Consider the following 56,564-nt stretch of genomic DNA (forward strand, 5'->3'; position numbering starts at 1 on the left):
GCCGAACGGAAAAGTTAACTTCGCTTTCGGTTTCCGGACGTCGCGCGCTTTCTTTTTCGGTTCAGACGACTGTTCATGCGCTCGGTTTAGAAACGGATGCTCGCCTTGTGTCGTCTCTGCTTGCCGGCCCGTCTCCCATCTTTCCGGGTTCTCTTCGTTTGTTTGATGATCTATCGTTTCGTGTCGAGCTTGTTCGTTTAGCTGAGCCTCTTCACTCAACCGTTCCCGTTCGAGCTCACGCTTTCTGCGTTCGACACGTGATAAGTGTTGATCGTCATTCATATGCAATACCTCAATTATGGTTAGATTTTTCTACATTATCATCGACAAACGTTTTTCTGACAACGGTTAACGTAAAAATCCGTCTCAAGCATGAGACGGAAGGGTTGTTTTGAATCGAAAGCGGGAAAGGAATAATAATTGGTGTCTGCCCATCTGCGGACAGTTACTTTGTTCGACGTCCTCTTGAAAGGAGGGAGAGCTAATGCGTATCGGGAAGTTACGGATGTTGCTAGAACAGTACGGCGAAGCCACGCTTCGCGATGTGATTGTCGAGATGTATCGAAACATCCCTAAAACCGTGATTGAAGAGAAAGACATCGACTTTATGGTCAGCCAGTTCACACGATATAAAGAACAAAAATCGTCAGACGAACGTCATTCGCTCTCACAAACCATCGTCCTCGCTGAACGTTTTGTCGAATTGGCTTATGATCACTTATATGTAGTACCGAACCAAGTGATGAGTGAACGTGACCAAAAAAATTGGTACATTCATGCGAAAAAAATCATTCGCGATTTAGCCTATTACGCGGATGACGAGCCCGAGGCCCGGACGATGTACGAAGAAATGTTTTTGTTGCTGTCGTCTTCAGCGGGAGAAGAACCGCTCTTCACAACGAGCGATCCTTTCCGGTTGTTAAAATTGTCTCAAACCACGATGTTATCCCAACTGATTCAGTATTATCAACTTGATGCCCCCACGACCGCCGTTTGGATCGATCGTTCCTTATACACCGCACTCCATGTCCCAAAAGATGTTGACTCGACTCGGGTCGACCTGCTCTCGACACTCCTCGATCAATCTTATAACTCGTCCGAATGGAATTTGCTCCGTGAACGTTTGACCACGTTATGCGACCGCACATTAGCCAAAGCCCACACAGACGAGAACGCCCTTGCCGATTATCAAGCCTTAAAGATGCTTGAGCTGGAATTACTCGTGGAGCGCGGCCATTTATCAGAAGCCGAACAAAAGTTGTTCGCCGAATATATCCCTTTCTTCTCCCATCGTTCAGAACCGTTCAAAGTATATGTGAATATGCTCGAAAGTCGTGGCCATGCGAATGAAACGAAACGATTGCGACGACTCGCCAAAGAAAAACGAATCCAATTTTAATCATACAAAAAAGGGAGTCAATCGACAGCGTCGGTTGACTCCAAAACATGATATGAACGAGGGGTGTTCATCTGAAAAGGAGGGGAAGTTGGTGCAGAACTTCCTTCCTACACGTTTAGTATAAATCAGATTTGAAACCGCTTCCGATTCAGATATTGCATTTTTGTGAACGTTTTCACGTTATTCAATCGCATTGATAATCCCTAGCCCAATCACGGATAATAATACAATCAATACAAAAATGAACACCATCTCGTTCGGGGAGCGAAACCCTTCATATAGTTCTACCGCTTCGTCAACGATGACGTTCTCATGGACAACGATCGGATTCGTTTCCGCCTGCGCCGTATGCGGTATACCCATCAACACTACTGCTAATAACCAAAAACTTATTACGTATCGCATAGTCGTCTCCTTGACTCGTTTCTTACCCATCAGTATAGCATGTCTTTTTCATTTAACATGAATTGGATTGTTCTACGTTTTAACAAATATCACACCCTGTTTCATCCTCCGCCATCAAACCTCTTTATGTATGTCTTAGCCAGATAGAGTCTCGTCCTTGAGCCATTTCCACGTCAAATCGGAAAGATTTTTGGGTGTTTTTTGAAACAAATACGCCCTTGATTTCCCAATAAATGTTCATCAATTTAATACGAGCATTTATATGTGGTAACGCTTACAATTTAAGGGTATCTCATTTTATATAGAAAGTAGGACCGCTCGGATGAAGCAGACCTTTACCATCAAAGAAAGTCGTGAACTTCCACCCCATCTTCGACCATTGCTCCACAATCTTTATAACCCTCAGCACGTCCCGAATCTGTTCAGCTTTCCACCACAGTGCTCGTTGTATACCGGTTGGCTAGGAAATGAGCTCATGGCCGCCATCACCGTGGATTATCGTGACCTCCCCACCACCCAACAGATTCGCATGACTGATGCAGCCTATACAAACTTCGCGGCATTGCGTGGGTTGATCGATCGCGTCTTGTATCAATTCCATCCGCATATCGGACAAAAAACGATGGTCTCTTTAAATGTCCAAAACGCAAAGGCACTTCAACGACTCGATTCGTTCACCGCCATCGGGTTCACACCTCATCTTGAGTCGACCGTTTATGATTTACCTGTACTACCGTTCCAAAAAGAGACATACGCGCAATGGCAACTCTGCCTTGAGCATCCGGAAACGTATGCGTTATGGTCATCGACCCGCAATCAGTACGCCCGTCTTTTGCCAGGCGCCTTACCGGTTTCGGCTAGAACCATCGACGAATGTCATCGAAATCAAGGTGCGTTCCATTCATTGAGACGGAACGGTGCTGTCGTGGGCACAATGTATAGCCGAATCGAGTTCTCGCGCTTGCATATTCATGAGCTCCACATGACGTGCGACTCATTCACGACCCGAGAAGGTCTTTCGTTCCTCCAACAATCATCTTTCATAAGGTTGAAAAAGATTCAAGACGTCAAGGTCACCGTGACATCGCTCCAACCAAGCTTGCGAGACGCCCTACTAAAACAAAAAGCCACCCAAACATCTGTTAGCACTCATACATTTTTAAAAGAATTGGTCCCTTATCCTTCTGTACAGTAAACAGTAAAAAAACACGAAACGTTCTGGGTCCTTCATCGGACTCGTTCGTTTCGTGTTTTCATTCGGCAGCGTTTGTCGATTCCATCGCGAGCGGTGGCATCTGTTCAAAAAGATCGGTTCTAAGTCCTGTATCGCGCCGATCCAACGATTCGATTCGATCGAATTGGATCTCGCGGTCCGCCACGCTGAACCAATAGGTGATATGTGGCTCGTCTGTAAAACGCAGGGCATAATTGGAACCGTTCAAATGAAAGTCCACTTCCGTCGACAAGATTTCAGCAGGACCAATTTTTTTATGTGTCGTCAATCGTTCCAGGACGACTTGTTCTTCATTGATCCGATAATCGACAAACGTCGCAAGTGAGAGTCCAAACACAAATGACACCAGCGCGAACGCGCTGATCAATCCAAGAGTGATCTTTCCGTTCATTTCGCCGTCCCTCCCTCTTTCAGTATATCGGATTCCGACAAAACGTTGTGAAGTGACATTTTGTTCAAGTTTCGTCAAACTAGAGTGTGAGGAGGGATCAAGATGCACATTGACCATACCGGAATCGCTGTCCGTGATTTAGACGAAGCGATTTCATTTTACACGACCGTCCTACAAGGGAAGCTCGTCGATCGCTACACAAACACAGCGGTCGGCGTCGAGACGGAAATCGCCGTCATCCACGTCGGTGACGATGTGATTGAACTGTTGTTGCCGACGAGCCCAACGAGTCCAATCGCCCGCTTCATGAAAGCACGAGGCAAAGGCGTCCACCATATCGCCTACCAGGTTGATGACTTAACTCAATCGATCGAGTCGCTCAAACGAGACGGCATTTCCTTTTTAGAGGACACGTTGCGGACGACGGCAAAAGGCCGACGTCTCATCTATATGGACCCACGTCATTCGGGCGGCGTCATCGTCGAACTGTGCGACTATCCGACAACAAGCAAGCAGTGAGGGAGCCCCTCACTGCTTTTGTAATGCCTGCTCGATGATATCACGGTTTTTTGTCTTCAACCGATCGTTGTGCGAGGACACCATCGCCGCTTTCGTGGCGTCCGGATCGATGAACGTCTTTGCACGGTTGACGGCATTGGCCGCATCTTGGAAAGCGCCCGCGATGAGGTGGACTTTCCCTTCATGCGTCAAAATGTCGCCAGCCGCATATAAACCTGGCACCGACGACTCGCTGCTCGCATTGCCTTTCACGTAAAAACCATCCACCATCTCGACTTGTAACTCGCAATCACCGAGCAGCGCCGTATCCTGCTCGTACCCATGGTTGATGACGACTTCGTCGACTTCTACGAGATCACGTTCCCCCGTCCCGCAATGGACGAGCGAAACCGCATGAATCGTCGTCCCATCCCGAGAGATGAGGTCTTCGATTTGCGTATGCAACCGACAGTCGACACGGCCACAAAGCAACTTATCGACTTGTGACTCATGTCCCTTGAGCGCTTCTTTCCGGTACGTTAAAATGACGCGCTCAGCAATCGGTTCGAGCTCATTGGCCCAGTCGATGGCACTGTTGCCGCCCCCTGAGATCAATACCGTCTTTCCTTTGAACGCTATGAGCGATTTGACCGTATAGTGTAAATTCGAGACCTCGAAGCGCTCTGCCCCGCTGATATCGATTTTCTGTGGTTGTAGGATGCCGCTTCCTGTCGCGACGATGACCGTCTTGGAAACATGCTGTCCATGTGTCGTATCGAGTACGAAATGGCCTTGGTTGTCCTTCGTCATCGATTCGACTTTCTCTCCGAGCACGACGGTCGGATCAAACGTCAAGCCTTGTTCCACCAATTGTTCGATAAGGCGAGCACCGGTCGTCGGTGTGACCCCGCCGACGTCCCAAATCATCTTCTCTGGATAGACATGGATTTTGCCGCCGAGATGTGGTTGAAACTCAATCAATTTCGTCTTCATCCCACGAAGCCCACTATAAAACGTCGCATATAGTCCGGCTGGTCCGCCCCCAATAATCGTTACATCATATACATCTTGTTCGCTCATCGCCCTCACCCTTCCTTGAAACTCCAGCGCCATTGATTCTCATTCTCATTCACTATACCTTGAAACACGCCTGTCGACAATCTATTTTGACATCAAACAAACATTGACACGATGTGTGGCACTTGCTATAGTAGATTCGATATTGAGAATCATTATCACGGGCGTCATCTACGGAAAGGGGAATCCATCATGTCACGGATACATACGACAGATATCGAGGTCGGATATGGCGACAAGACGATTGTAAAACAATTGAGCTTGTCGATTCCCGACCATAAAATCACGACGATCATCGGACCGAACGGCTGTGGAAAATCGACGCTCTTGAAGGCGATGACCCGGATTCTTTCTCCGTCTAACGGTTCAGTCCATTTGGACGGAGCCGACATCGCCAAATGTAACACGAAAGAGATCGCCCGAAAAATGGCGATCCTACCGCAAACGCCCGAAGGTGCCGGCGGATTGACGGTTGGAGAACTCGTCTCCTACGGCCGGTTCCCTTATCAATCCGGATTTGGCCGCCTCTCGAAACATGATCATGAAGTGATTGATTGGGCGCTTGACGTGACCGGGACACTCGCCTATAAAGACCGCAGCGTCGATGCCCTCTCAGGCGGACAACGTCAGCGTGTATGGATTGCGATGGCGCTCGCCCAAGAGACCGATTTGATTTTCTTGGACGAACCGACGACGTATCTCGACTTGGCCCATCAGCTCGAAGTACTCGAACTGCTCGAGACACTCAATCGAGACCAAGGACGAACCATCGTCATGGTCCTCCACGACTTGAATCAGGCCGCTCGCTTTGCCGATCACATCGTCGCGATGAAAGACGGCGAAGTACTCGCGACAGGAACGGCCGAAGAAGTCATCTGTCCGCTCGTCCTCAGACAAGTATTCCACATCGATGCCATCATCGGTCGCGACCCACGGACCGAGAAGCCGATGTGTCTCACGTATCACTTGATCAAAGAAGAGACAAACGAAGTAAAACACGACAAACAGGTCGCCGCAGCACTGCTTGCCAACGCGCATTAATCGGCTGAGCACTACTTGACGTCCCGCACATTGCGAGACGTTTTTTCATTCAGCGTGCGTTTTTGGGGAGGAAGACGCGGGTATTGAGTGGAAGATACTGAGAAAGGAGGCACGCTATGGATTGGTTAGACGGGTTCTTCATTCTCATCTCAGTCGCTTGGCTATATGAAATTTGGCGTTACCGAAATCGGTCCGAGCCGACCGACGGCGCCAGTGAGCACGCCAGTTTTTACATCGTTTCATTGATCATGGTCATCGTGTTTGCGGTTTCCATCGGATTATCCGTCTGGACAGATGTACGTCAACCGCTTCCCCAACGTCTGCTCGGACTCGGTTGCTACGTAGCCGGAGTGTCGCTCCGCTATTGGGGCATCGGGCAGTTGCGCCATCAGTTCACCCGTCACGTCGTCGTCCGTCCCGAGGATGAACTCGTCAGTTCGGGGCCGTATCGCTATTTACGTCACCCGCTCTACACAGGGCTCTTGTTTATCACACTCGGGTTTTCACTTTACTTCACGCATTGGGGCATCGCCTTATTCGGCACATTCTCGATTGGTTTAGCGCTGTTATGGCGAATTCACATCGAAGAGAAGATGCTGACCTCTCATTTCGGGAGCGCGTATCGAACGTGGGCCAAATCGCGTAAACGATTGATCCCGTTCATCTATTGAGCAACAATCGCTGAATAAACCAAAAACATGCACGCCGTCAATCGATGACGGTCGTGCATGTTTTTTATACAGAGAAGCGTCCGAGCAGACGGACGATCATAAAGCCTGCCCCAAATGAGAGGATACTGAGCACCCACATGAGCGTCGTGTCCGGGAGACCCGGGAATACGACCGCGAGCGAGCCGATGACGAGGCCTAAAATGACGGAAAACGTCATGCCTGGAAAATGGCCGAGCAAATAGCGGATCACTTTACTGCTGACGATGAAACCGACCGCCACCCCAAGACCGACGATACCGATGATGAGAATATTCAAGTTCGATAACGCACTGATGACGGTTGGATAGACCCCGATGAGAAGCAAGACGAACGAGCCGCTAATCCCTGGCAACAACATGGCCATACTACCGAGCCATCCTGAGAAGAACAACAGGATCGCCGTACTTGTGGAAAGTTCTGTAATGATGGCCGTATCCGCCGGTTTAATGATAGCCATGCTCGCCACAAGAATGGCCCCGATCACCATGGCGACGATATGTACCGGACGCATGACCGCACGCGATCGAAATTCAAACAGGAGCAACGGAATTATCCCGAGAATCAACCCGATGAAAAAGAACTGGGTCGGCTCGTAATATTCAAGCAGCAAAAATTCGATCACGCGGCTAAGACCTAAAATCGCACCCGCCATCCCGATCCCGAGCGGAATCAAGAACAAGATATGCTGTTTCCAATGTCGACTGAAAATCCCACTGATCGCTTCGATCAACCGGTCATAAATCCCTAAAATAACTGCAATCGTCCCACCACTGACACCGGGAATCAAGTCACTCGTCCCCATCGCGATGCCGCGCAGGATATTTTTCCATTCCATACATGATCTCCTTTTTCGCTACTGATTCATTTCAAGCATTTAGTATAGCCGAGTCGCAATCATTTTGCATCGGTTTTAAGACTGATAATTGACCGATTGACGGTTCAGTCAAAGCGCGAGCGCCATATAATCAAACCGTCCTCCGGAGATATCGATTTCTTTCACTTTTTTGAAACCGAGCCGCTCATATAACCGCCCGGCTGCCGGATTCGTCTGGTCAACGTTGAGCGTGACTTGTGGGATGCCTGTCTCACGGGCATGGTCAATCGCTTGTTGAATCAGTTTCGTCCCAATCCCACGGCCGCCGAACGACGAGTCGACAGCGACCGAATCGATATAGAGCACATCCCCTGACGTTTCGACGTCTAATGTGTCCGGTTGCCCTTGGGTCCGGAGCCACGTCTTGATCGGTTCATCCAACTGCGATGCCCGTTCCCCGTGGTAGGCAATCAGAATGCCCGCCATCACTGTCTCGTTTTCCGCCACCCAAACGTTTTCGTAGCTCAAGCGGTTTCCGGGCTGACCAATCCACATCGAGAGTCGTTCGAGTACTTGTTGTTGGTCTGACGTACCGGTCAACGAATACGCAATTTCGTGAATCGCCGCGTAAACGAGCGGTGCGATTTGCGTGCTGTCATCCGGTGTCGCTTTTCGAATATTCATCTTTATCGCCTCCACCCATCAGTCTAGCACAAAGCTTCTTTCAAAGGGTTTGTCGGACAGTGAAGTGTGGGATGATACAAACAGAAGGGAGGAATAAGTAATGAAAGCAATTTTGACAGGCATGAACGGGACGGTCGCCCCTGTTGTCGCCCGTACATTAAAGCTGCACGGCATCGAGCCGGTCGCGTGGGACCGCACGAAAGTGTCCACATCTGACGAGGCTGAGATGCGAGCCTTTATCGAATCGGTCCGCCCGACTTATTTTCTTCACATCGGCATGGGTGCCGCCGAATGGGCCGATACGCTCGCACGTCTATGCGGGGAATATAAAATCCCCTTCCTCTTCACGAGCACCGTCTCCGTCTTCTCCGACAGTGTGACGGGACCAATCACCCCGGACACACCGCCCGATGCAACAGATGAATATGGTGCCTATAAACGGGCGTGTGAAGAAACCATCGCCAGGACTAATCCCGGTGCCCAAATCGTCCGCCTCGGTTGGCAAATCGGGGACGGTCCCGGTTCGAACAATATGATGGATTATTTCGAGACCGAGATGAAGCGAAACGGTGTAATCGTCGCGAGCGCACACTGGTACCCGTCCTGCTCGTTTTTAGAAGATACGGCGGACGCCTTGTTCGAGATTTTGACGAAACGTGGGCCGGGACTGTATCAATTGAACGGCAACCCGAGCCATTCCCTCTATGACATCGCACTCGGCTTGAAAGAGTTGCATGACACATCATGGCAAATCGAACGAACCGACGAACCGAAACGGGATAACCGTATGGTCGACACGAACATCACAATCCAACCGATCACGAAACGGTTAGCCTTGCACACAAAATGAGTCGCCTCTCGGCGACTCATTTGCGTTCAACCCGTTCCAACACGAGCCCGCTTTTCGGCAAACTCGGTAAGTCCACAAAACTATAACTAAGGTCTTGAGACGGTACCTCATAGCGATAGCGGTTCAAGAACACGTCGATCGTTTCACGCATGATGGCGATCGTCACATGTTCCCCGGCGCAGCGATGCCCAAAATCCACATCCCCGCCACCTTGAGGGATGAACGTGAACGGGCTCTCGGTCCAACCTTTGAACCGGTCTGGATTGAACTGTTCGGGTTCCGTCCAAAGCGAGGGGTCGTGGTTCGTCCCATACAAGTCGAGCAAGACGAGCGTCCCTTGCTCGAACGCAAACCCATCCCATTCGAAGTCCTGCTTGACGCGCGCAGCCGTCACCGGGAAGAACGGATAAAAGCGCCGGACTTCTTGGACGAACCATGTCGAATCCGTCTCGCCGTAGGCCAACCGGGCACGAGCCTCCGGAAACTGATGCAACGCGAGCACAGTGAACAAGACGTAAATCGACACCGCTACGGTCGGTCGTATAATATTGATCACCTCGACCGCCACGACATCGGCCGGAAGCAGCTCCCCTGCCTCATCACGATGCCATGAAAATTCATACAACGCTGTCTGTTCGTTCGGAAGCAACCGGTTCGTCCGCACTTCCTCGACCATCTTCCGAACCCAAGACTCGGCCGACGACCGGGCCGCCCGTCCACGTATGTGCTTTGGTCCAAGGGCCGTCCCCGATTCGAACAACAACCGCATCTCGTCCGTCCGCTGTTTCACTTCATGCTCGCCGAGCGGGACCCCGGCCCATTCACAAACGGCCCGCATGAGGACTTCTTGCGCCATATCATAGAGCATTGTTTCGTCTTCGGCCGCATCGAGCGCTCGTTCCCATTCACGGCTGACAAGTCTCGTCAGTCGCTCGATATTTCCTGGGAACATGAGCGACATGAACATCTTTTTTCGATGTGCATGCGCCGCACCGTCCAGCGTCTGCACCCCGTCCTCCCCGAACAACGTCTTCAGCAACCGCTTCGGTGCCGCGTCTTGCCGAACGAATTTATCCGCGTCATAAAATAAAGCGGCTGCCTCGGCACCACCGAGACAGATCGCTCGCTCCCCAAGCAAACGCGTTTCGAATAGGTTTGACTGAAAGCTTTTTCTGCGGTTCGGGACATACAAGTAGCCCTCCCGGAGGAACGCCAAGCTATGGTCGAGCCCTTGTTCTTTCGGGATCGGTCGTGTCATGATGTATCATCCTTTCCAACTTTTCTATAGAGGATGTTCCCCTGTTATTAGCGAACAAACCTATAAAGAAAGGAGGCGGGCGAATGCTCTCATTTATTTTGACATTTCGTCGCATGTTTCGCGGAATCTGGCGCGGTCTGAAAGACGCTGAGTTTCAAGTGTTGTTCAGTCTCGCCCTCCTGACCATCGTCTCGGGGACACTATTTTATTCACGGTTCGAGGACATGCGTTGGCTTGACGCCTTGTATTTCAGCGTCGTCACGCTCACGACGATTGGCTATGGGGATTTCGTCCCGACGACCGATCTCGGTAAAGTGTTCACGATCGGCTACGTCATTACTGGTGTCGGCATCATGGTCGGCTTCATCACCAAAGTCTTTGACCACCTCCAGCAAGCGCGACTCGAAGAGGTGCGCAAACGAAACACGCCACCGTCTCCTTGAAGACGGTGGCGTGTTTCGTTAAGATGCTTTTCGATTTCGATTTTCGAGCTCGAGTTGCTGATTGAACCGTTTCGTCTCGGCGATCACGACACCCGACAAGAACAGCAGACCAATCAAGTTCGGGATGGCCATCAAACCGTTAAACACATCGGAAAGGGCCCAGACCAAGTTAAGGTTCGTCGTCATCGCGCCGAGTCCGGCCACGAGGACGAAGGCGATGCGATACGGAATAATCGATTTCTGGCCGAACAAGTAGTGAATCGAACGTTCTCCATAATACGACCATCCGAGCACCGTCGAATAGGCGAACATGACGAGGCCGATTGTCACGATATATCCGCCAGCCGGCCCTAAAAATTGCTCGAACGTCGCCGTCGTCAACGCGACCCCTTCGAGCCCCGACCCGATTTGTCCGCCCATGACGAGCGTGATCCCTGTGACCGAACAGACGATGAGCGTATCGAGGAACACTTGCGTCATCGAGACGAGTGCCTGACGTCCTGGCATATCCGTCTTGGCCGCTGCCGCCGCGATTGGGGCCGATCCAAGACCAGCCTCGTTCGAGAAGACGCCGCGGGCCACCCCGTAACGAATCGCCGCCCCGATCGCTCCTCCACCAATTGCCTCGGCGCTTAACGTGCTGCTGAAGATGAGTGAAATCGCATCTGGAATGAGCGTATAGTTCATAATCATAATCAATAATCCACTGCCGAGATAAAAGACGATCATGACCGGTACGAAGTAACTGACGACGCGTCCAATCGATTTGACACCACCTAAGATGACCGCACCCGTGAAGATCATGATCAAGATACCGGATACGTAAAGCGGCACATCAAACGTCGTTTGGAGTGCCATCGCCACCGAATTCGTCTGTACCCCGTTTCCAATCCCGAACGCCGCGAGGGAAGCAAACCCCGCGAAGGCGACGGCGAGCCAGCGCTGTTTCAAGCCACGCTCCAAGTAATACATTGGTCCCCCAGCCATTTGTCCCCGCTCATCAGTGACCCGATATTTGACCGCGAGCACGGCTTCCGCGTATTTGGTCGCCATTCCGAAGAAACCGGATACCCACATCCAGACGATCGCGCCTGGCCCACCGAGCACGACGGCCGTCGCGACCCCGACGATATTCCCCGTACCGACCGTAGCCGCGAGCGCGGTCATGAGTGCTTGGAAGTGACTGATGTCCCCTTTCGATGACTTGTCCTGATTTTTAGAGAATGCGAGCTTCAATGCGTAAGGCAACTTCGTGATTTGGATTCCCCCGAGACGTACCGTCAAATAAATGCCTGTCCCCACAAGCAAAATCAATAACGGTGGTCCCCACACAAAGTTTGAAATCGTACCGATGAGTTCACTGAACGATTGACCCATGTTGTATTCCCCTTTCCCCGTATGTAATGAGTACACCTCTATTTTTTCAGAATACTTAGAAGATTGTCAAAAGTATTGTGATAAAACAAGTCAGAGAAAGAGGGGCTGTATCTAAAACAGCGAGCCGTCGATTAGACGTCTCGCTGAGATGGGGGTTTTTCACGTTGTAACGGCGCCTTCCAATCGAACTCGTCCGGCACGTAGTCGAGCCCGCCCGAATGGAACGGTTGGCAACGCATGAGCCGGCGCGTCGTCAAATAACCACCTTTGAGTGCACCATGTTTCTCGATCGCCTCGATCCCATAATGCGAACAACTCGGATAAAACCGACACGTCGGTGGTTTCAACGGAGAAATGAAGCGTTGATACCCTTGAATCCCCCGGACTAACACTCGTTTCACGTTTCATCGCCTCCTGATTGATTACTGCCATGATAGCTCGACCGGTCCGACTTGTCATCCGTGACGTCTGCGACAATCCAGTGACAAGACGGTGTCACGTTTTTCCTTTGTTTTACAATTTGAGCACGAGAGGCGCTATTTGACGCATCATTTGTTATGATAGGCAACATGTACACGACCGAATCTATATGAAGAGGTGACGATTATGAATATTTTAATGGTAGGAGCAGGATCGATGAGCGAGTCACTCGTCCGCGGATGGTTAGCCTCAGGTCTGTCTCCTGAACAAATCACGATGACGAACCGGAGTGACCGGACACGTCTTACAGAACTTCACACTGAGCTCGGCGTGCAAATCGTCGACGAAGAGGATGTCAACGCGTATGACATTGTCGTCCTTGCGATGCAACCGGACGGGGTGCTTCCATATGTAAGCTCGAAGACGTGGACCACACCGCTCCTCGTCTCCGTAGCGGCTCATATCGAACCGAGCGAAATTGAAGAGGCGTCAGGTCTCCCTGCCGTCTGCGCGATGCCGAATACGCCAGTGGCTTATCAAAACGGGATGACCGGGCTCTGGTTCGGACCCGAGACCGATGATACGGTCCGCGAGACCGCGACGGCTTTGTTTGAGCGTGTTGGTCGTACAGCTGTGACTGATGCGAAGACGATGTCGGCCTTTATGGCCGCCGCCGGTTGTAGCCCCGCTTTCTTTTACGAGATTGTCGGGTCGATGACACCGGTCTTGACGGAAGCAGGATTTGACGAAACGACGGCCCGTCAGATCGTCGCCCAAGCGATGAAAGGATCAGCTGAGCTTCTCCTCCATGAGACACGGCCGACGAACGACTTGATCGCAGATGTGGCCGCGCCGGACGGTCCGACCGATCGGGGTGTCGGTGTCCTTCGCACACGCGACTTGGCTGACGTCATGTCATCCGCACTACGTGAAAGCGCGAAAGAAGACCATGAAGCGATCGACGCACCGATTGAAAGAACGTAACCATTGAATGAAATGCCCGCTAGAAGTCGAACGTTACGTTCTGACGTCTAGCGGGCATTTTTTTGTTTCCTTTCGTATGCTCGATAAGTCATAAAATCCACATATTATAGGAACTTTCAACGACAAAGGGCATGGTATGCTACTGATTGAGAACAATTATCATTTAATGAATATGGAGAGATCTCAATGCGTTCACTACTTGCCATTCCGTTACATCAGCCTGTGTTCATATCCGATTTGACGAGAATTGATGATCGTCTGCGCCGCCGCATGATCGCTTTAGGGTTTTATGAGGGCTGTTCCATACGGATCAAACGTCGGGCCATCCTATCCGGGCCGCTCACCATCGAACAAATCGAACATCAACAAATGATTGCGATTCGTCGTTGTGACGCCGAACAAATCGAGGTGATCGTCCCGTGACCCAACGAATTGCCCTCATCGGGAACCCGAATACCGGAAAAACGTCATTGTTCAATCGATTGACAGGTTCTTTCGCCCACGTCGGAAACTGGTCCGGCGTTACCGTCGAACAGAAAGTCGGACAATTGCATGGAAACATCGGACAGTTAATCGACTTGCCGGGTGTCTATGATTTAGACCCTCTGTCGGCTGACGAAGCGATCGTCTCGAGGTTTCTGTTACAGGAATCGTTCGATGGGCTGTTCAACATCATCGACGCCTCACAGTTCGAACGCAATTTACAATTGACGCTCCAGCTGCTCGAAATGGGGCGCCCGCTCCAAATCGGATTGAACATGGTCGATGTCGCTGAAGGACGGGGGATCACCATCAATCTAGAACGGTTGCGCGAACGGTTGAACGTCGATATTTTCCCCATCACAGCGCGCACCGGAGCCGGTTGTGATGTCCTTTTGTCCTCGCTTCAATCGAAACCACGCGACCCGTTCATCCTTGACTACGGGCAAGATACCGAACGAGCGATTCAACAAATTTTGGACGCGACCGGCCGCTCCGACCGTGACCGCTGGGTCGCTGTCCAATACTTGGCTGGAAACCGCGTCATTTCCGAGCTACTTGAGTCTTCAGCACCAACCGTCCTCGCGATTCGAAAGACGTTGGAAATGAAACTCGGTCGCTTCGCTCATGCCCATATCACGGAACGAAGACGCGAGTGGACGAAAGACGTTCGTCAGCACGTCGTCGAGGAACGGAATACCCGGCGCGTCACGCTGACTGATCGCATCGATGCCGTCGTCACACATCCGATCTGGGGTTTACCGATTTTCTTCGCGGTGCTCTATAGCTTGTTCCATATCACGTTCAACTGGGTCGGCGCGCCCTTATCCGATGTATTGGATGGATTGTTGACCGGTCCCCTCACATCGGGAACGAGCTGGTTGTTACAAACGCTCGGGACCTCGTCCTTCATCCAGGCGTTGATCATCGAAGGTGTGATCGCCGGTGTCGGCGGCGTCCTCGTCTTCGTGCCGCAAATCTTTGTGCTCTTTTTCTTCATCTCATTCTTAGAGGACTCAGGGTATATGGCGCGCGTCGCCATCGTCATGGATCGTTTCATGCAACTCGTTGGACTGAACGGGAAAAGCTTCATCCCGATGATCATCGGCTTCGGCTGCAACGTCCCGGGCATCATGGCCGCCCGAACGATCGAGGAGGAGCGCGAACGGCTGGTGACGATATTCATTTCACCGTTCATGTCTTGCTCTGCACGTCTACCAATTTACGCTGTCTTTGCTGCTAGCTTTTTTGCATCGAATCAAGCGCTCGTCGTCCTGTCGCTCTATATGTTAGGAATCATCTTGGCATTGATCATCGCTAAAATTTTTACGTCCCTCTTGGCCGCAGAAGACCAAAATAGCCTCTTTATCGTCGAACAACCTCCTTACCGGGTCCCTCAGGGGTTGACGCTTTGGCGCAGCACGTGGCAAAAAGCAAAAGGGTTCGTCCGAAAAGCCGGTACGTTCATCTTTGGAGGTTCCGTCTTCATTTGGTTGCTCGCTTATTCCGGCCCAAATGGGTTCGACGTGCCGATGGACGAGAGTTTTCTCGCCATGGTCGGTGGCGTCATCGCGACGTTGTTGGTACCGCTCGGATTTGGGACATGGCAAGCGGGCGCTGCACTCATCACCGGTTTTTTGGCGAAAGAAGTCGTCGTTTCGACGATGGCGATCATCTATGCGGTCAGTGAATCCGATTTGTCGGCTTCATTATTTCCCGTGTTCACTCCGTTGAGCGCGTATAGCTTCATGGCGTTCGTCTTGCTTTATGTGCCGTGCCTGGCGACCGTTGCTGTCATTCGGCGTGAGGTAGGAAGCGCCAAGCTGACATGGGTCGCTAGCCTTTACGGATTAGGCGTGGCGTATGTCGTATCGTTGCTCATCTACCAAATCGGCCGTCTACTCGGATTTTCGTGACAAGGAGGAAATGAGATGTCTTTATTTGATCCATTGATTGGCCTTGGCGTCTTCGGATACGCCGTTTATGCGCTTTATCGATACACACGAAAAGCAAAAGGCGGGAAATGTGCCACTTGTGAGATCAAACCGACGTGCACATCATCCTGTGAGGCCGCCGACTGGGATCAACTCATCACCGAGGCTTTACGTTCCAACTCAAAAAAGTCATGACCTATACAAAAATGGACGGGCGCGTTTTTTGCGCCCGTCCATTTGTTCATTGAAAGATATGTAACACGGTGACGATGATGGCGACCATCAAAATCCCCGGCAATAGATTCGCGACGCGAATCCGAGTGATGCCGACCAAATTTAAACCGATTGCGACGATCATGACGCCGCCGGTCGCTGTCATTTCTAAAATAAAGTCATCCATGAGCGATTCCGGGATAAACTTCATGATTTGGATGGCGAGCAAGGCGATTGCCCCTTGGTATAAGAGAACCGGGACGGCCGAGAACATGACCCCAATCCCTAGCGTCGAGCTAAGGACGAGTGCCGTGAAGCCGTCAATCAATCCTTTTGTATAGAGGACATCATGATCCCCGCGCAATCCACTGTCGAGTGCCCCGATGACGGCCATCGCCCCGATGACGAAGATGAGCGTCGCCGTGATGAAGCCTTCGGCGATACTCGACTTGCTCTTACCGCCGAGTCGACGTTCCAATTGATAGCCGACCTCGTTCAACTTCTCATCGAGCTTCCACCATTCACCGAACGCCGCCCCGATGACGAGACTGCCGATGACGATTAAAAAGTTCTCACTCTTCATCCCCATTTGAATCCCAAGCAAGACGACGGCGAGACCGATGGCTGCGGTGACCGTCTCTTTCATTCGTTCGGGGATGCGGTGAAATAAAAGTCCAAGTAATGTGCCAATCACGATCAACGCCGCGTTGACGATTGTTCCGGTTAAGACCATTGTAATATTCCCCGTTTCTGTATGTATTGAGAGGAATATACCAACTGTGTATGTAGACTGTCAATTGAAAGAAAAACAAAAAAAAGCCACTTCTCGCAAGAAGTGGCATCGCGGAAACCCACGTTCCTATGGGTTTCGCATCGGGTTTGGCACCCAAGTGATTCTGACTGGGCTCGAACCAGCGACCTCTACCCTGTCAAGGTAGCGCTCTCCCAGCTGAGCTACAGAATCAGGTCGTGTCCTCTCTTAAGGACACTATTAATATATCAAGAAACTAATGCCTTGGCAACTGTTTTTTAAAACTTTTTTACTTTTTTTTAACGCGTCATTTCTTCCCGTTTCATATGGCGGCATAACCGCTCTAAATCACCGGCATAGACAGAGACGAGCATGCCTTGATACTCAGTGTCACGGTCCCAATGCAGTCCGTTCGCTTTCGCGACCCGTTGCGATGGGACGTTATCCGGATGAATCAAGGAAATGATCTCTTTCTCACCTTCTTCGAACGCATGACGCATAAGACGAGCCGCTGCCTCGCGTCCGTAGCCCATATGCCAATGCTTCGGCGCCAACCAATATCCGACTTCAAGTTCAATCGTGCCGTCGAGTTCATGGAGCAACGTGCCGGCATGACCAATCGGCTCGTCATTTTCATGCGACATCAATTTGAGCAACCCGGTTTGACGACCCGTCTGATAGCGGGCCAACTGGCGCTCGAACCACTCGATCGTCTGTTCATCCGTATATGGCTTTCCGTCCGGGCTAATAAAACGCATCACGCGCGGATCTTGGAGTAGCGATTTCACGAAATAAAAATCAGCAATCGTGTAAGGTTCGAGTCGTAGACGCTCGGATTGCAGTTTGATATGACTCATCGTCCCCGCCCCTTTCGTTCACAGTCTGAACTATTCAATTCCCGTTTTTATTCGAAGCTAATCCTGATCATGCGACAACTTTCAATCCGATGACACTACCGATAATAAGCAATAAGAAGAAGATACGCCACCGGTCCCGGGATTCGTTCAAGTACAGCATGCCGAGCATGACCCCGCCGGCCGCCCCAATCCCGACCCAAATCGAATACGCCAATCCGAGCGGGAGCGTCTCGAGCGAACGCGACAACAAATAAAAGCTCAAGGCAAACGTTCCGACCGACAAGATCGACCATTTAACAATCTGATAGCCTTTTGATTTACCCATCCAAAAGACGGCCATCATCTCAGCAAGACCCGCACCAATCAAAAATACCCAACTCATGCCGACTCACCTCCCGTCACTTGTTTCAGTCCGACCACACCGATCAGAAGCGTGATGATAAAGACGAGCTTCATCCCGGTGAGCGCCTCGTCGAACAAGAGCGCCCCGACGATGACCGTTCCGACGGCTCCGATGCCGGTAAAGACGGCGTACCCCGTCCCGGCCGGTAAGGTGCGGAACGACATCGCCAACAATCCAAAACTCACAATCAATAAGAGAATCGTCACCACGCTCGGACCGAGCACCGTGAAGCCGTTCGACAGTTTCATCGTCGTCGCCCAGACGATTTCGAGCAGACCGGCGAGCACGAGCCAAACCCAGGCTAGTTGATCTTGTTTCATGTCCAACCGACTCCTTTCTTGAAAATCGTGAATGCGGCCCGTTGCCGTTTGACGCGATTCGTCTCAAGCGTGAAGAGCGAAAGAAGCGCCCCGTCTAGAAAACAATAGTACGCGTCATACACGTCCTCGAGTGACTGTTCGGGTAACGCCCCTTGCTCCATCGCCAATCGAAACTGTTCTTTCTCGAACGCTTGCAGTTCCGTCTCGACCGAACCGAGCGTCGTCTCGATGAACGATCGCAACTCGGGCGGTGGGACGAGCAACATCCGCTTCGTCAGCATCCATGTCTCCTCCTCTTCAAAGAAGCGAATCAACGCCTCGACGATCGCCTCGATCCGCTCGAGCGGCGCAGCGTCAACGGAAGCGTCCCGTGCCCCCTGCCAGATGTGTGCATAACGGTTCCCCATGTCCTCGACGACTTGCTTGAACAGTTGTTCTTTCCCTTCGATATGGGCGTATAGCGACGCTTTTTTGATGCCGACATCCTCAGCGAGCGAGGCGAGCGACAAGCCTTCATATCCTTCAAGAGCAAACCGGCGCCGCGCCGCCAGTTCGATTCGTTGTTTCGTATTCATCACAGATCGTCCCCTTTCTCTCTCACCACCTTACCTAACGAACGGTAGGTAGTCAAGTGTGCGGATTGCATTCCCCGGTTCCACCCGGCAAAATGGAGACAGTTGATGGGAAAGGAGCGCTTTATATGCTTGAGCAATTCAGCTTTACGTTACCGACCGAGACGACACGCGGACGGAAACGAATCGTCCGTGTCTATCGTCCCGACTTTGTTTCGGCTGACGAGCGGATCCCGGTCCTCTATATGCACGACGGTCAAAACGTGTTCGACGGCAAGACCGCCACAATCGGCGAAGGTTGGTCGATCGACCGCCACATCGAGGACTTACAATTGCCGCTCATGGTCGTCGCCATCGCGAGTGCCCCAGACTGGCTCGACCGCTACGATGAGTATTCGTTTTATGAAGATGAGATGCTATACCGGCGGATTGGACCGGAACTTGCCAAGACACGGCCCACGCTCGGGGGTAAAGGGCGTGCTTACGCCGACTGGCTCATGCAAGAGTTGAAGCCGTGGATTGATGAACGCTACGCGACCGACCCGGACGACGTCGGCGTGATGGGCAGCTCGATGGGCGGGGTCATCTCGCTCTATATGATGACGGCCTATCCGTCCATCCGGCGCGTCGGCTCGCTCTCGACGGCCGCTTGGGCTAATCTCGACTCCCTCATTCGGGAAGTGAAGCAGGCCGATGTGACGGCGCGTCTCTATATGGACATCGGGACGAACGAGACGAGCGGACCGATCACGCCCGAGGATTACCTTTATACGAATGCGAAACTCGTCGAGACGGTCGCGCGAACAGGGATCGCCTTTCGCTATGAAGTCGAGCCTGGTGCCGTCCATAACGAGATCGCGTGGCGGCGTCGGTTACCGAACGCCCTCGCCTTTCTCTATGAATTGACATGAAAAAAGAGACGAATTCCACGAAGGGATTCGTCTCTTGCTTGATTAAATGACCCAGTTGCCGTCACGCATGATGGCTTCGCGTGAACCGTCTTCGAGTTCGCCGTCGATGTTCATCTCGGCCGAGCCGATCATGAAGTCGACGTGTGTCATCGAGTCGTTCGCACCGTTCTCGGCGAGCTCTTCGGCTGACATTTGCGGTCCGCCTTCGAGACATGTCGAGTACGCGCGTCCGAGCGCCAAGTGGCACGATGCGTTTTCGTCGAACAACGTGTTATAGAAAAGGAGACCCGAGTTCGAGATGGGTGAGTCGTCCGGCACGAGCGCGACTTCTCCGATACGACGCGCCCCTTCATCGAGGTTCAACAACTCATCGAGTGCCTGTTGTCCTTGTTTCGCTTCCGCCTTCACGACTTTCCCGCCTTCGAACCAGAGCGTGAATCCATCGATCAAGTTGCCGCTATAGCTGAGCGGTTTCGTGCTCGACACGTGTCCTTCGACCGAATCTTTATCGGCGAGCGTGAACACTTCTTCGGTCGGCATGTTGGCGATGAAATCGACACCGTCGATGTTCGGACCGCCGCCGCCAAGGAAGACGTGCTTCTTCGGCAAGCCGATCGTCAGCTCCGTGCCCGGTGCTTTGTAATGGAGCTTCGTGTACTTCTTGTTCGTGAGTAACGTCGCGCGTTCACGGAGCGATGCGTCATGCGTATCCCACGCCGCGACCACATCCGGTTGGTCCATGCGTGTCGCTTCGAAAATCGCTTTCCAAAGGGCTGGTACGGCGTCTTCACGGTCTGGGAAGACTTTCTTCGCCCATGCTTCCGAAGCGCCAGCAACGATTGACCAGCTGACATTGTCGCTCATGACATATTTGCGCCATTTCGCGAGCGCCACGCCGGCAGCACGGTTCGAGTCCGCGATGCGTGACGACTCGACGCCGTTCAGTGCGTCCGGGTCGTCGCTGACGATCGATAGGAATGCCGTCTTCTCTTCGGCCAATTGCTCAAAGCGGGCCTTGAGCCATTCCGGGTATTCTTTGAAAGCATCCGCCGGGGCGTTGAAGTAACGGACTTTCGTCGTCTCTTCGTCGCTCCAGTTGACATACACTTGTTTCGCGCCAGCCGCGTAAGCTGCTTTCACGATTTGACGGACGAGCGGTGCTTGGCTAATATCAGCTCGGACTTCGAGCTGTTGGCCCGGCTGAATGTTGACGCCTTTTTTGACGGCAAGCTCAGCGTAGCGGGCAAATTCTGCCTCAGTCGGCATGGTTACAGTAGACATATGTACAGTTCCTCCTTTTTCACTTATTTCTATTTTCTTAAATTTTCGGAAAAGTTGCAACCAAATCGCAAAAACGGGCATATTAGTAGATGAAGACAGAAGGAGGAATATACATGTCAGATTGGAAAACAACGTACACACACTTTTTAACGAGCGCGACCGAGGACTATACCGACAATGAAACATTAGGTGACCTTTTGGTCCAAGGCGAACTCGCTCTCGCTAAAGTGACGGTCGACGTCGCTTCAAACGAGATTAGCAATATCGAGCGAGAAGAAGAACTGACGCTCTACTTCCAAATGAAACAGTTACTCAACATGTTGCGTGCCGTCTATAATCACCAGTTCGAGATGCAGCCGGACAAACAACATGCCCTCGTTGCGGCCGTCTTATACTTCGTATCCCCATTCGATGCGATTCCGGACGACGCCCCACTTGGCTTATTCGATGACGCTCAAGTCATCGATTACGTGCATGAACAGCTCGCAAGCGATATCGACCGCTTCCACAACGAATTGTAATCGTTCGGCGCTTGAAATTCCTCCACCATCGGAGTACGCTTGAGTGAGTTTATTTCAAAGGGGGCGTATGGCGCCTAGCCATCATCTATGTACGCAAAATCAAGAAAACGAATCGCCGTCGAGACGACTTTGTTCATCATCGCCGGAACGATTCTACAATCGATCTTTGTCGGCTTATTGCTCAAACCAAACGAGATCGGGTCCGGGGGCATCGTCGGGATCACCTTGATCATCAACGAGCTGTTCGGCACACCGATCGGATTCACGCAACTCGTGTTGAATATCCCGCTCTTTATCGTCGGGATTAAATATCTGGGGAAACGGTTCATTCTCATGACCGGGCTCGTCGTCGTCTTATCATCTATCTTGATTGATACGTTGCCCGTGCTCATCCCGCCGACCCCGCTCGACGACCCGCTCGTCGCCTCGGTGTTCAGCGGAATCGTCTCCGGTCTCGGACTTGCCTTGCTGTTATTCGCAGGTGCCTCGACCGGTGGCCTAGATATTCTCGGGAAAGTCATTTACACGAACAACCGCAATTTATCGCTCCCTAAGATCTTTTTGACGCAAGACATCATCGTCTATATTCTCGTGTTCATCACGTTCGATATTAAAGCGGTCATGTACGCGCTCGTGCTCAGTTTCGTCCGGTCGCGAACGCTGTTGACGATTCACCGATTCTTCTCGGCACAAAAGCAGTGCTTCATTATCTGTAAGAAAGCCGATGAAATCAACCTCGTCATCAAGCAAAACTTGAAGCGTGGTGTCACAATCATGGACGCAACCGGTGGTTATTCGAACGACTCGAAGAAAATGTTGTACGTCGTCGTGCAAAACAATGAAATTCCGAAACTACGTCAAATCGTCTCCGATATCGACTCGGAAGCGTTCGTCACCGTCTCGGAAATCGATTCGGTCGTCGGTAACTTCAAAGAGCATTCGTATACCTTGTAATCGACAGCAGCTTGCTGTCGATTTTTTTGGTGTAACAAATCCATAAACAATCCGATAATAATGATGAGCCTCTTAGACATATACAGAAGGAGGTGCATGAGTTGACCAACCACTCGTTGCGCCAAACAGTCCCCGCTTTGCTCGTCGGGACCTTTTTTCTCGGCCTTTTATTGATCCTGTTCACCCCTTATGACTTGAGGGAGACGAGTTTGTTCGTCTATTTCACGGCGGTCACGCTCATCGCGACTGCCTTCAGCATCACCGCCGTCCTTCGGAATCGCGGCATGCGTCGCTACATCTATTTACTGATTAGCGCCGGCAATGTTTGTTTCATCGCCTATTTAGTCGGGCATCACTTCGTCATGTCAACTGGAATTGAGCTTATGCCGTTCATCCAAAACTTCTTTTATTTAATCATGTCGTTGATCGTGATCACCCAGTCGATTGAGATTCGGACATTGAAACTGCGGACGTTTGACATCTTCGCCTTGCTCAGTTTTCTGTTGATCGGCGCCATGCATCTGTTCATTTATTCGAGCGAGAACGGGAGCTATGCCGCCAACTTGAATGGGTTTGAAGAACAGATGGTGCTGATCAGTCTGTACATGATGCTCGGCTTTCTCTACTTGAATCGAATCACTTCGGCAGGTCAGAGCTTCCGCGTATTGTTATTGGTCGGCGTTCTTAGCTTCACGACCGCTTCGATTTTGAACCAATTGCTCATCTTCAACGGCATCGGCCACGAGTTAATTCATTTGCTTCAAGTGACCAGTATTTTCATCATTTCCATCAGTTACGTGTTTGATGAATCGACCGAGGACGCGCTCGTCCATGACTCCGTGTTCGATTACGTCGTCTATAGCACAATCGTCATGCTGTTCATGCTCGCCTCCGATCGGCTGCTCGGTACATCCGTGCTCGATTCGATGACCGCGAATGCCGTCTTGTTGCTACTCATTCGTCAGTTCGTCGTCGCCAAGCAAAATGCCTTGATCAGCCACCGCTTACATACCGTCAACACTGACCTTGAAGTCGCAGTGACGACGAAAGCACATGAGCTTGAAATTCGGGAGCAACAGTATCGGTCCCTGTTCGCCTATCATGCCGAACCGATTTTCTTGTTCGACCTTCACGGTGAAGTGTTGTCCGTAAACGAGGCCGGCAGCTCGGTGCTCGGTCATGACACAGAGACACTCATCGGTTCCAACATATTAGATATCATCGAACAAAAAGACCGGTCCGCCTATGCGACCGTATTGCATGATTTGAAGAACGGTCGCCCGCGTACGCTCGACGTCGATGTCGTCACCGAGGACGGGGCGAAGCGAGTTTGGCAGCTGATGAACATCCCGATGATTATCGACGGGGAAGTCGAAGGCATTTATGCCATCGTCAAAGACATCACCCAAATGATCGTGCAACAAGAACAAATCTACTATCAAGCAAATCATGACAGTTTGACGGGACTACACAACCGTTACGCGTTGCAAGAACAAATCGAACGGCTCATCGCCGAAGGACGACGATTCTCGCTCATGTTCTCCGACCTGGACGGCTTCAAAGAGATCAACGACCAGTTCGGCCATCATATGGGCGATGAATTGCTGCAACACATCGGCAAACGACTAAGAGGTGCCTTATTGCCGAACGAGTATGCGGGACGGCTCGGCGGTGACGAGTTCATCGTCGTCGCCGAACATGATGATGATGAGATGTTAGTCGAACGGTTGCGACGCTTCGTCTATCGCCCGCCTTACTTTATGGGCGGAACGCTCGTCGAGATCCATGCGTCGATTGGCATCGTCCGCTATCCCGACCACGGATCGACGCTCAAGCACTTGCTCTCAAACGCAGACCTCGCGATGTACAAGGCAAAGGACAAGGGACGTAATGAGACCGTCCTGTTCGCGCCAGAGCTGCGTGCGGATAAAGAAGAACGCAAGCTGTTGATGGAAGGGCTCGACACCGCCCTTGAAAAAGGCGAGATCTCGCTTTACCTTCAGCCTCAAGTCGACGCCTCGACGAAAGCCATCATCGGGGCCGAGGCGCTCATGCGCTGGCAACGCGATGGGGTCTTCATTCCGCCGAGCCAATTCATCCCGATCGCCGAGGAGACGGGCCACATCCATGATCTCGGTCGCTGGATGATCCATGAGACGTTCCAATTGATGTACGCCTTCGAGCAAGGAGACATCAATTTGCCGAAATTGTCGGTCAACCTCTCCGTCCGTCAATTGTTCGATGAACATTTAATCGAGTATTTGACGACTTTGTTTGAGCGGTTTCCGATCGAACCGAGCCGACTCAACTTCGAATTGACCGAGACCGTCGCCGCCCACCATTCCGACCGGGTGTTGACACGGATCCTCGAACTCAAGGCGCTCGGCATCAAACTGTCGATCGATGACTTCGGGACCGGCTACAGCTCACTCGCCTACCTCGTCCGCTATCCGATTGACGAGTTAAAGATTCCGCGCGAGTTCACGATGCAACTCGAAGAGAACCGGGAGTATCAAACCGTCACCGCGACGATCGTTGCCATGGCCCGACAACTTGGGATGGCACTCGTCGCCGAAGGGGTCGAGACAGAATATCAAGAGAATTTCTTACGAAAGATCGGCTGTGATTCGATGCAAGGGTATCGCTATGCGAAGCCGATGCCGCTCGATGAGTTTGTCATCTACTACATGAAGCAGACGATGTGACAAAAAATGCCCCGAACCGGTAAACCGATTCGGGGCATTTGCTTATTTCATCTCATAAATTTTGACTTCGCCCGGCTTCAAATCGACCCACAGGTCCCAATTCTCATCGAACGAGTGCTCGGCATACGGCCATGACGTCGGTGAGTAGACCATCTCGGCGAAACGGCTTGCGTTCCAGTTACGGCGGCGCACCCCGTCGAGCGGGACTTTCCCCTGCAGCGGATGATGCATGCTCGTGTTGGCAACGACAAGGAGCGTCTCGTTCGTATCCGGACGCAGCCAAGCGAGGCCGATGAACGGCGCATCCATGTGCGTCATCGCGAGCGGTTCGAAATGACTCGGGTTGACGAGGACGTCCAACCAACGACGACGCACTTCGGCAACTTGATGCATGAGTTCGATCATCTCGTCTCGTTCCGGGTGATCCCAATGGAACTGATACGCGTCGAAGAAGGCGAGCTTACCAAAGTACGGATCGGTCGGGAAGAGTTGGTACGCTTCTTCCGGTCGGCAGTCGAGCCCGGTGTTCATCGGTTGCGTCTCATACAGTTCGAGCCCCGAGTTCGTCATCGGGACCCCGTTCGGCACGAAGCCGTTCAACACAGTGAGCAAGCGACTCGCTTGCCGTCCCCCGTCCCGTGTCGCCACGCGGCGCGTGTCCGCTGTCTCTCCGGCCGCGAACACCGGCAACGGTAAGAAACGTGAGTCATAAATGAACTGGTGTGTCTCATGCGTATCGAATCGAGGTTCTTTATAGAACCCGTAGCCGATAATCATGTTATAGCCCGCTTCTTTCGCTGCCCACGCTCCGATTTCGATCAATTCTTCAGCGATGAAACTGAAGTTGGCGTCGAGTGCGCGTGGCTGTTGAAGGATCCGTTGTGCCAAATCGACCGGCAAGGCGTGACCCATATCGATGCGGGCCCCATCGATTCCAAATTCGCGCTGGTAGTGCGGGATGATATCGGCGAGCATCGCCCATAGCGGCTCATTGATTTGATCGCCCCGGAATTGATTCGACTTGATTGAATCGAACAGAATGTACGGAGCCAAGTTCGCCTCGCTGACGTAAGGCGCTGCCGCTGTCGGATGATCGAGGAACAGACGGAAGTATGTGACGTCCGACCATGGCGGTTGCGGGTCATTGATACAATCCGAAAAAGCTGGAGCGGTCGTCAAACCGAACTCACGCTCGATGACCGCGAGCAAGTTCTCTTCCGGGTGCTCGAGCAAGTACGTCTTCACCGTCTCCCACTTGTCCGCGTCAACGAGGTTCGGCGCCATCGAGAAACGACGCAAATGCGCCCAGACGTCTTCCGACCCGTAAATCATTGGCAAGAAAGCGTGCTCTGGTTTTACGTTTTCTCCGATACCGGGCACGTGCGGCGGGTGATAGTAGTCGAGTTCCGTCACCGGGATCCAATAAAACCATTCCGGATTTTCTAGAATGAGACGGTTGTCACGGGCGCATGTGCGCGGGATGACATCGATGACGACCCGAATCCCGACCATATGGCATGCCTCGACGAACGCGGCGAACTCTTCTTCGACCGTCAACCCGTCTCCCGTCAACGTCTCTTTCAGTTCTTCATCGATTCCAAAGAAGTCTTGCACGGCATAAGGAGAACCAAACTCGCCTTTTTTATTTTTGTGGCTATGTTGCGAGATTGGCAATAGGAACAACGTGTCAATTCCCATATAAAGCAAGTGCGGGATTAGCGCGAGCGTTTTGACGAACGTTCCCGTGTCCTTCATCCCGACCGAGTTTTCCATCTCGACATAACCTGAACCGTCATGATCCCATGACGTCGAGGTCCGGACTTGCATCGAATAGACGGAGGCACGCTTAATCCAATCGCCGCCCGTTTGAAGATATCCATCCGCTTGGGCGACCGACTGATGATAATCCCGTCCGTCGACCGCATGCGGGAGAATCGCTTTTTCAATCGTCTCGATTAAAAAATCGTAAGGATTGACCCGTTCGACGCCATCTCGGACAGGCTCTGAAGGGAATTGCAGGCGGTTCCACAAGGCCGGAATGTCGTATTCCATGTTCGTTCGTTTTTCTTTCAAGACCTGGTGTAACTTGCGTAACGATGAGTTCTCTGGCATGTGTATTCTCCTTATGAATGAAATCGTTCCTCATTTCATTGTAAACGATAACAAGAAACGCTTTACTATATATTTATACCTTTACCCGAAATTTTCCTTTTCCAAAAAAATATTTTGCGACGAAATCGGTAAATATTGTACGATTGTATGGAAGGAGGGATGACCGTGTCCCAACAGAAATGGCTGACCTTACTCATCTTGTTGTCACTTTTATCCGCGCTGATCCTTGCGGGTTTTGGGTTTCAACTTCGAGACACGAGACATCAGCTCGAGTCGATTCATAGTCAACGCCTCGATTCCTATGATGCCATCGAAGAGATCATGTATTTTAACATTGAACGAGCCAACGCCATTCGCGGGTTGCTCGCCTACGAAGACCGGCGTTTTTTAGAATCGTATTACAGTATGTCCCAGCAAGCTGAAGAGTTGAAGACGTCGATCACGAACGACCCGCACACACCGAGCTCGCTGATTGATTTGCTTTACCGTGACGGAATATGGGAGCAAGGCGCCGCCGAAGTGCTTGTCTTTTATGAGCGCGGCGATCTCGAGGCCGCGACCGAGCTAGCCGAGACGATGACCGATCAGCGCCAAACGATCCTCGAAGATTTGCGCGCATTGAAGAAACTACAGTATGAAGACATCCGCAAACAACTCGTCGCGACCGAGAATCAAATCGATGTGTTGATTCAAGCCCTCACGTCGATTGCCATCTTGCTCATCGCCGCACTGCTCGTTTTGCTGTTTCTCCTCTTCAAAACACGAAAAAAAGACCGTCTCCAATGAGACGATCCCTCGACCTCAATTTCCATTGTGAGGTCTTTTTATTTGGAATGAATGAGACGTGCGGCGTTCCCGATGGCGAGCAAGGCAACCCCGACGTCAGCAAACACCGCTTCCCACATCGAGGCTAGTCCGAAGAGACCGAGCAAGAGGAAGAGCGCCTTCATACCGAACGCGAACGTGATGTTTTGCCAAACAATCCGCCGTGTCCGCTTACTTAATTCAATCGCTGCCACGACGTCTCGCGGAGCGTCGTTCATCAGCACGAGGTCGGCTGCCGTGACCGCTGCATCACTCCCGACGCCGCCCATCACGAGTCCGACATCGGCTCGTGCGAGCGCCGCCGCATCGTTCAATCCGTCACCGACAAAAGCGACCTTGCCGGTTGTCGCCAACCGCTCGACTTCTGAGACTTTTTGATGCGGAAGCAATTCGCTTCTCACTTCATCGATTCCAATTGCCGAACCGACGGCGGCTGCGACTTCTTGCCGGTCCCCGGTCAACATGACCGTCTGATAACCATAGCGCTTCAAAGCTTGAATCGTTTCTTGCGCATCTGGCTTCACTTGGTCTCTCAACTCGATTCGGCCGAGCCAACGGTCATTTTTGACGATATGGACGATCGTCCCCGATGTCTCCGCCGGGGTTGGATAACCCAATTTTTGAACATAGCGGGCGCTGCCGACGTAAATGCGGTTTTCACCGTCGATCGCCATCAACCCGTATCCCGGTTCTTCTTGAATCATCGAGAACGGTGCGACTGGACCCGCATGCTCGACGATTGCTTTTGCGAGCGGATGCGTGGAGGCCATCTCAACACGGGCGGCAAGCTGAAGCAACTCGTCTGTCGTCAGCTCCCCGTTTGTCACGACATCGGTCACTTCAAAGCGGCCGGTCGTGAGCGTACCGGTCTTATCGAATACGACCGTATCGACTTCGGCGAGCACATCTAAATATTCGCCGCCTTTCACTAGGATGCCCCGCCGTGAACCTGCTCCAATCCCACCGAAATAGCCGAGTGGAATCGAGATCACCAAGGCGCATGGACAACTGATGACGAGGAAGATTAAGGCCCGGTATACCCATTCCTCGAGATTTCCGACAAACAGTGGTGGAACAAATGCGACGACCGCCGCGAGCACGACGACGACCGGCGTGTATACTTTCGCCAACCGTGTGATCATCTGTTCCGTTCTCGCCTTGTTCATGCTCGCTTGTTCGACGAGGGCAATCATTTTTTGCAGGCTCGATTCAGTCGCCGGGCGTTCGACTCGTATTTCGAGCCGCCCGTCAAGGTTGACCATTCCCGCAAGGACGTCTTCCTCGGGACCGATTGGGCGTGGTAACGACTCACCTGTCAGCGACGCCGTATCCAATGAGCTCGAGCCTCGCAGCACACGACCGTCCATCGGGATCTGTTCGCCTGCTCGAACGATGATGATGCTACCGACCGCGACCTCTTCAGGACGTCTTTCTACTTCACGTCCATCTTCGAACACGCGCGCAATCGTCGGCTTCATGTTCAACAGCGATTGAATCGACCGTCGCGAGGCGTGGACGGCCCGTGCTTGGAAGTATTCACCGAGCTGGTAGAACAGCATGACGGCGACCGCTTCCGGATACTCCGCAATCGCAATCGCACCGATCGTCGCAATCGTCATTAAAAATTTTTCATCAAACCATTCCCGATGCCATACGTTACGAATTGCGGCATAGACGACGTCATAGCCTGCGACCACATAGGCAATCGCGTACACAAAGAGCGAATCGGTGTACAGACCGACGAGCAGCAGGGCGAACGCGACGCCAAACCGCCACAATAAGCGACCCGACATCGGCACTTCCGCCTCGTCTTTGACAAAATGTGCACCCGGTTCAATTCGCCCCATCGTCGCTTCGATGGCGCGGAGCGTCTTCGTGTGATCCTTCGAATCATCCCATTCGATAATCATTCGACTTGTCGCAAAATCGATTTGACAAGCGGCGACACCGTCCTCTCCCGTCACGCTTTTCTCGATTTTGGCGGCACAGTTCGTACATGTGATCCCTTCAACAGGTAATACATCCCGTTTCATAATTATCTCGCCCCTTTACATTCAAACGTTCATTTGAATATATCATAACGCTGTTCACTCACAATTACAACCGAAAAAAGAGCCGACTGGAATCCCAGCTGGCTCTTTGTCACGCATCAATTTGTTCGGCACTGTGGGCCATCGCAATCTCGACGAGTAGCCGGACGTGATCATCGTCGAGTGAGTAGTAGACGACTTTTCCATCTTTTCGATATTTGACAAGCCCTTGCTCGAGCAACGTCCGTAAATGATGCGACGCCGTCGCGTTTGAATGTCCAATCACGGCCGCCACATCACAGACGCACAGTTCCCGTTCTAACGTCAGGACGTACAACACTTTGAGCCGGGTCGGATCGGCGAACGCCTTGAACAATCGACTGACTCGAACCGCATCTAGGTCTGTCAGTGCCCGTTGTAACACCGTCACATCTTCACTTTGAATGGCGATTGTTTCACACTGGGGTGCTTTCATCCGTCTCACCTCGTTTTCTGTACTCTCATTCTAACAAAATCCGATTTATAAATCTGTTATATATTATTATTGACTTACACACCACTGTTATAATACAATCAAAACAACATAACAGCTACGTTACTTAAATAAAGGGGGCAGTTACAATGAATGAATGGGCAAGCCGACTTGAATCTTCCGTCGAATTTTATCGGAAGTTACCGGATAAGACGTGTCAAGAGTGTGGGAAACAGATGGATGAGCAGTGCGAGTCTTACGAGAACACATGCCCATCTTGTGCTGAAAAACTTCAACTTAGCGAATAAAACAAATCCCTCGGAACAAGTTTCCGAGGGATTTTTCATGGCAGATGATAACCGAGATAGGCCGCCAGCAGACCAAGTACATAGGTCGCAAGCAAATACATCCCGAAACGAAACCAGTCTTTGGCAACGAACCGCATCACTTCGAGCTTGAACGTCGAGAACGTCGTGAACGAACCGAGAAAGCCGACACCGAGACCGAGCATGAGCGTTTGGTGAACATTCGCCCCGTATAAATACCCAAGTCCAAACGAACCAGTCACATTGACGATGAGCGTCGCCCACGGGAACGCCGATGTCGTCCGGGTTTTGACGAACTGACCGACCCCGAATCGCGCCATCGCCCCGAAGAACGCGCCGATCATGATGACGAGAAGCGTCATCGCACTCCCTCCTCTCGCATGACAGCCCGATCGAACCGTCGCCGCCCAAACCAAAATCCGAGCCATGAACTAAACAGCCCAAGTCCGAGACTGAGCGTCACATAAAGCAGAGCTGAACCGAATGCGTCAGCCTCTAACAATTCAATCGTCTCCACACTGAACGTCGAGAACGTCGTAAACGAGCCGATGAACCCTGTCCCGACCGCAGTGACGACACTTGGGGAGAGACGTCCGGAACGAAACAGAAAGTGTGTCAGCCAACCGAGCGCGAAACTTCCTGATAAATTGATGAGCAGCGTCCCGAGCGGAAACAGACCGATCCAAAACGTCTCGATGCCTGTCCCGATTCCATAACGTGCCAAGGCACCGAGCGCTCCTGCCAAGCCGACGTACACATAGAGCATGGCCCCGTCTCCCTTCAAAAAAACACCTGCCGCGAGCACGTCGCGAGACAGGTGTTTAAGTCTGTATTCATTATAACAAGCGATGCGCAATCACGAAATAGCGGCTGGTGCGAACACGGCCGAAATCGCCTCGAACGCCTCATCGAGCTCTTCTTTCGTGATGACGAGTGGTGGCGCCAAACGAATCACCGTCTCATGCGTCTCTTTGCAGAGCAGACCGCGCTCTTTGAGCGCTTCACAATAAGGACGTGCCGCTTCTGTCAATTCGATTCCGATGAACAGACCGCGTCCACGTACATCTTTGATGAGCGGATTGTCGATCGATTTCAATCGGTCCATGAAGTACGTCCCGAGTTCAAGTGAACGTTGTGGCAGTTGTTCTTCCTCTAACACTTCAAGCGACGCGATCGACACGGCTGCCGCGAGCGGGTTCCCGCCGAACGTCGACCCGTGCGACCCTGGATTGAATACGCTCAAGACGCTCTCATTGGCTGCGACACATGATACCGGGAATACGCCGCCCCCGAGCGCTTTTCCGAGAATATACATATCCGGCTCCACATCTTCCCATTCGATGGCGAACCATTTGCCTGAGCGACCGAGCCCCGATTGAATCTCATCGGCCACGAACAAGACATTATGCTGCTGGCAGAGCTCACTGGCACGTTTCAAGTAATCAGCCGGTGGGATGATAATCCCGGCTTCGCCTTGAATCGGTTCGACGATGAACGCCGCCGTATTTTCAGTGATGGCCGCCTCGAACGCATCGATGTCACCGTACGGCACGACTTTAAACCCTGGCAATAGCGGCCCGAATCCGCGTTGATATTCCGCTTCTGTCGACATCGACACCGCCGCCATCGTTCGGCCGTGGAAGTTGCCCGAGCAGACGATGATTTCCGCTTGGCCTGGGATTTGTTTCACTTCATACGCCCAGCGACGTGATGCTTTGACAGCCGTTTCGACTGCTTCCGCACCCGTGTTCATCGGCAACACCATCTCTTTGTTTGTAAGCGCTGCCACTTTTTTGTAGAAACGACCGAGTTGATCATTGTAAAACGCACGTGACGTCAGCGTGATTTTATCCGCCTGATCTTTTAGCGCTTGGATGATTTTCGGATGACAATGACCTTGGTTGACGGCCGAATAGGCACTCAACATATCCATGTAACGGTTCCCCTCTGGATCCGTCACCCAGATCCCTTTCGCTTCCGAGATGACGATTGGAAGTGGATGATAGTTGTGCGCCCCGAACTTCTCTGTCAATTCAATCACTTCTTGTGTCTTTGACATTTGATTTCCCCCTTATCAAAAAACTATCTTACTCCTTCAGTATATGATGACCGTCTTTCTTTTGACAACGACCAACTTGCCCATTCCTCGGGTTGGGAAAATAAGGTACACTGAACGTAGAGTACGATTCATTTGATGTAGATTGGAGGAAATGCTGTGGCTTCATTGCGCGATTTGCCGATTGACGAGTTCATCGATGCTTTATCTGTCCCATGCTGTTACATCAACCTCGACGGCAACGTCCTTCTTTGGAACGAGCATGCGGAAACGCTCTTCGGATGGGAACGGGACAAGGTCCTTCACCACCCACTCCCGGTCGTCCAGCACTTAGAGCATACGCTCGAGACGTGGTCGCCACTGCTCCTTCAATATCCGTTCTCGACGACGGCGATGACGCCGTTCAAACATAAAAACGGTTCGGTCGTCTATGCGACCGCCTATTTACAATCCTTCTCCATCAACGATTTCACCGGCTATTTTTTAGCCTTTTTACCAAAAGGGTTTAGTCCGCTCATCAGCACGGAACAGTTCAACTTACTCCATCATTTTCAGGCGATGATTGAGCAGTCGACTTATTATCTGGCTGCGAACGCGTATGGGGAAATCACCGAAATCAACCCGTTGTTATGCGGATTGATTGGGGCCCCTGATCACCAATTTATCGGTCGTAATTGGTTCGAGCTCATCCATCCGTCATTCGAGAATGACCCGATCGCCGAGGACGTGCTTCAAGCGCTTACGACCGACCGTATTTGGAACGGCGAGATGCCCATCCGCTCGGAACGTCATACGGCGAACACGTGCTGGCTCAATTTGACGGTCGTCCCAATCTTGAGCGAAGAAGGCGAAGTCGTGCAATATACCGCCTTCGGATTTGACGTCTCGGATAAAAAACGGCTCGAGCAAGAGGTCAACTACCTCGCCTATCATAACGATTTGACCGGTCTATTAAATAAAAAAGGGTGGCTTCGCCAATATGCCCACGTCTTGAAAACTGTCGATCAAGGGGATGGTTTGGTCCATGTCGCCTTGTTCGACATCGATCGCTTTAAAATCATCAACGAATCGTTCGGCTCTCGTGTCGGCAACGAACTACTCGTCCAAATCAAAGACCGGGCCACTCAGTTCATGCCTGAGACGAGTGTCATGTTCCATCCGTCGGGCGGCTTGTTTGGACTGCTGTTCTTTGAAGAGTCGAAAGAGGAAGTGTTCCAGTTGTTGCGTCAATTGCAACATGAACTGCAACGACCGTTCCGGATTTATCATCACTCGATCATGGTGTCGATTTCCATCGGTTGTGTCTTCTATCCATCGGCCACATCTTCATTAGAAGAACTGTATACGCGTGCCGAAAGCGCCTTGTTCAAAGGGAAACGGATTGGCGTCGGGACGATTCAGTTCGTCACGAAAGACATGGACGACGCGTTCTCACGTCAAATCCATATCGAAAAAGCGCTCTATCAAGCGCTCGAGGAAAAACACTTTTATTTGGAATATCAACCAAAGTTCGAGTTGAAGACCGACCGGCTCATCGGGTTCGAGGCGCTTCTCCGTTGGCATCACGATGAGCTCGGTCAAATCCCGCCGTCGGAGTTCATCCCGCTCGCCGAGGAGATGGCGCTGATCGTCCCGATTAATAACTGGGTCATCCTTGAGGCCGCCAAACAGTTGAAAGCATGGCAACGACTCGTTGATTATCCGTTGTCGATGGCTGTCAACATTTCACCGAACCAATTCCGGAGCGACAGCTTCATCAATACGCTCCGAAATATCAAGCAACAGCTCAATTTAAACCCGTCCGACATCATTCTCGAGATCACGGAAAGTCTCGTCATGCAACAGACGGATGAAATCATCGCCCGGATGAATCAAATCAAGCGGCTCGACTATCGCCTGTCGATTGACGACTTTGGAACTGGATTCTCTTCACTCCAATACTTGAAGTCGTTCCCGGTCGACGAGCTGAAAATCGATAAAGTCTTTTTAGACGATTGGCTCGCCTCGAAGTCGCACTTGCTCGATGTCATCGTCTATCTCGGCAAGAGCCTACATCTGCACGTCGTGGCCGAGGGTGTCGAGGACCAAGAGATGCTCGATCATTTGAAGCAAACTGCCTGCGATTCGTTCCAAGGCTTCTTGTATGCGAAGCCGATGCCTCCAATCGAAGTCGTTCGCCTGATAACCGGCGGAAAGCAATAAAAAAAGTCATCGGACGTCTTCACGACGTTCGATGACTTTTTTTATAGGCTGATCGTGGCCGTCCATAGTCCATAGACGCCGTACGTGGCTGCCAACAGGATGACGACCGCAATCATATATTGCAGACGGCTCAGGAACGGCCGGCCCTGTTCACGTTCGGCTAGCATGAAGACGAACACGCCCGGCGCGTACAAAATCATCGCGATGAGCATATATTCGACACCCGACGCATAGAGGAGCCATGCCGCGTAAACGGTCGCGATGCCCGACATGACAAGCATCGAGCGCGTCCCTGTGCGTCGTGCCTCTTTCCAACCGAACAAGGCGGAAAACAAGTACGGGACGAGGGCCGCAATCCCGGCAATGCTCGAGAGCACCAAATAGGTTTGTTCGGAGAAGAGTGCAATGATGGTGACGAGTTGTGTGAAGACTTGCGTGATGAACAAGGCACTCACCGGCGTCTCATTCCGATTGAGCCGATTGAACAATTTCGGGAACACCCCGTCGCGACTTGCCACATAAGAAATCTCTGTCGCGAGAATCGTCCACCCGAGCAACGCACCTGAGAGCGAGACGAGGAGGCCGATATTGATGAGGGTCGCACCGACGGGACCGACGACCGCCTCAAGCACATACGCCATCGATGGTTCCGCCAGTGACGCGAGTTGCTCTTGGGTCATCACCCCGAACGATAGGATTGAGATCATCATATAAATGACGAGTGTCCCAACCAGTCCGATCACCGTCGCTCGTCCGACATCTCGTTTATGACGGGCCCGTGATGATAAGACGACCGCTCCTTCGATGCCGACGAACGCCCATAACGTTACGAGCATCGTCGATTTCACTTGCGGGAACACCTGTGACCAGCTGAAGCCCGACTGACCCCAAAAGTCGATTTGGAACGTGTCGATCCGGAACGCGAACAAGATAAGGATGATAAATAAAAAGATTGGGACGAGCTTCGCGATCGTCGTGACGATATTGAGGAGGGCCGCTTCTCTCATCCCTCGCGAGATGATCCAGAACAGCCCCCAAATCACGATCGCGCTCATAATCAATCGAAACGACCGATGCTCTGACGAAAAGATCGGGAAGAAATAACTGAGTGTGCTAAAGATCAACGTGATGTTCGCCACCGTCCCGATCCACGCGGACATCCAATAACCCCACCCGCTGTTGAAACCGACGAACTTGCCGAACCCTACCTTTGCATAGGCATAAATCCCGCCTTCAAGCTCAGGACGCGTATTCGCTAAAAATTGAAACACGAACGCGAGCATGACCATGCCGATGCCCGTGATCGTCCAACCGATCAATACCGAACCGACCCCGGCACCTTGCGCCATCGCGCCAGGCAAGTTAAATGCGCCTCCGCCGATCATCGTTCCGACGACCATGGCAGCAAGCCCGAAAAAGCCGATTCCGGCTGATTGTCCCTTCATTCCAAACCCTCCAAAAAAAGTTGACGTCTGACGAATAACTATACATGGATAATGTATAATCATTCGATGATTTCCTTATTCTACTGAATCCAATGACGTTTAGATAGGTATTTCACTAATGTTTATATTTTCGAATAATTTAAAAAATTTTATTGCGCATTCATCTTGTTTGTAGTTTAATTGCAATATATTCGAAAGAATCAGAATTTTCGGGAGGTATGACAATGCGTAATAAGAAATGGTTAGCTTTATCGGGTGTTGCCTTGCTTGCGACAGCAGCATGTGGCGGCGGAGAAGAATCATCGTCGAGCTCGTCGGACGGATCATCATCGGGTGATGCGAAGAAGGAAATCACGCTCGTCTCGGCGACGGATTTACCACAACTCGACCCAACGCTCACAACGGACTCGACATCGATCATCGTGACGAACAACGTCTTCGAGGGACTATATCGTCTTGATGAGAACAACCAGCCGGTACCGGGAATTGCTGAAGACGTTGAGATTTCAGAAGACGGACTTACATACACCTTCAAATTGCGTGATGCGAACTGGTCAGATGGCTCACCGGTCACAGCTGAAGACTTCGTCTATTCATGGAAGCGCGCCCTCAACCCAGAGACAGGTGCGGAATATGCGTATATCCTTCAAGACTTGAAAAACGCCAACAAAATCCTTGCAGGCGAAGAAGAACTCGATGCGCTCGGCGCGAAAGCGGTCGACGAGAAGACGCTCGAAGTTCAATTGGAGGCGCCAGCCCCTTACTTCCTCGGGTTGACAGGTTTCCCGACGTACATGCCACAAAAACAAGAGTTCGTCGAAGAGCAAGGCGAGTCGTTCGCGAGCGCGGTCGATAAGACGCTCTACAACGGGCCTTACGTCTTAGACAGCTGGCAAGACAACGAAGGTTGGGTGTACAAAAAGAACCCGGACTATTGGGATGCTGAAAACGTCAAGATGGAGACAATCAACGTCAAAGTCGTCAAAGAAGTCGCGACGGGTGTCAACTTGTTCGAATCGGGCGAAGTCGACTACACGCTCTTGTCGTCTGAATTCGTACCACAATTCCAAGACAGCGAAGAGTTCAAGACTCGTGCCGACGCACGCATCAACTTCCTTCGCTTCAACCAGAAAAACGAAGCACTCCAAAACGTCAACATTCGTGAGGCGCTCGCGAAAGGCTTCGATAAGCAAGGTGTCACAGACGTCATCTTGACAGACGGCTCACAGCCGGCCAACTATATCGTCGCGAAAGACTTCACGTTCACAGAAGACGGAGCCGACTTCCGCGAGAAGTATCCAGACCTTCAAAGCTACAACGTCGACGAAGCGAAAGCGGCATGGGATAAAGGTCTTGCCGAGCTTGGCGTCGAAACGATCGAACTTGAATTCCTCTCACGTGATGAAGAAGCGTTCAAGAAAGTCAACGAGTACATCAAAGGTGAGCTCGAGAAGAACCTCCCTGGCCTCACGCTCAACATCAAGCAACAGCCGTTCAAAAACTTCCTTGACCTCGAAGGTAAAGGTGAGTACGACGTCTCAGCTGCTGGCTGGGGCCCTGACTACCAGGATCCAATGACGTACCTCGACATGTGGGTAACGGACGGTCCGTTCAACCGGATGGCCTACTCGAACGACGAGTACGATAAATTGATCCAAAGCGCGAAACAAGAAGCCGATCAAATGAAACGTTGGGAAACGATGCAAGAAGCAGAACGCATCTTGCTCGAAGATGACTTCGCGATCGCACCGATCTATCAAAAAGGTGAAGCGTACCTCGAACGCTCAAACATTCAAAATATGCACCGCCATCCGTTCGGAGCTGACGCTAGCTTCAAGTGGTTGGACGTCAACTAATCAGCAAGGCCTGTCACTCCTGTGGCAGGGCTTGTTTGTGCATCGACACCTATGCCAATACACAAAAAGAGGCGTGCCACGAGCAGTGGCACGCCTTTGATCTAGATGATGAATTACGCTTCGCGTTCAGCGCGCATTTCAGCTGGCACGCGTCCGCGCTTAGAAATGATTTGCGCGACGACAAGGGCCACGACGAACGTCGCGAATGCTGCGAAGAACCCGATCCACATCGAGCCTGTGATCCCGAGGACCAAATACCCGACCGCTGACACACCAGCCGCAATCAACGCGTATGGAAGTTGTGTCAACACGTGGTCGATATGGTGCGATCCGGCACCCGTCGAACTGAGGATCGTCGTATCCGAGATTGGTGAACAGTGGTCACCGAACACCGCACCAGCGAGTACCGCCGCGAGTGTCGGGAGCAACAGTTCCGGATCGACGGCCATAATCAAGTCTGCCCCGATTGGAAGCATGAGACCGAACGTCCCCCAGCTCGTCCCTGTCGAGAACGCCATCAGACCGGCGATCGCGAACAAGATGAGCGGCAAGTAAGATGCTGCAATCGAATCTGTGACAAAACTTGCCAAGTAATCACCCGTTCTCATATCTCCGATGACGGCAATGATCGTCCAGGCAAAGAGCAAGATGAGTACGGCGGGCCACATGGCACGGATCCCGGCCCACGTCGCATGACCGTAGTCTTTAGCTGGAATTTTACGACCAATCAAGAGCAAGAGCGCAACGAGCAAGCTGATGACGGCACCGGTCACGAGTGACCGTGTCACATCTGTCGACTCGAACGCACCGAGAAGCGAGAAGCTTTGACCATCGGCAGCAAGCGCTTGTCCGCCTGTGTACAACATGGCTGAAACAGTGGCAATGATCAACACGATGATTGGGACAATCAAGTCGCGGACTTTCCCGCCATCGTGTTCTTTAATATCTTCACTCATCCCCATCGGTGCGCCTTTCGATGAATCGTAGAGCTCACCTTGAAGGGCACGTAGCTCATGTGTACGCATCGGTCCGATCGCGAGTCCCGTGTAAGCGACATACGCCGTCAACATAAGTGCGAAGATGGCATAGAAGTTCATCGGGATGATTTGGATGAACGCTGAGAATGACGAGTAGCTGTCGATTGAGTACTTCGCAAGAATTCCTGCGATGATGGCGATGATGTACGCTCCCCAACTCGAGAGCGGGCTGATGACACAGACCGGTGCGGCCGTCGAATCGATCGTATAAGCGAGTTTCGCGCGTGATACTTTTTTCCGGTCCGTCAGCGGTCGGCTGATATTCCCGACGGCAAGACTGTTGAAATAGTCATCGATGAAAATCAAAATCCCAAGACCGAACGAGACGAGGCGAGCGCCACGAGCCGTTTTGACATTAGAAGCGGCCCATTCTCCGAACGCACGGGCTCCGCCCGACGTTTGAATGATGGATGACAAGATGCCAAGCAAGAGCAAGAACGCGATCAACAGCACGTTCCATTCATTGATGGCCCCATCCGCCCAAAATAGCGCGATGATGTTTGACCATAAATACTGAATCGATTCGAGCGGGTTGAAATTGTGAAGCAGTAGCACCCCTGCGATAATCCCGACACCGAGTGACGGAATGACTTTCCGTGTTGTGATGGCCATAATAATGGCGAGTAAAGCCGGTACGAGTGATAGTACCGAAGTTGAATAATCTACCATGCTGATTTCCTCCTCTTCTGTTTGAGATGAGGCCCCCCTATGCTTAAAAAAACGCAAAGCGAGGGCATCGGCAACAAAGCCGACACCCTCGCTGGATGTTCCGTCTTTCTTAGCCGACTTGGAGCGCTCCATACGTAAATATGTATGGCAGTCTGACGGGTATTTCCCGTCAGCCCAGCACAAAGTCAGAGACATGACTTTACACTTCGGCGATCTTGCCTTTCTGTAGTCTTCACCGTTGTCATCCTCGGACTACTTACTCATCAGCATCGCACCTCTACCTCATCGATAGCACGAATATTCATTTAAAGTTACGTCTAAATTATCATAGGTCATAGTGACTAATCAATAGTTTTTTTCATCTCGGATGATTTGTTTTAACACAGCGAGTGCGGCTTGATCGTCGGACTCGACCGCTTTAAAGAAATCACTAAAGAAATGATACAAGACGAATCGTTCGGCGTGTGACGATGTATGGTCTTTAATCGTCAGTAAGACGAGATGACGCAACCGCCGTTTCGTCCGCGTCTCGTCAGGCAATTCTTCACATCGATCCTGGAAGGCACGATACACAGAATTGATCAAATCCTCATGTTCATCATACGACCGGTTGTAAGCAACTTGTTCCATCTGTTATATCCCCCCTTTCCATTTGTACCGATGAAACTTGTCGTAACTATACCAACTTAACCAAGAGCGTTCAATCGTTTCGGGTCGTTCTTAACAAAAATCATACGTTAGACTGACTTACGACTCGATGAATGAGAACGTCGTCACATCGAATAGTCCTATATCAGTCAACTTCAAATCCGGGATGACCGGGAGCGCGAGGAACGACATCGTCAAATATGGATTGAAATGACGATGGGCCCCGACGACGTCGAGCGCATCGTTCAACTGTTCGAGTACGTCCGCCACTTCCGCATACGGACGTTTCGTCATGAGTCCTCCAATCTCGAGCGGTAAGACCGCCAGCACCTTCCCTTCAGACACCGCGACGACACCACCGCCCACTTTTTCAAGTGTTTCGGCAGCGAGCAACATGTCGTCCGGGCTTACTCCCGCGATGACGAGGTTGTGGCTATCATGGGCGACCGTCGCCGCGAGCGCGCCCCGCTTCAAGCCGAACCCTGTCACCGGGGCCAGGGCCATGTGCCCCGTCCCGTGATGGCGTTCGATGACAGCCAGCGTGGCAATGTCTTGGGCGAGGTCGGCTCCGGACGCGTCAGGTGTGAAGACAAGACGCTGTCGCTTCGTCAAGAGACTGTTCGGCAATACTTGAATCACATCGACCGCTTCTTCTTTCACGGCTAAACGGAACGAGTCCGCCGTCAAATCGGGTAGTTTGAGCTCACCTTTCATCGGTTTCGGCACTTCAATCCCGTCGGCTTCGAACGTCGCCTTGCCTTCTTCGGCGACGACTTCCCCGTTCACGTAGACGGTTTCGATTTTTACCGATTGGACGTCTGACAAGATCACAAAGTTTGCTCGTTTGCCAGGAGCGATGGCACCCACATCTTTGAGTCCGTACGCCTCGGCCGCGTGCAGACTAGCGACGGCATAGGCCGTTTCTGGTTTGACACCTTGTTTGATCGCCATGCGAATGTTGTAGTCGATCCCGCCTTCGGCGACAAGGTCGTCCAAGTGTTTATCGTCCGTACAGAACAGGAAACGGTGAGCGTTGCTTTCCGTGATGGCCTGACTGACTTTCTCCACGTTCCGCGCGACCGACCCTTCTCGAATTTGAACATAAAAGCCGCGCCGGACCCGTTCGAGCGCTTCTTCGGCCGTCGTGCATTCGTGATCGGTCATGATCCCTGCCGTCCGGTATACGTTCAGCTGGTCCGGACCGAGGCCCGAAGCATGGCCGTCGACGACTTTCCCGACGTGTTCAGTTTGTGCGATTTTTTGAAGCATATCCTCACTTCCGGACTCGACAGACGGATAGTCCATCACCTCGCCGAGACCGTGGACGCCCGGGTCCCCTAAAAACGGCGCCAAGTCCTCGGCGTATAGCTTCGCCCCGGCGTGCTCGAACGGCGTCGCCGGCACACAGCTCGGGAGCATCATCCGCACGTCGAGCGGCAACCCTTTGGCGTCGGCGAGCATATACTCGATGCCGAGTGCCCCGTTCACGTTCGCAATCTCGTGCGGATCGGCGATGACCGTCGTCACCCCGAGCGGAAGCACCGCTTTGGCGAACTCGTGAGGGGGTACCATCGACGACTCGATATGGACATGCGCGTCGATGAATGACGGTGCGAGCGTCCAAGACGGGTCATGGTATTCGGTCTCCCCTTCGTAGCCGTCCCCAATGGCCACAATATAGCCGGCGTCGATGGCGACGTCGGTGCGAATCGTCTCACGGCTGTAGACGTCGATGACCGCCACATCTTTAAAGACGACCGCTGCTTTCTTTTTTTTCGCCGCGATGTCGATCAAATGTTGTTTCTCCATCTGTGTGTCTCCTTTTTTCTACGTATTTTTACTATCTTAACAAGAATAATCTTTCCGGTGCAATTTCTTTTTCAACTTATGCGACAATGAAAGCATATCCGTTTGAAAGGGGTTACACATATGCAATACAAATTAGGAGAATTAATTCCACATGTTGATGAGACGGTGTTCATCGCACCAGGGGCGCACGTCATCGGCGATGTCACGATTGGCGCCCATTCCGGCGTTTGGTTCAATACGATCATCCGCGGCGATGAAGGACCGATTCAAATTGGTTCGTACGTGAATATTCAAGACGGATCGATGGTCCATCAATATGAAGGGTCCCCGACCATCATCCATGACCGGGTGTCGATTGGACACATGGCGATGATTCACGGATGCGAAATTGAAGAAGGGTGTCTCATCGGCATGCATGCGACCGTCCTCGACGGAGCCAAAATCGGCAAAGGCTCATTCATCGCAGCCGGTGCACTCGTCACACCGAACATGCAAATCCCGGAAGGCGTCATGGTCATGGGCGTGCCCGCCAAAGTCGTCCGTCCGCTCAATGACGAGGATCGCTTCATCATGGAACGGACCGTCAACAAATACGCGAAACGGGCTGAGCAGTACTTGACGACATGCGAGCCACTCACATCGACACAAAGGTTGTGAAAGCGTTTTCAAGATTCATAAATTGTTAACGATTATCCCGATTTTTCTTCATGTTTCCTTTGTATACTGAGGATGTAGTCAAGCCGACGTGTCGAAAGGGGCCAATTGTAATGTATCCAAACCATGCCGAACTCATGTTAGACTTGTACGCCTCGTCCGTTAACCCAAGCTATTGCCTGCATATCGAGGATTCGTTCGACGATACGCTGCAAGGAACACATCGAGAGGTTTGGGAACGATTGCAATCGGATAATACTAAAGAGGAAGAAACTAAAGTTAAGGGAACGTGAACAAAATGATTCCAACGAATGTCATTCAAGACTGGCTCGCAGCCAAGTTAAAAAAATAAACTGAGCGCTCACATGAACGGCTCAGTCTCATTGACCTATAAATACTGGTCCGATCGTAGTCACCTACGCTCGGACCTTTTCGTTCACTCAAAAATCGTCAAGCAAGCGTCAATCGATTGACGTTGCTTCGTCGGCGGTACGTCTTCGTAACGACCGAGCTGGAGCAGTCCGACAAACGTCTCACCCTCAGCTCCAATCATCTCTTGAAGCCTGGCATCCTCAAAAATACCGCCCGTCCGCCAGACGAGGCCGATCTGTTGCTCACTACATAATAAATGAAAGTTTTGAATCATCGTCGCCGTCGCGAGCAGCGCATCTTTCTTCCCTTTGTCCGTCTCGAAATGTTTCGTCGTCACGTAGACGCAAGCTGCGGCGTTCCGGATGCGTCCCGCGATTTTCTCGCGCTTCGCCTCTGGTCCATCTTGAAACGCCGGTTCGAGCGCCTGAAGCAAGACGTCTTTTCCATCTCCGTTGAACAAATAGAGATTCCACGGTTCGACTTTGTTATGAAACGGTGCCTGATGCGCCGATGCCAACAACTCATAGAGTACTTTCGTCGCAATCGGTTCTTCAGTGAACATCCGAATCGTCCGCCGCGACTCAATCAACTGTTGTCCTGCTGTCTTTTCCATTGAAGTCACTTCCCCCTCTATTCTCTCTATCATCATAATTGAAAACATTTCTCACGTGTAGAAATTTGACCGAAAAGAATGGGAACCTGACGCCTTCCAATCAAGTATATAAAGATGAAGGCTTTTCACGCTCTTTTGATTACGTTTATAGATGACACGGAAAAGGAGAGGATCGCCGTGCCCACACGTTTCAAATTATTTCTCATATGTACGCTTTCGTTCGTCATCTTCATAACAGCATGTCAATCAGCGGCATCGCCCCAAGGAACAATTGTAATGAAAAGTGAAGAAGAACAACGCCAAATCATAGATGAATTTTCGTTCGATGATTACAAAAAATTGTTTGATGACGTGATCATTGAAGCAAATCAGTTCGACGTCGAGGAGCCGTTGCGGAAGTGGATTATTCGAACATTGGCACAAGAGAGGCTGTATTATGAAACCGACTTAACAGATGAACAAGTCATCACTCTCTCGACTGAAGCGATGGAAAAGGATGTCGTATGGAAAACAATCGCAAAAAATCAATACAACATTCATGTTACGGAAGATGAGATTGACCATTACATTCAACAAGGACCGGATCAAAGTGATTTACCGAACCATCTTGCCTACGCGAGCGCGCTTGGGTTATCGCTACAAGAATTAAACCATCAGTTTGACCGAGACATCTATGAAAAAAATACAATTTGGCTTAAGTTGAAATTGGAATTGGAAAAGAAGTATCAGACGGACGATAACAACGAGCTCGTTGACCGATATGAAGAGGAAATCAACGCACAACTAGATTAACTGAATCGATTGATTCGGTGAGGCCATATTAGCCATTCATATAAAAAGGGATTCAGTCTTGTGATGTGACTGAATCCCTTTTCTCTATTGATTTACACCGTCATGTCGATTGCCCAACGACCTCACAGGCGACCAAGTCCTCGAGCGTCTGTCTGCGGACGACGAGACGATGTGTCCCGTCTTTCACGAACACGACGGCCGGACGGAGCATCTGGTTATAGTTGCTCGCCATCGAGAAATTGTACGCTCCCGTCGCTTTGACGAGGAGGAGATCGCCAGCTTCGACCGTCGGGATGAGCGAACGGTTCGAGATGATGTCTCCCGACTCGCAACACGCCCCGACGATTTTTGCTTCAATCGTCTTCGGCTCATCCATCCGTGTCGCCGCGATGACGTCATACTCGGCGTCATAGAGGGCGGGACGAATGTTATCCGTCATGCCTCCGTCGACCGAGACGTACGTGCGGACACCGCTCACATCTTTCACCGTCCCGACTTCATAGAGCGTCGCGCCGGCGTTGGCGACGAGCCAACGGCCCGGCTCGATGCCGATTTTCGGAAGCGGCAAGCCGAAGCGTTCTACTTCCGCGACGAGCGTGTCCATCACTTGCGTCATCGTATCGGCGAAGTCGAGCGGGTCGTCCGACTCGAGATAGGCGACACCGAAGCCGCCACCGATATTCAAGACGTCGGCCGTATATCCCGTCTCTTGACGGATCGTCTCGATGAAGTTGACCATCGTCTTGACGGTATTGATGAACAACGTCGGTTCTTGAATCTGCGAGCCGACGTGACAGTGGATGCCTTGCAAGTGCAGACGTTCCGCCTGCAGCGTCGCCTTGATCGCTTCGAGATACGTGTCGTCGTGGGTCGGGAAGCCGAACTTCGTGTCGACCCCACCCGTCTGAATCGCCTCATGGGCGCCTCCGACGACTTGTGGGACGATGCGGAGCAGGACGTCGACGTCGACATCGTGTTCGACCGCGAGGCCCGACAACAGTCCGATTTCGCGCATATTGTCAATCGTGAAATGGGTGATGCCGTTCTCGAGTGCGAACGTGATGTCCTGCACCGTCTTGTTCGACCCGTGGACGTGAATCCGGTCAGCTGGGACACCTGCGTGGAGCGCGACGAACATCTCACCGCGTGAGACGACGTCGATGCTTAAGCCCGCTGCCATCACTTTATCGTACACGGCCGCGATCGACATCGCTTTTGATGCGTAGAGCGCGTATGTGTTCGGATACTTGTCGAGGAACGCGTTCCGGACGAGGCCGAGGCGACGCTCGAGTTCAGGCTCGCTCATGATATAGAGCGGTGTCCCGTACGTCGCTTGAAGTTCAAGGACGGACACTCCTTCGATCATACAAACTGATTGGTTGGTGGTGTACATACATTGCCTCCTTCAAAGCGATGCGGGACACGCCATGAGCGTGCGCATAATTGTTCTGAGTTATTGGCGTGCCCGGTGCGGGTCACGTCATCGATTTTCGTGATATGGCCGTACAGCTCCACACGGTCTCCGACTTGAATCGTGTCATCGACGCGCAAGAAACTGTGGCTCATGAAGATGTTGCTGATGAACGGATAGGCCCGTCCTTCGATGTGGGCCGGTAAGAAGCGCCGAGCCCGCATGAGTCCGTCGCCATAACCGACGGAGAGCACGGCGATGCGTTCCTTCGTCTCGGCCGTGTAGCCCGTACCGTAACCGACGTGGGCACCGGCCTCGATGTCATGGACGGCAACGACTTCTGTTTCCCAGTGAAACGCCGGGATGAGCCAATCGACCGGTTCGACCGAAGAGTAGCCATAGAGAAAGATGCCGACACGGACGTGCGTGCAATGCCCGAGGCGCGGATCCGCTTGTAGTGTCGCGGCGCTATTGGCCGCATGCACGATGTCGAACGAATGCCGTTCGATGAGACGATTCGACCAGTCGGCGAACCGTTCCACGTGCACACTGTGTTCGATTTCCGCGTTGTCGGCGTCAGCAAGCGGGAAATGAGTACATAACCCGACGAGGTCGAGCCCCTCGTCTTGGCAAAACGCGACGATGGCCAGCGCTTCCTGGAACGTCTTGGCACCGAATCGGTTCATCCCGACGTCGAGCTTTAAATGAAGGCGGACACCGTCTAACTGATCCCGTTGCGAGACGAGCCAGTCATAGGAACCGATGGCGACGTCAAGATGGTCACGATGGACGATTGCCCAGTCGTAGACCGGGTTCATGACGAGGACGCGCGCTTCCTGAGCTGATGCCCGGACCTCGCTCGCCTCGTCCAGCGTCGTCACCATGAAGTGACGTACCCCTTCTTCGTACAGTGTCGTCACAACTGGCTCCATCCCTAAGTTATAGGCGTTGTTTTTCACGACGGCGAACACCGGTCGGCCAAGTGCTTCAATCCGACGTTTGTTTTCGCGAATCGCATTCAAGTCAATTGTGACTCCCATACAAAAAACTCCTTTATTCTATGACTCCTGCTTTGACGAACGTGATCCAATCGCGGTGTGTCGGAATTTGTCCCGTCACAGCCTCACGGTAACGCGCGAGCATGTTCGTCGCGACCGTCTGGACGCCGCCGCCGATTGAGATGTTGTCGATTTCGATGACGCTCGTCACTTCAGCCGCCGTCCCCGTTAAGAAGATTTCATCTGCGACATATAGTTCGTCACGTCCGATGTGGCGCTCGATGACCTCGAACCCTTCCTCACGGGCGAGTTCGATCACCGTTTGACGCGTGATGCCGTCGAGCACCGAGCAATCGAGTGACGGTGTGAAGATTTTGTTTCCTTTGACGAGGAAGATGTTGGCGACGCTCGCCTCGCTGACGTTTCCGTTCATGTCGAGGGCGATCGCTTCATCATATCCATCGCGCACCGCTTCTCCTTTAAGGAGTTGCGAGTTCATATAGTTCGCCGCCGCTTTCGCTTGCATCGGCATCATCGTCGAAGAAACGCGACGATACGAGGCGACTTTCGCGCGAATCCCGACCGTCTTGCTGAAATATTCGCCGAGCGGCCAGCACGAGATCGCGACGTGTACTTTCGTTTCCTGCGTCGGCATGAGTGCCTGCCAAGGTGTGCCGAGGAAAACGAATGGGCGGATGTAACAAGCCTCGAAGCCGTTGCGTTCGATCAATTCGATTGTCGCTTGTTCGAGCTCATCGACCGTGTACGGCAAGTCGACGTGATAGTATGCACACGAACGAACGAGTCGCTCCAAGTGTTCACGGAGTCGGAAGATCGCCGGGCCTTCCTCTGTATGGTATGCCCGAATCCCTTCGAAGAACCCGCTACCGTAGTGAATCGCGTGTGTCATGATACTCGTGTTCGCGTCACTCGGCTCGATCCAAGCCCCGTCTTGCCACATCCATTGTCCATACTGTTCCATTGTTCAACTCTCCCATTCATTGTTTATATTTTCTGTCTATTATACGTTACAGGGAGCGTAAGTCATCAACAAGTTGTGTTTTTTCTGCGGTTTTTTCATCTTTTTGCTTAATGACACGGGCTGGTGTACCGGCGACGACGCTTCCTGCTGGGACGTCTTGCGTGACGACACTCCCTGCTGCGACGACTGCGTTTTCACCGACACGGACGCCTTCCAAGATGACGGCGTTCGCACCGACCATGACACCGTCTTCGATGATGACCGGGTCTTTTGAAGGTGGCTCAAGGACACCCGCCACGACAGCGCCGGCTCCAAGATGGACGTTCTTCCCGAGCGTTCCACGGGCACCGATGACCGCGTTCATGTCGACCATCGATCCGTCACCGATGACGGCACCGATATTGATGACGGCACCCATCATGACGACGACGTTATTGCCGATTTGAACGTGGTCCCGGATGAACGAACCTGGTTCGATGCGCGCGTTCAATTTCGTCGTGTCGAGCATCGGCACGGCGCTGTTCCGGCGATCGTACTCGAGGTGCGTGTCCGTGATGACGGTAGCGTTCGCTTCTAGGAAAGCAGCCGCACGTTCAGCCGTTGTAAGGAACAGTTTCGACTCGTCTGTTCCAAAAGCTTTGGCATCTTCGATCGTCAGACCGGCCAATTGACCGTTGACGTATAGTTTGACAGGTGTTTCTTTCTTGGCATCTTTAATGTATTGCGCGATTTCATAAGCGTTTGTGAGTAACATGAGTGGCCTCCTCGTATAGGTTCGTTAAATTATATAGTCCGGCCGGGCGGTCGAGAATCGTCGCCGCCGCGGCGAGTGCCCCGTTCGCGAAGACGCGTTTGGACAGGGCCGTATGTTTCAATTCAAGCATTTCGTCGTCTCCGGCGAAGAGCACCGTATGTTCCCCAAAGATCGTGCCGCCGCGCACCGAGTGCATGCCGAGTTCATCGGCTGCACGCGCTTCGCGACGCGGTGTCCGGTCATATACCGGTGTCACATCGCGTTTGGCTTCGATGGCACGGGCGAGCAATTCCGCCGTGCCGCTCGGTGCGTCGACTTTTTTACGGTGGTGTGCCTCAATCACTTCGATGTCATAACCGAGCGTGAGCGGGACGAGTTGGTCGAGCAGCTGTTTCAAGAGCGCGATCCCATAAGACGTATTATACGACTGGAAAATCGGGATCTCCTGAGACGCCGCTTCAATTTTGGCGAGTTCCGCTTCCGAGAAGCCCGTCGTCGCGATGACGAGCGGGATTTGCTTGGCTTTCCCGAACGCGAGCACGTCATCTAACAGTGCCGGGTTCGAGAAGTCGATGACGACATCGACGTCGGCCTCGACGTCTTGCAACGAGACGGGATGCTCCCCTCCGGCCGGTGAGACGATGGCCGCAACGTTCAAGTTTTGTGTCCGGGCGACTTCTTCGACGATCTGTCCCATCGCTCCGTAGCCATGAATGAGTAAGTTCACTGTCTCACCTCATTGAACTGCTCCATTGCCGACAACAAGCGGGCCTCGGCCGTCGCACTCATCGGGACGAGCGGGAGACGTGGTGCACCGAACTCGAAGCCGCGTGCATTCAATGCCGCTTTGACCGGAATCGGGTTCACTTCCGCGAACAATTCGTCGATGACCGGGAGCAGTCGGAGCTGCCATGTGCGGGCCGTCTCTAAATCTCCGGCGAGGAGCGCTTCGGCTAAAGCGACCGTCGCGCCCGGATAGACGTTCGAGAGGACCGAGACGACACCTTGCGCGCCCCAAGCCATATAAGGAAGGATTTGATCATCGTTCCCGCAATAGACTGGGAAGCCTTCCGGCACGTGCGCCATCATTTGAGCCATCACCGAGATATCCCCGCTCGCTTCCTTGAGCGCAGCGATGCGTGGGTGATCGGCGAGTTCCCCAACCGTTGCCGGATCTAGGGCGACACCCGTGCGTGACGGTACGTTGTAGAGCATGAGCGGAATCGGTGACGCGTCGGCGATCGCTGTGAAGTGGGCAATCAGACCTGCTTGCGTCGACTTGTTGTAATAAGGCGTGACGACCATCGCCATCTCGGCTCCGAGTTCGGCGGCCCGTTTCGTCTTTTGAATGCTGAGCGCCGTGTTGTTCGACCCGGTTCCGGCGATGATAACGGCGCGACCGGCAGCGACTTCAATCGCTTTGACGAGAAGCGTCTCGAACTCGTCGTCCGTGATGGTCATGCCTTCACCGGTCGTTCCCCCGATCACGAGACCGCTGACACCTTCTTTAATTTGATCTTCAATCAACGCTTCCCACGCTGTGAGATTTAGCTGACCGTCTGCTTGAAACGGTGTAGCGAGTGCGGTTGCGACTCCTGTGAACATATAATCTCCCCCTTATTTTGTAGCAGTCTGCCCAATCATGCATTGGGCGATTTGGACGGCGTTCGCTGCCGCGCCTTTTCGAACGTTATCAGCGACACACCAGAGATGGAACGTGTTCGGCTGTGACTCGTCGACACGGACACGACCGACGTACACGTCGTCTGTCCCGTTCGCATCGAGCGGTGTCGGGTAGACGAGTTCGCCCGGGTTGTCCATGAGGACGACACCTGGCGCGTCCGCGAGCACGGCTTTCACTTCGGCTAGCGTCGCCTCGCGGTCGAGCGTGACCGTGATGGAGACGGCGTGGCTGTTACGGACCGGGACACGGACGCATGTCGCCGTCACCCCGAGGTTCGGCGCGTTCAAAATTTTACGTGTTTCCTCGATCATCTTCTGTTCTTCTTTCGTATAACCGTTCTCTAAGAACACATCGATGTGCGGCAAGACGTTATCGTAAATCGGATACGGATAGTTTTTCGGTTCCTCGCCGCGCGCTCCGCGTTCCAAGTCTTCAATCCCTTTTTGACCCGACCCGGAGACGGCTTGATACGATGTGTAAGCGACGCGCGTCAACCCGTATACTTCCGCAAGCGGCGCGAGTGCGACGACCGATTGAATCGTCGAGCAGTTCGGATTGGCGATGAGTGTCTTGTCCGGGCTCAGTTCGACTCGGTTCACTTCCGGGACGATGAGCGGGATGTCCGCCTGCATCCGGAACGCGCTCGAGTTATCGATGACGATGACCCCTTGTTCACTCAGACGAGGTGCATATTGTTCACTGAGGCTCCCCCCGGCTGAGAAAAGCGCGATATCGATTGGGTCGGCGTAAATCGCGTCCGACAGTTCCCGGATGACGACATCTTTTCCGTTCACGTTCACGGTCTTTCCGGCTGAACGGGCTGAAGCGTAAAGCAATAATTCGTTGATTGGAAACTCGTATTCGGTCAAGACTTCAATCATTTTTTGACCGACGGCTCCGGTCGCGCCGACGACGGCTACGTTATACATGGTGACTCCCCCTTATAAATGGAAACGTTCGGCGATGGCTGCGACCGCCGTTTCAACGTCTTGATCGTTAATCGTGTACGAGATGCTGATCTCGGATGTCGTGACTTGATAGAATGGGATCCCGCTTTCACGGAACGTGGCGAACAATTCGGACGCGACTCCGGTCGCGTCACGCATGCCGATGCCGACGACCGAGATTTTCGCATGCTCGGTATGACGGTCGATTTTGATTTGTGGGAACGTCTCAGTCAGTTCCGCGAGCGCCTCTTCGAGAAACGCTTCTTCATCGAGCGGACAGGTGAACGACAGGAATACTTCACCATCGAACGCGGTCTGACTGATCATATCGATATTGACATGACGCTGTGACAATTTCTCGAAAATGTCGGCAACTCCTGCCACCGAATGTGGAATATGTTTGATTGAGACGCTGAGCACGTTCTTCACGACGCTCACGCTCGTCACCGCTTTTTGTTCCATCGCCTGTGTCATATCCATGATCCATGTTCCTCCTTCGCTCGCAAGCGTCTTTCCTACAAAGATGTTCACATCAAATTTTTTCGCGAGCTCTACGCTACGCATCTCCATCACTTTCGACCCGAGCGCGCTCATCTCCATCATCTCGTCATACGAGACGGTATCTAATCGGCGGGCCGTCGGATGGATGCGCGGGTCAGCCGTATAAACACCGGCGACGTCTGTGTAAATCTCACAGCGTTTGCTGAGGACGGCGGCCAAGGCGACAGCGGTCGTATCCGATCCGCCTCGTCCGAGCGTCGTCACATCACCGAACTCGTTGACACCTTGGAAACCGGCGACGATGACGACGTCATATGTCCGGAGCTTCTCTTCGAGCACTTCTTTGCGAATTGCCTTGATTTTACTTTTCGTGTGAATGCCCATCGTGTCGATCCCGGCTTGTTGTCCGGTAAGCGAGATGGCAGCCACGCCTCGAGAGTTTAAAGCGATGCTGAGCAGGCTGATCGTCTGCTCCTCACCGACCGCGAGCAAGCGGTCCAGTTCACGAATCATCGGGCGTTCCGTGATTTGTTTGGCGAGTGACAAGAGTGAGTCAGTCGTTTTCCCCATCGCGGAAACGACGACGACGAGCTTTTCACCGGCGGCGGCCCGAGTCTGTAAATATTCAGCAATGGCCTGGATTTGTTCAATCGTGGCAACGGAGCTGCCTCCGAATTTCAATACGGTTGTCATCAGGTTCCCCACTTTCATGATGTCCACCAACAGAAAAAGCGGCAGACCGGTAGGAAGCACTCTCCCTACGGTCTGCCGCTTGTACGCGCAGTTGAAAAACGATTAAAAAATCGTTCCGTAGATAGCGCTCCATGGCATTTCATCCATGGCAGTGTAGGCGTTATTCACGACTACCCCAGCCTTCGTTCGTACGCATGCGAACGTCGACTTCGGCGAATTTCCCCTTTCGGCTCGATCCGGAATGCGTCCGTGTCGATCAAGCTTACTCATGTCATTCGCAACCTCTATCTGTCAGTTGTTAGTTTTAGTTATAACAAATGCTTCCCGGCTTGCCAACCTTTTTTTAGAAAAAAGGAAAATTTCAAACAATGGTCACCACGCCTTGTGCATCATCCGGTGTGGAATGTCAGCATCTAAAAATTCATCGCCGTACGCCTCGTACCCGAGTCGTTCATAGAACGGAAGTGCCGTCAGTTGCGCCCCTAGTTTGAGCTCGTGTAACTCCCTCGCCCGCGCGACAGATTCAATCGAGAGCATGATCTCCTTGGCATACCCGTTGCCGCGCTTCGTGGCAAGTGTGGCGACCCGTTCGACTTTCCCGACCCCGTCACCGATTGGGCGCAGACGTGCCGTCGTGACAGGCTCAGCGTCCACCATTCCGACAAAATGGATACAGTCCGGGTCGAGTTCGTCATACTCAAGTTCCGGCGCGATCCCTTGTTCACCAATAAACACCGTTTCCCGCACAGACCGGGCCAGTTCAATCAGTTTCGAGTCGTTCCCGTGTTCAATCTTCAACATGATACCATTCCTTCCTGTAGCCGCTTCACAATCTCCGCTGTCGCTCGTTCTAACTCGAGGATAGACTCGAAGCGGGCTTGCGCTTGTTTGTGACTGCCGCCCCCTCGACCGATGCCGAGGTCGTCGAGCGTCCGTTTCAAAAACTTACCGATGGCGATGTCGTGTGTCCCATCATGCATGAGCCACAGCTTCTGTCCCGAGTGGTTCGCTCCGACGGCAATCCGTCCGGTCGCGGCGATCCGTTCGACGATCGTCGTCGTGAGCGTCTCTGCTTCCGTCTTGCCGATGTGGGTGATGACATAATTGTCTTCTTGCAAGAAGGCGGCGACTTTCGCTTTCGCGACGCGGGCCTCGAGCGCCTTCACTTCTTTGTCCCGCTCGAGACGAAGATTCCGTTCTTCGATGACACGGGCGGCGACCGTCTCGTTCGTCGTCGACAACGTTTGGTGAATCGTCCGTAGTGCGGTCCGGGACGAATGGACCGCGGCCAAGGCCCGAAGACCGGCGACGTACGTCAAACGGACGTTACCGCGGACTTTCTTCATCGAGGTCACATGGACGATTCCGAGTTGACCCGTTGAATCCACATGGGTCCCGCCACAGGCGTTGTAATCGAGGCCGTCGATGGCGACGATGCGAACGGTTCCGGTGCGGTCGGTCGCTTTTCGTAAACGGTCTTGTTCGACTTCTTCGGACGACAGTTCATATGTGGAGACGGGGCGATTTTCAAAAACGATACGTTGCACGTCCCGTTCTAACGATTCGATTTGATCCCAATCGAACACGTCCGTCTCGATCTCAAGCGACGATTCCTCAGGCCCAATCCCAAAACTGAGCGTCTGAATACCGTACTCATCCTCTAGCAAAGCCGTCAACACGTGCTGGGCCGTATGTTGAATCGAATGGTCGCGTCGGACAGCGTCGTTGACGATGCCGGTCACAAGCGTTCCAGGTTCAAGCGCACGTTCGATCAAGTGCCAGACGATCTCATCGACCCGTTGCACATCGAGCACGGGCTCTCCGTTGAGTGTGCCGGCATCCGGTGGTTGTCCCCCGCCTTCTGCATAAAATAATGTGGATTCAAGCGCGATCCATGTCCCGCGCGCATCGGTGTGGGTCTCGGTCACCGTCGTTTCAAATTGCCATGAATTCATTGCTGCCGCCGCCTTTTCTGTAGGATATGTTCAGACAACTAGTCTAATTTGGTCTATAATAAGAAACACTTACTTTCGAAGTCAGGAGCGATATGCATGTTACAGATTGATAAACAATCACCGCTACCTATTTATTATCAAATCGAAGCCTATTTAAAGCAACAAATAGATGCCGGCGAGCTTCAACCCGGAGAATCGATTCCATCCGAACGGGAGTTTTCCGAGCGCTATAACGTCAGTCGGATGACGGTCCGACAAGCGATCACGAACTTGGTCAACGCCGGTTACTTAAGCCGGCAAAAAGGCCGGGGAACGTTCGTCGCCAACAAGAAAATCACGATGGCCTTGTCTGGATTGACGAGTTTCTCAGAAGAAATCAAACATCGAGGCATGCGACCGTTCAGCCGCCTGTTATCGTTCCAGACGATTCCAGCCCCGGCGAAAATCGCTCAAAAGTTGAGCGTGTCCCTCGATACCCCCGTCTATGAGATGCGACGGTTGCGTCTCGCCGATGAGAACGTGCTCGCCCTCGAGACCGCGTATATCCCGGTCGCCTTGTTGCCAGAACTGACCGAGACGGTTGCCGTCGGCTCAATCTATGAGTTTGCCGAGCAGTCGGGTCTCCGGCTTAAAAATGCGACTCAAACAATTGAGGCGCGGAGTGCGGGACCGGAGGAAGCGAAGCTGTTGACGATTTCTCCGAACGCCCCTGTCCTTTTGATCGACCAACGGACGTATCTCGAAAACGGGGACATGTTTGAATATAGCCGGTCCTTGTTCCGTGGTGACGCCTACTCGTTCACCGTCTCCATGGATCGGACGTAAAAAAAATGGTTTGCCGCGGACGGCAAACCATTTTTTATTGTGCTTCGTACGTGATGCCGGCAGGGTCATACATATACGTTTCGAGCTCTGTATCGGTCATCGCCTCCACTTCATTGCCCGCATCGGCCTGTTGGACGCGATAGCGGACTTCTTCGAGTAACGGCTCGTTCAAGAAGTAATAGAAATGGCCGTCGTTGCCGCGGGCCCCTTCACCGGTCAACTGATACTGGACCGTGTTGTTGAGGGCACCAACGTCTTCGATCAGACGCATATAGTCGTTTGGACCGAGCGTCGTCTGCATGTTGTCACCGACCGCCTTCAACACCTTGTCATAGTTGTTGATGAGTGATGTGCCGAGCGCTTGGTCAAGGACCGCGTTAATCACTTCCATCTGGCGCTGTCCGCGCCC

59 protein-coding genes, 1 tRNA gene and 2 riboswitches (2 of these 62 running past the window's edge) are annotated in these 56,564 nt (G+C 52.4%); of the genes, 22 read left to right on the forward strand and 38 right to left on the reverse strand.

Features of this window, described 5'->3' with window-relative positions:
* A protein-coding gene (locus tag KNP75_RS13320) for an LCP family protein (protein WP_215190619.1) crosses the window boundary here: on the reverse strand, positions 1–282 show its 5' end (the start). The gene continues 948 nt to the left of window position 1, outside the view; 282 of the gene's 1,230 nt are visible here — the first part of the coding sequence; it begins with the start codon at positions 280–282; its stop codon lies off the left edge, out of view.
* Between the two features lie 202 nt (positions 283–484).
* Here KNP75_RS13320 and KNP75_RS13325 point away from each other — a divergent pair, with 202 nt between their 5' ends.
* The gene (locus tag KNP75_RS13325; protein ID WP_034781180.1) at positions 485–1,399 is read left to right on the forward strand and encodes a hypothetical protein; all 915 of its coding nucleotides are present in this window, start codon (positions 485–487) and stop codon (positions 1,397–1,399) included.
* Between the two features lie 180 nt (positions 1,400–1,579).
* Here KNP75_RS13325 and KNP75_RS13330 read toward each other — a convergent pair whose 3' ends face one another.
* Entirely contained in the window at positions 1,580–1,804 is a 225-nt protein-coding gene (locus tag KNP75_RS13330; RefSeq protein ID WP_034781182.1) for a hypothetical protein, read from the reverse strand.
* A 322-nt stretch (positions 1,805–2,126) separates the two neighbouring features.
* Between KNP75_RS13330 and KNP75_RS13335 the strand changes: the two genes are divergently transcribed.
* A complete protein-coding gene (locus KNP75_RS13335) occupies positions 2,127–2,999 on the forward strand; it encodes a hypothetical protein (RefSeq protein WP_215190620.1) in 873 nt (290 codons plus the stop codon).
* A 58-nt stretch (positions 3,000–3,057) separates the two neighbouring features.
* Here the strand turns inward: KNP75_RS13335 and KNP75_RS13340 are convergent, their stop codons facing one another.
* Positions 3,058–3,429, reverse strand: coding sequence for a hypothetical protein (locus KNP75_RS13340; RefSeq protein WP_034781184.1), 372 nt, complete (start codon positions 3,427–3,429; stop codon positions 3,058–3,060).
* Between the two features lie 102 nt (positions 3,430–3,531).
* Here KNP75_RS13340 and KNP75_RS13345 point away from each other — a divergent pair, with 102 nt between their 5' ends.
* Complete coding sequence (locus tag KNP75_RS13345) at positions 3,532–3,948, forward strand: VOC family protein (protein WP_214754276.1); 417 nt, start codon at positions 3,532–3,534, stop codon at positions 3,946–3,948.
* A 9-nt stretch (positions 3,949–3,957) separates the two neighbouring features.
* Here KNP75_RS13345 and KNP75_RS13350 read toward each other — a convergent pair whose 3' ends face one another.
* Positions 3,958–5,007 carry an NAD(P)/FAD-dependent oxidoreductase gene (locus KNP75_RS13350; protein WP_215190621.1) on the reverse strand — a complete coding sequence of 350 codons (1,050 nt, stop codon included), beginning with the start codon at positions 5,005–5,007 and terminating at the stop codon, positions 3,958–3,960.
* Positions 5,008–5,196: 189 nt separating this feature from the next.
* Between KNP75_RS13350 and KNP75_RS13355 the strand changes: the two genes are divergently transcribed.
* The gene (locus tag KNP75_RS13355) at positions 5,197–6,045 is read left to right on the forward strand and encodes an ABC transporter ATP-binding protein (RefSeq protein WP_034781188.1); all 849 of its coding nucleotides are present in this window, start codon (positions 5,197–5,199) and stop codon (positions 6,043–6,045) included.
* A 116-nt stretch (positions 6,046–6,161) separates the two neighbouring features.
* Positions 6,162–6,716 carry a methyltransferase family protein gene (locus tag KNP75_RS13360; protein WP_034781189.1) on the forward strand — a complete coding sequence of 185 codons (555 nt, stop codon included), beginning with the start codon at positions 6,162–6,164 and terminating at the stop codon, positions 6,714–6,716.
* A 64-nt stretch (positions 6,717–6,780) separates the two neighbouring features.
* Here the strand turns inward: KNP75_RS13360 and KNP75_RS13365 are convergent, their stop codons facing one another.
* Positions 6,781–7,590, reverse strand: coding sequence for a DUF368 domain-containing protein (locus KNP75_RS13365; protein ID WP_214712213.1), 810 nt, complete (start codon positions 7,588–7,590; stop codon positions 6,781–6,783).
* 108 nt (positions 7,591–7,698) lie between these two features.
* Positions 7,699–8,253, reverse strand: a complete 555-nt coding sequence (locus KNP75_RS13370; protein WP_215190622.1) for a GNAT family N-acetyltransferase — start codon at positions 8,251–8,253, stop codon at positions 7,699–7,701.
* 100 nt (positions 8,254–8,353) lie between these two features.
* On the opposite strand from KNP75_RS13370, the gene KNP75_RS13375 reads away from it, so the two are divergent.
* Positions 8,354–9,103, forward strand: a complete 750-nt coding sequence (locus KNP75_RS13375; protein ID WP_215190623.1) for a sugar nucleotide-binding protein — start codon at positions 8,354–8,356, stop codon at positions 9,101–9,103.
* Between the two features lie 16 nt (positions 9,104–9,119).
* Here KNP75_RS13375 and cypC read toward each other — a convergent pair whose 3' ends face one another.
* Entirely contained in the window at positions 9,120–10,361 is a 1,242-nt protein-coding gene (gene cypC / locus KNP75_RS13380) for a CYP152 family fatty-acid peroxygenase CypC (RefSeq protein WP_214823772.1), read from the reverse strand.
* A gap of 83 nt (positions 10,362–10,444) precedes the next feature.
* Between cypC and KNP75_RS13385 the strand changes: the two genes are divergently transcribed.
* Complete coding sequence (locus KNP75_RS13385) at positions 10,445–10,804, forward strand: potassium channel family protein (protein ID WP_034781199.1); 360 nt, start codon at positions 10,445–10,447, stop codon at positions 10,802–10,804.
* An 18-nt stretch (positions 10,805–10,822) separates the two neighbouring features.
* Here KNP75_RS13385 and KNP75_RS13390 read toward each other — a convergent pair whose 3' ends face one another.
* Both KNP75_RS13390 and yidD read right to left on the reverse strand, forming a co-directional pair.
* Positions 10,823–12,181 (reverse strand): alanine/glycine:cation symporter family protein, encoded by a 1,359-nt coding sequence (locus tag KNP75_RS13390; RefSeq protein WP_214712218.1) that lies wholly within the window; start codon positions 12,179–12,181, stop codon positions 10,823–10,825.
* Positions 12,182–12,312: 131 nt separating this feature from the next.
* A complete protein-coding gene (gene yidD, locus KNP75_RS13395; RefSeq protein WP_034781204.1) occupies positions 12,313–12,582 on the reverse strand; it encodes a membrane protein insertion efficiency factor YidD in 270 nt (89 codons plus the stop codon).
* A 205-nt stretch (positions 12,583–12,787) separates the two neighbouring features.
* Between yidD and KNP75_RS13400 the strand changes: the two genes are divergently transcribed.
* From KNP75_RS13400 to KNP75_RS13415, 4 genes are all read left to right on the forward strand, one after another.
* Entirely contained in the window at positions 12,788–13,585 is a 798-nt protein-coding gene (locus KNP75_RS13400) for a pyrroline-5-carboxylate reductase family protein (RefSeq protein ID WP_034781206.1), read from the forward strand.
* A 186-nt stretch (positions 13,586–13,771) separates the two neighbouring features.
* Positions 13,772–14,008, forward strand: coding sequence for a FeoA family protein (locus KNP75_RS13405; protein WP_214754283.1), 237 nt, complete (start codon positions 13,772–13,774; stop codon positions 14,006–14,008).
* Entirely contained in the window at positions 14,005–15,981 is a 1,977-nt protein-coding gene (gene feoB, locus KNP75_RS13410; RefSeq protein ID WP_215190624.1) for a ferrous iron transport protein B, read from the forward strand. The genes KNP75_RS13405 and feoB overlap by 4 nt, the downstream gene beginning before the upstream one ends.
* Before the next feature lie 15 nt (positions 15,982–15,996).
* Positions 15,997–16,194, forward strand: coding sequence for a FeoB-associated Cys-rich membrane protein (locus KNP75_RS13415; RefSeq protein WP_215190625.1), 198 nt, complete (start codon positions 15,997–15,999; stop codon positions 16,192–16,194).
* 46 nt (positions 16,195–16,240) lie between these two features.
* Here KNP75_RS13415 and KNP75_RS13420 read toward each other — a convergent pair whose 3' ends face one another.
* The 6 genes from KNP75_RS13420 to KNP75_RS13445 all read right to left on the reverse strand — a co-directional run bounded on the left by KNP75_RS13420 (position 16,241) and on the right by KNP75_RS13445 (position 19,118).
* Positions 16,241–16,945, reverse strand: a complete 705-nt coding sequence (locus KNP75_RS13420) for a DUF554 domain-containing protein (protein WP_215190626.1) — start codon at positions 16,943–16,945, stop codon at positions 16,241–16,243.
* A gap of 158 nt (positions 16,946–17,103) precedes the next feature.
* Positions 17,104–17,176: transfer RNA gene (locus KNP75_RS13425), tRNA-Val, on the reverse strand.
* A gap of 86 nt (positions 17,177–17,262) precedes the next feature.
* Positions 17,263–17,820 carry a GNAT family N-acetyltransferase gene (locus KNP75_RS13430; RefSeq protein ID WP_029596076.1) on the reverse strand — a complete coding sequence of 186 codons (558 nt, stop codon included), beginning with the start codon at positions 17,818–17,820 and terminating at the stop codon, positions 17,263–17,265.
* Positions 17,821–17,887: 67 nt separating this feature from the next.
* Positions 17,888–18,202 carry a DMT family transporter gene (locus KNP75_RS13435; protein WP_215190627.1) on the reverse strand — a complete coding sequence of 105 codons (315 nt, stop codon included), beginning with the start codon at positions 18,200–18,202 and terminating at the stop codon, positions 17,888–17,890.
* A complete protein-coding gene (locus tag KNP75_RS13440) occupies positions 18,199–18,543 on the reverse strand; it encodes a DMT family transporter (protein WP_215190628.1) in 345 nt (114 codons plus the stop codon). Before KNP75_RS13440 ends, KNP75_RS13435 begins: the two co-directional genes overlap by 4 nt.
* Positions 18,540–19,118, reverse strand: a complete 579-nt coding sequence (locus KNP75_RS13445) for a TetR/AcrR family transcriptional regulator (protein ID WP_215190629.1) — start codon at positions 19,116–19,118, stop codon at positions 18,540–18,542. The genes KNP75_RS13440 and KNP75_RS13445 overlap by 4 nt, the downstream gene beginning before the upstream one ends.
* Before the next feature lie 125 nt (positions 19,119–19,243).
* Here KNP75_RS13445 and KNP75_RS13450 point away from each other — a divergent pair, with 125 nt between their 5' ends.
* Entirely contained in the window at positions 19,244–20,026 is a 783-nt protein-coding gene (locus tag KNP75_RS13450; RefSeq protein WP_138859981.1) for an alpha/beta hydrolase, read from the forward strand.
* Between the two features lie 42 nt (positions 20,027–20,068).
* Here the strand turns inward: KNP75_RS13450 and KNP75_RS13455 are convergent, their stop codons facing one another.
* A complete protein-coding gene (locus KNP75_RS13455; RefSeq protein ID WP_200860057.1) occupies positions 20,069–21,307 on the reverse strand; it encodes an aminopeptidase in 1,239 nt (412 codons plus the stop codon).
* A 113-nt stretch (positions 21,308–21,420) separates the two neighbouring features.
* On the opposite strand from KNP75_RS13455, the gene KNP75_RS13460 reads away from it, so the two are divergent.
* The 3 genes from KNP75_RS13460 (at position 21,421) to KNP75_RS13470 (ending at position 25,487) form a co-directional block, all read left to right on the forward strand.
* Positions 21,421–21,828: a YkvA family protein gene (locus KNP75_RS13460; protein WP_034781220.1), complete on the forward strand. Its 408-nt coding sequence runs from the start codon at positions 21,421–21,423 to the stop codon at positions 21,826–21,828.
* Between the two features lie 87 nt (positions 21,829–21,915).
* The gene (locus KNP75_RS13465) at positions 21,916–22,782 is read left to right on the forward strand and encodes a YitT family protein (RefSeq protein WP_034781221.1); all 867 of its coding nucleotides are present in this window, start codon (positions 21,916–21,918) and stop codon (positions 22,780–22,782) included.
* Positions 22,783–22,883: 101 nt separating this feature from the next.
* Positions 22,884–25,487, forward strand: a complete 2,604-nt coding sequence (locus tag KNP75_RS13470) for a putative bifunctional diguanylate cyclase/phosphodiesterase (RefSeq protein WP_251128360.1) — start codon at positions 22,884–22,886, stop codon at positions 25,485–25,487.
* Positions 25,488–25,529: 42 nt separating this feature from the next.
* Here KNP75_RS13470 and KNP75_RS13475 read toward each other — a convergent pair whose 3' ends face one another.
* Entirely contained in the window at positions 25,530–27,599 is a 2,070-nt protein-coding gene (locus KNP75_RS13475; protein WP_233005449.1) for an alpha-amylase family protein, read from the reverse strand.
* A 159-nt stretch (positions 27,600–27,758) separates the two neighbouring features.
* Here KNP75_RS13475 and KNP75_RS13480 point away from each other — a divergent pair, with 159 nt between their 5' ends.
* A complete protein-coding gene (locus KNP75_RS13480) occupies positions 27,759–28,385 on the forward strand; it encodes a hypothetical protein (RefSeq protein ID WP_214837210.1) in 627 nt (208 codons plus the stop codon).
* 38 nt (positions 28,386–28,423) lie between these two features.
* Here KNP75_RS13480 and KNP75_RS13485 read toward each other — a convergent pair whose 3' ends face one another.
* Both KNP75_RS13485 and KNP75_RS13490 read right to left on the reverse strand, forming a co-directional pair.
* Positions 28,424–30,457, reverse strand: coding sequence for a heavy metal translocating P-type ATPase (locus KNP75_RS13485; RefSeq protein WP_251128361.1), 2,034 nt, complete (start codon positions 30,455–30,457; stop codon positions 28,424–28,426).
* 109 nt (positions 30,458–30,566) lie between these two features.
* Positions 30,567–30,929, reverse strand: a complete 363-nt coding sequence (locus KNP75_RS13490) for an ArsR/SmtB family transcription factor (RefSeq protein WP_034781229.1) — start codon at positions 30,927–30,929, stop codon at positions 30,567–30,569.
* A gap of 146 nt (positions 30,930–31,075) precedes the next feature.
* Here KNP75_RS13490 and yhfH point away from each other — a divergent pair, with 146 nt between their 5' ends.
* Entirely contained in the window at positions 31,076–31,234 is a 159-nt protein-coding gene (gene yhfH / locus KNP75_RS13495; RefSeq protein ID WP_021065246.1) for a protein YhfH, read from the forward strand.
* Between the two features lie 35 nt (positions 31,235–31,269).
* Here the strand turns inward: yhfH and KNP75_RS13500 are convergent, their stop codons facing one another.
* The 3 genes from KNP75_RS13500 to KNP75_RS13510 all read right to left on the reverse strand — a co-directional run bounded on the left by KNP75_RS13500 (position 31,270) and on the right by KNP75_RS13510 (position 33,311).
* Positions 31,270–31,614: a fluoride efflux transporter FluC gene (locus KNP75_RS13500; RefSeq protein ID WP_214754289.1), complete on the reverse strand. Its 345-nt coding sequence runs from the start codon at positions 31,612–31,614 to the stop codon at positions 31,270–31,272.
* A complete protein-coding gene (gene crcB, locus KNP75_RS13505) occupies positions 31,611–32,018 on the reverse strand; it encodes a fluoride efflux transporter CrcB (RefSeq protein WP_034781232.1) in 408 nt (135 codons plus the stop codon). The genes KNP75_RS13500 and crcB overlap by 4 nt, the downstream gene beginning before the upstream one ends.
* Before the next feature lie 90 nt (positions 32,019–32,108).
* Positions 32,109–33,311, reverse strand: a complete 1,203-nt coding sequence (locus KNP75_RS13510) for an ornithine--oxo-acid transaminase (protein ID WP_215190630.1) — start codon at positions 33,309–33,311, stop codon at positions 32,109–32,111.
* Positions 33,312–33,467: 156 nt separating this feature from the next.
* On the opposite strand from KNP75_RS13510, the gene KNP75_RS13515 reads away from it, so the two are divergent.
* Positions 33,468–35,510, forward strand: coding sequence for an EAL domain-containing protein (locus KNP75_RS13515; RefSeq protein ID WP_215190631.1), 2,043 nt, complete (start codon positions 33,468–33,470; stop codon positions 35,508–35,510).
* A 41-nt stretch (positions 35,511–35,551) separates the two neighbouring features.
* On the opposite strand, the gene KNP75_RS13520 is transcribed toward KNP75_RS13515, so the two are convergent.
* Positions 35,552–36,955, reverse strand: a complete 1,404-nt coding sequence (locus tag KNP75_RS13520) for a basic amino acid/polyamine antiporter (RefSeq protein ID WP_215190632.1) — start codon at positions 36,953–36,955, stop codon at positions 35,552–35,554.
* Between the two features lie 224 nt (positions 36,956–37,179).
* Here KNP75_RS13520 and KNP75_RS13525 point away from each other — a divergent pair, with 224 nt between their 5' ends.
* Positions 37,180–38,811: a peptide ABC transporter substrate-binding protein gene (locus KNP75_RS13525; protein WP_152567785.1), complete on the forward strand. Its 1,632-nt coding sequence runs from the start codon at positions 37,180–37,182 to the stop codon at positions 38,809–38,811.
* A 113-nt stretch (positions 38,812–38,924) separates the two neighbouring features.
* On the opposite strand, the gene KNP75_RS13530 is transcribed toward KNP75_RS13525, so the two are convergent.
* The 3 genes from KNP75_RS13530 to ade form a co-directional block, all read right to left on the reverse strand.
* Positions 38,925–40,517: a Na+/H+ antiporter NhaC family protein gene (locus KNP75_RS13530; RefSeq protein ID WP_215190633.1), complete on the reverse strand. Its 1,593-nt coding sequence runs from the start codon at positions 40,515–40,517 to the stop codon at positions 38,925–38,927.
* 113 nt (positions 40,518–40,630) lie between these two features.
* Positions 40,631–40,805: riboswitch (Lysine riboswitch) on the reverse strand.
* Between the two features lie 57 nt (positions 40,806–40,862).
* Positions 40,863–41,147 (reverse strand): hypothetical protein, encoded by a 285-nt coding sequence (locus KNP75_RS13535; RefSeq protein WP_214797619.1) that lies wholly within the window; start codon positions 41,145–41,147, stop codon positions 40,863–40,865.
* Between the two features lie 117 nt (positions 41,148–41,264).
* A complete protein-coding gene (gene ade / locus KNP75_RS13540) occupies positions 41,265–42,974 on the reverse strand; it encodes an adenine deaminase (protein WP_034781243.1) in 1,710 nt (569 codons plus the stop codon).
* Positions 42,975–43,094: 120 nt separating this feature from the next.
* On the opposite strand from ade, the gene KNP75_RS13545 reads away from it, so the two are divergent.
* Positions 43,095–43,631: a gamma carbonic anhydrase family protein gene (locus KNP75_RS13545; protein ID WP_034781244.1), complete on the forward strand. Its 537-nt coding sequence runs from the start codon at positions 43,095–43,097 to the stop codon at positions 43,629–43,631.
* 433 nt (positions 43,632–44,064) lie between these two features.
* Here the strand turns inward: KNP75_RS13545 and KNP75_RS13550 are convergent, their stop codons facing one another.
* The gene (locus KNP75_RS13550) at positions 44,065–44,613 is read right to left on the reverse strand and encodes a nitroreductase family protein (RefSeq protein WP_034781247.1); all 549 of its coding nucleotides are present in this window, start codon (positions 44,611–44,613) and stop codon (positions 44,065–44,067) included.
* Positions 44,614–44,889: 276 nt separating this feature from the next.
* Between KNP75_RS13550 and KNP75_RS13555 the strand changes: the two genes are divergently transcribed.
* A complete protein-coding gene (locus KNP75_RS13555; RefSeq protein WP_214797622.1) occupies positions 44,890–45,405 on the forward strand; it encodes a hypothetical protein in 516 nt (171 codons plus the stop codon).
* Positions 45,406–45,505: 100 nt separating this feature from the next.
* Here KNP75_RS13555 and lysA read toward each other — a convergent pair whose 3' ends face one another.
* The 10 genes from lysA to KNP75_RS13605 form a co-directional block, all read right to left on the reverse strand.
* Positions 45,506–46,798, reverse strand: a complete 1,293-nt coding sequence (lysA, locus tag KNP75_RS13560) for a diaminopimelate decarboxylase (protein ID WP_251128362.1) — start codon at positions 46,796–46,798, stop codon at positions 45,506–45,508.
* Complete coding sequence (gene alr / locus KNP75_RS13565; RefSeq protein WP_215190634.1) at positions 46,768–47,856, reverse strand: alanine racemase; 1,089 nt, start codon at positions 47,854–47,856, stop codon at positions 46,768–46,770. The genes lysA and alr overlap by 31 nt, the downstream gene beginning before the upstream one ends.
* A gap of 13 nt (positions 47,857–47,869) precedes the next feature.
* Entirely contained in the window at positions 47,870–48,796 is a 927-nt protein-coding gene (locus KNP75_RS13570) for a branched-chain amino acid transaminase (protein ID WP_214797624.1), read from the reverse strand.
* Between the two features lie 46 nt (positions 48,797–48,842).
* A complete protein-coding gene (gene dapD, locus KNP75_RS13575; protein ID WP_215190635.1) occupies positions 48,843–49,550 on the reverse strand; it encodes a 2,3,4,5-tetrahydropyridine-2,6-dicarboxylate N-acetyltransferase in 708 nt (235 codons plus the stop codon).
* Positions 49,528–50,277 carry a 4-hydroxy-tetrahydrodipicolinate reductase gene (gene dapB, locus KNP75_RS13580; RefSeq protein WP_128123933.1) on the reverse strand — a complete coding sequence of 250 codons (750 nt, stop codon included), beginning with the start codon at positions 50,275–50,277 and terminating at the stop codon, positions 49,528–49,530. The genes dapD and dapB overlap by 23 nt, the downstream gene beginning before the upstream one ends.
* On the reverse strand, positions 50,274–51,155 hold the full coding sequence (gene dapA / locus KNP75_RS13585) for a 4-hydroxy-tetrahydrodipicolinate synthase (protein ID WP_128123934.1): 882 nt from the start codon (positions 51,153–51,155) through the stop codon (positions 50,274–50,276). Before dapA ends, dapB begins: the two co-directional genes overlap by 4 nt.
* A 12-nt stretch (positions 51,156–51,167) precedes the next feature.
* On the reverse strand, positions 51,168–52,163 hold the full coding sequence (locus KNP75_RS13590; protein WP_034781260.1) for an aspartate-semialdehyde dehydrogenase: 996 nt from the start codon (positions 52,161–52,163) through the stop codon (positions 51,168–51,170).
* A gap of 12 nt (positions 52,164–52,175) precedes the next feature.
* A complete protein-coding gene (locus KNP75_RS13595; protein ID WP_214712264.1) occupies positions 52,176–53,375 on the reverse strand; it encodes an aspartate kinase in 1,200 nt (399 codons plus the stop codon).
* Between the two features lie 114 nt (positions 53,376–53,489).
* Positions 53,490–53,670, reverse strand: a riboswitch (Lysine riboswitch).
* Between the two features lie 77 nt (positions 53,671–53,747).
* Positions 53,748–54,176, reverse strand: a complete 429-nt coding sequence (locus KNP75_RS13600) for a GNAT family N-acetyltransferase (RefSeq protein ID WP_214712266.1) — start codon at positions 54,174–54,176, stop codon at positions 53,748–53,750.
* Positions 54,170–55,330 (reverse strand): alanyl-tRNA editing protein, encoded by a 1,161-nt coding sequence (locus KNP75_RS13605; RefSeq protein ID WP_215190636.1) that lies wholly within the window; start codon positions 55,328–55,330, stop codon positions 54,170–54,172. Before KNP75_RS13605 ends, KNP75_RS13600 begins: the two co-directional genes overlap by 7 nt.
* Before the next feature lie 96 nt (positions 55,331–55,426).
* Between KNP75_RS13605 and KNP75_RS13610 the strand changes: the two genes are divergently transcribed.
* Positions 55,427–56,155 carry a GntR family transcriptional regulator gene (locus KNP75_RS13610; protein WP_215190637.1) on the forward strand — a complete coding sequence of 243 codons (729 nt, stop codon included), beginning with the start codon at positions 55,427–55,429 and terminating at the stop codon, positions 56,153–56,155.
* A 34-nt stretch (positions 56,156–56,189) separates the two neighbouring features.
* Here the strand turns inward: KNP75_RS13610 and KNP75_RS13615 are convergent, their stop codons facing one another.
* A protein-coding gene (locus tag KNP75_RS13615) for an LCP family protein (RefSeq protein ID WP_215190638.1) crosses the window boundary here: on the reverse strand, positions 56,190–56,564 show its end. It continues 729 nt past the right edge of the window; 375 of the gene's 1,104 nt are visible here — the last part of the coding sequence; its start codon lies off the right edge, out of view; it ends in the stop codon at positions 56,190–56,192.

This window comes from Exiguobacterium sp. s6 (assembly GCF_018618155.1).
Lineage (GTDB): Bacteria > Bacillota > Bacilli > Exiguobacteriales > Exiguobacteriaceae > Exiguobacterium > Exiguobacterium mexicanum_A.

What these genes read in the sequence shown, in the direction of transcription:
- lysA (WP_251128362.1), bottom strand. Translation starts at nt 46,798, where the DNA reads ATGTACACCACCAACCAATCAGTTTGTATGATCGAAGGAGTGTCCGTC.
- ade (WP_034781243.1), bottom strand. Translation starts at nt 42,974, where the DNA reads ATGGAGAAACAACATTTGATCGACATCGCGGCGAAAAAAAAGAAAGCA.
- KNP75_RS13420 (WP_215190626.1), bottom strand. Translation starts at nt 16,945, where the DNA reads ATGGTCTTAACCGGAACAATCGTCAACGCGGCGTTGATCGTGATTGGC.
- KNP75_RS13405 (WP_214754283.1), top strand. Translation starts at nt 13,772, where the DNA reads ATGCGTTCACTACTTGCCATTCCGTTACATCAGCCTGTGTTCATATCC.
- KNP75_RS13610 (WP_215190637.1), top strand. Translation starts at nt 55,427, where the DNA reads ATGTTACAGATTGATAAACAATCACCGCTACCTATTTATTATCAAATC.
- KNP75_RS13555 (WP_214797622.1), top strand. Translation starts at nt 44,890, where the DNA reads ATGAAAAGTGAAGAAGAACAACGCCAAATCATAGATGAATTTTCGTTC.
- cypC (WP_214823772.1), bottom strand. Translation starts at nt 10,361, where the DNA reads ATGACACGACCGATCCCGAAAGAACAAGGGCTCGACCATAGCTTGGCG.
- KNP75_RS13360 (WP_034781189.1), top strand. Translation starts at nt 6,162, where the DNA reads ATGGATTGGTTAGACGGGTTCTTCATTCTCATCTCAGTCGCTTGGCTA.
- dapA (WP_128123934.1), bottom strand. Translation starts at nt 51,155, where the DNA reads ATGTTCACAGGAGTCGCAACCGCACTCGCTACACCGTTTCAAGCAGAC.
- KNP75_RS13435 (WP_215190627.1), bottom strand. Translation starts at nt 18,202, where the DNA reads ATGAGTTGGGTATTTTTGATTGGTGCGGGTCTTGCTGAGATGATGGCC.
- KNP75_RS13525 (WP_152567785.1), top strand. Translation starts at nt 37,180, where the DNA reads ATGCGTAATAAGAAATGGTTAGCTTTATCGGGTGTTGCCTTGCTTGCG.
- KNP75_RS13475 (WP_233005449.1), bottom strand. Translation starts at nt 27,599, where the DNA reads ATGCCAGAGAACTCATCGTTACGCAAGTTACACCAGGTCTTGAAAGAA.
- yhfH (WP_021065246.1), top strand. Translation starts at nt 31,076, where the DNA reads ATGAATGAATGGGCAAGCCGACTTGAATCTTCCGTCGAATTTTATCGG.
- KNP75_RS13440 (WP_215190628.1), bottom strand. Translation starts at nt 18,543, where the DNA reads ATGAAACAAGATCAACTAGCCTGGGTTTGGCTCGTGCTCGCCGGTCTG.
- KNP75_RS13530 (WP_215190633.1), bottom strand. Translation starts at nt 40,517, where the DNA reads ATGGTAGATTATTCAACTTCGGTACTATCACTCGTACCGGCTTTACTC.
- alr (WP_215190634.1), bottom strand. Translation starts at nt 47,856, where the DNA reads ATGGGAGTCACAATTGACTTGAATGCGATTCGCGAAAACAAACGTCGG.
- KNP75_RS13335 (WP_215190620.1), top strand. Translation starts at nt 2,127, where the DNA reads ATGAAGCAGACCTTTACCATCAAAGAAAGTCGTGAACTTCCACCCCAT.
- KNP75_RS13340 (WP_034781184.1), bottom strand. Translation starts at nt 3,429, where the DNA reads ATGAACGGAAAGATCACTCTTGGATTGATCAGCGCGTTCGCGCTGGTG.
- KNP75_RS13365 (WP_214712213.1), bottom strand. Translation starts at nt 7,590, where the DNA reads ATGGAATGGAAAAATATCCTGCGCGGCATCGCGATGGGGACGAGTGAC.
- KNP75_RS13550 (WP_034781247.1), bottom strand. Translation starts at nt 44,613, where the DNA reads ATGGAAAAGACAGCAGGACAACAGTTGATTGAGTCGCGGCGGACGATT.
- KNP75_RS13345 (WP_214754276.1), top strand. Translation starts at nt 3,532, where the DNA reads ATGCACATTGACCATACCGGAATCGCTGTCCGTGATTTAGACGAAGCG.
- dapD (WP_215190635.1), bottom strand. Translation starts at nt 49,550, where the DNA reads ATGTTACTCACAAACGCTTATGAAATCGCGCAATACATTAAAGATGCC.
- KNP75_RS13450 (WP_138859981.1), top strand. Translation starts at nt 19,244, where the DNA reads ATGCTTGAGCAATTCAGCTTTACGTTACCGACCGAGACGACACGCGGA.
- KNP75_RS13375 (WP_215190623.1), top strand. Translation starts at nt 8,354, where the DNA reads ATGAAAGCAATTTTGACAGGCATGAACGGGACGGTCGCCCCTGTTGTC.
- KNP75_RS13445 (WP_215190629.1), bottom strand. Translation starts at nt 19,118, where the DNA reads ATGAATACGAAACAACGAATCGAACTGGCGGCGCGGCGCCGGTTTGCT.
- KNP75_RS13500 (WP_214754289.1), bottom strand. Translation starts at nt 31,614, where the DNA reads ATGACGCTTCTCGTCATCATGATCGGCGCGTTCTTCGGGGCGATGGCG.
- KNP75_RS13465 (WP_034781221.1), top strand. Translation starts at nt 21,916, where the DNA reads ATGTACGCAAAATCAAGAAAACGAATCGCCGTCGAGACGACTTTGTTC.
- KNP75_RS13605 (WP_215190636.1), bottom strand. Translation starts at nt 55,330, where the DNA reads ATGAATTCATGGCAATTTGAAACGACGGTGACCGAGACCCACACCGAT.
- KNP75_RS13520 (WP_215190632.1), bottom strand. Translation starts at nt 36,955, where the DNA reads ATGAAGGGACAATCAGCCGGAATCGGCTTTTTCGGGCTTGCTGCCATG.
- KNP75_RS13590 (WP_034781260.1), bottom strand. Translation starts at nt 52,163, where the DNA reads ATGTATAACGTAGCCGTCGTCGGCGCGACCGGAGCCGTCGGTCAAAAA.
- KNP75_RS13595 (WP_214712264.1), bottom strand. Translation starts at nt 53,375, where the DNA reads ATGACAACCGTATTGAAATTCGGAGGCAGCTCCGTTGCCACGATTGAA.
- KNP75_RS13545 (WP_034781244.1), top strand. Translation starts at nt 43,095, where the DNA reads ATGCAATACAAATTAGGAGAATTAATTCCACATGTTGATGAGACGGTG.
- KNP75_RS13355 (WP_034781188.1), top strand. Translation starts at nt 5,197, where the DNA reads ATGTCACGGATACATACGACAGATATCGAGGTCGGATATGGCGACAAG.
- KNP75_RS13485 (WP_251128361.1), bottom strand. Translation starts at nt 30,457, where the DNA reads ATGAAACGGGATGTATTACCTGTTGAAGGGATCACATGTACGAACTGT.
- KNP75_RS13430 (WP_029596076.1), bottom strand. Translation starts at nt 17,820, where the DNA reads ATGAGTCATATCAAACTGCAATCCGAGCGTCTACGACTCGAACCTTAC.
- KNP75_RS13330 (WP_034781182.1), bottom strand. Translation starts at nt 1,804, where the DNA reads ATGCGATACGTAATAAGTTTTTGGTTATTAGCAGTAGTGTTGATGGGT.
- KNP75_RS13600 (WP_214712266.1), bottom strand. Translation starts at nt 54,176, where the DNA reads ATGTTGAAGATTGAACACGGGAACGACTCGAAACTGATTGAACTGGCC.
- crcB (WP_034781232.1), bottom strand. Translation starts at nt 32,018, where the DNA reads ATGCTCTATGTGTACGTCGGCTTGGCAGGAGCGCTCGGTGCCTTGGCA.
- KNP75_RS13510 (WP_215190630.1), bottom strand. Translation starts at nt 33,311, where the DNA reads ATGTCAAAGACACAAGAAGTGATTGAATTGACAGAGAAGTTCGGGGCG.
- KNP75_RS13390 (WP_214712218.1), bottom strand. Translation starts at nt 12,181, where the DNA reads ATGGGTCAATCGTTCAGTGAACTCATCGGTACGATTTCAAACTTTGTG.
- KNP75_RS13370 (WP_215190622.1), bottom strand. Translation starts at nt 8,253, where the DNA reads ATGAATATTCGAAAAGCGACACCGGATGACAGCACGCAAATCGCACCG.
- KNP75_RS13480 (WP_214837210.1), top strand. Translation starts at nt 27,759, where the DNA reads ATGACCGTGTCCCAACAGAAATGGCTGACCTTACTCATCTTGTTGTCA.
- KNP75_RS13385 (WP_034781199.1), top strand. Translation starts at nt 10,445, where the DNA reads ATGCTCTCATTTATTTTGACATTTCGTCGCATGTTTCGCGGAATCTGG.
- KNP75_RS13460 (WP_034781220.1), top strand. Translation starts at nt 21,421, where the DNA reads ATGTCAGATTGGAAAACAACGTACACACACTTTTTAACGAGCGCGACC.
- KNP75_RS13535 (WP_214797619.1), bottom strand. Translation starts at nt 41,147, where the DNA reads ATGGAACAAGTTGCTTACAACCGGTCGTATGATGAACATGAGGATTTG.
- KNP75_RS13455 (WP_200860057.1), bottom strand. Translation starts at nt 21,307, where the DNA reads ATGTCTACTGTAACCATGCCGACTGAGGCAGAATTTGCCCGCTACGCT.
- KNP75_RS13570 (WP_214797624.1), bottom strand. Translation starts at nt 48,796, where the DNA reads ATGGAACAGTATGGACAATGGATGTGGCAAGACGGGGCTTGGATCGAG.
- KNP75_RS13350 (WP_215190621.1), bottom strand. Translation starts at nt 5,007, where the DNA reads ATGAGCGAACAAGATGTATATGATGTAACGATTATTGGGGGCGGACCA.
- KNP75_RS13400 (WP_034781206.1), top strand. Translation starts at nt 12,788, where the DNA reads ATGAATATTTTAATGGTAGGAGCAGGATCGATGAGCGAGTCACTCGTC.
- KNP75_RS13490 (WP_034781229.1), bottom strand. Translation starts at nt 30,929, where the DNA reads ATGAAAGCACCCCAGTGTGAAACAATCGCCATTCAAAGTGAAGATGTG.
- KNP75_RS13415 (WP_215190625.1), top strand. Translation starts at nt 15,997, where the DNA reads ATGTCTTTATTTGATCCATTGATTGGCCTTGGCGTCTTCGGATACGCC.
- KNP75_RS13325 (WP_034781180.1), top strand. Translation starts at nt 485, where the DNA reads ATGCGTATCGGGAAGTTACGGATGTTGCTAGAACAGTACGGCGAAGCC.